Raw genomic sequence first — 47,471 nt, 5'->3', positions numbered from 1 at the left:
ACCTACCGACAGATCAACTGGCCCGGAACCCTCCCCACCGACACACCCCTCGTCGGCGACTGGACCGGAACCGGCCGCGCAACACCAGGACTCGCCCGATACGGCAGCGGCACCTGGACCTTCTACACCACAGACGTCGCCAACGGCACCGGCATCACCTACCGACAGATCAACTGGCCCGGAACGATGGCCTCAGACCGCCCGCTGGTCGGCGACTGGAAGTGACCGGAACGCCGTCGGCGGCGCAGCCCTACCCGCGGACAGTGGTCGGCCGATCCCGACGGCAGCGAGTCCCGTGTGCTGACGCCCCGGTGGCACGGTCGGGGTCCGGCAGGCGGTCGCCCCGCTCGGGGGACGCCGTCGAGGTCCGCTCGGCCTTTCGCCACGTCAGGTGGCGGTGGGCTGCGCCGACCACGGAGGCCAGGCAGATCGCGGCGGCTGTGCCGAGCGTCAGGCGTTCGCCGAGGTGGACGAAGGCGGAGCCGAGCGGGATCGCCAGCGCGACAGGGCCGAACATCGCGGTATTGGCGGTGCCGGACACCCGGCCGAGCATCGCTGGCGGCGTATGCGTCTGCACCGCGGTCACCGCGGCGACGAGGGCCCAGGGCAGGCCGATGCCGGCGACGACTGAGGCGGCGACCGTGCCGGGCCACCAGGGCAGGCAGCGCACCAGGCAACTCACGGCGAAGAGCGTCGTGCCGGCGACGCCCACGGTGACCGGGCTCCACCTCGCGATGAGCCGGCCGACGACGAGGCCGCCGACGACGGACCCGGCCCCCTGGGCGCTGAGCAGCACGCCGAGGAACGTCGTCGGTAGGCCCAACTCCGTGGTGACGATCGCGTAGTTGGCAGCGGTGGTGAAGCCGGACATGGCAATCGACACTGCGGCGAGCACGACGGTGACGCGCAGCGCCCTTTGTGCGAGCAGGACGGCGAGCCCCGCGCGCACGCCGCGAGGCCGATCGGCCGGCCGGACGGGTGGCATCCGCTTCAGTCGTACGGCCGCGTACAGGACGGTGACCAGGACCGGCATCGCCGCGCTGAGCAGGACGACAGCGTGGCCCCCGCGCCACGCGTAGAGGCCTGCGCCGACCAGGGGCGCCACGAGCTTCATGCCCTCCTGGGCGCTCGAACGCCAGCCGTTGACGTCGCCGAGTTCCGTGGGCGACAGCGCGGAGGGCAGCAGCGCCGTCTCGCCCGCGTCGATCAGCACATAGCTGAGGCCGTACGCGCAGGACACCAGGAAGATGAGCCACGTCTGGCCCGGTCCCCGCACCATGAGGAGACTGAGCAGAACGGTGGACAAGGCGAGGTTGACGGCCATGACCAGCGGTCGCCTCGGCGCCCGGTCGAGCAGGCCTCCCAGCCAGGGGCCGCCGAGAACCGGGGCGTACACGCAGAGCCCCGCGAGGGCCGCGAGGCTGGCGGAATCTGTGAGGTCCAGGATCCAGATCCCGGCGACCAGTGACATGGCGCTGCTGCCGAAGCCCGACAGCAGCGAGATCGCTATGAACAGCGCGGCGTTGCGGCGCACGGGGCCTCCAAGGTTGAGCCGTGGCGACTCAAATCCTCAACCTTGAGCGGAGCGCAGGCAATACTGCCGGGACTTGTCAATGGGTCGTTGACAGAAGGTCGTCCAAGCTCGTCGCGACAGCCCGGACCGGCGCCGGCAATCGTCCGCCTCCCGCTTCGGTCAGATCGACCGCGAGGAGCGAGGCCAGCGCGTACAGCGAGCCCGGATCGGCGTCGAGGGCCACCTCCGCGGTCTTCCTCATGAGAGCCGCCCGTCGGAACCGCGCGTCCCACCGTCGGTCCGCGTCAATCCACCGCTGAAGGGCGAAGACCGCACTGCGTATCGCCGCGATCCGGGTCGAGTACCCGAGATCCCGTTCCTGCCGCCGCGACCGCCGCGCGGTCGCCAGGCGCTGCCGGCGCTGCTCCGCGGCCTGCCGGCTGCCCAGGCCGAGCGCGGCGGCGATCTGAGCCCACGTCGCACCCTGGTGACGCGCGCGGTCGATCAGCTCCAGCTCCCGCTCGTCCAGTCGTGCGCGGTCGGCCGCGACAGTGGACAGCTGGCTCAGCTCGGGCGTCACGCGTCAACGCTACATTGACAAACGGACGGCGCGTCACGTGACAGCCGATCCGATCACCGGAATCCGACCGACCGCACCGTCCAACCGCTCCGGCAGGCCCTTCTCCGGTCCCCGGACGTCGGCTAGCGTGCCGGCATGCCATCGACGTTGAGCGAATCGACAGATCCGTGGTGCCTGCGCGACGGGGAGAGCGCGGCGCTGCTGCGCGACCACCCGTGGCGGCGCTTCGCGGTGCTGGGCGACAGCGTGGCCGAGGGGCTCTGCGAGGCCACCGACGGCTATCCCGACGTGCAGTGGGCCGACCGGATCGCCGCCGAGCTGCGGGCCGTCCGGCCGGAGCTGGCGTACCTCAATCTGGGCCTGCGAGGGCTGCGGGCGCACGAGGTGCGCGCCGCCCAGCTCGCCCCGGCGCTGGCGTTCCGCCCCGACCTGGCGCTGGTGGTCTGCGGCGGCAACGACGCCTTCGGGCGGGGGTACGACGCGGACGCCGTCGACGCGGAGCTGACCGCGATGATCGGGGCGCTCCAGGCCGCCCGGGCGGACGTGATCACCGTCGGCATGTTCGACGTCTCGCTCAGCCCGGCCGTGCCCGAGCGGCACCGGGCCGGCCTCGGCGAGCGGATGCGGCGGCTCTCGGCGCACACCGGGGCCCTCGCGGAGCGGCTCGGCACCCTGCACGTGCGGCTCACCGACCATCCGCTCGCCGCCGACGCGTCGATGTACAGCAGCGACGGCCGACACGGCAGCGCCCGCAGCGACGCCATCGCCGCCGCCGAGACAGTCCGCCGCCTCGGCGCCCACCTCGCGCCCTGACACCGCATCGACCAGCCGGTGACGCGGCTCAGCGGTGCTGGACCCACACGTTCGGTTCGGTGTAGGTGCCCCGGTCGAGATCGCGGTCGACGCGCAACAGGCTGAGGCCGTCGGGGATGACGTAGTCGCCGCTGTCGGGGAAGACCATGCCGGTCCACTGCTGCCACTCGGCGACGGTGCCGGTCATCGTCTGCGACCGGGGCGCCATGGCGATCAGCCGGGCTCCGAGCCGCCAGTGGGTGCGCAGCCAGGGATCGAGCGGGGAGCCGTCCTCCCGGGTCCAGGCGGCGAACCGTTCGATCGGGGTCAGCGGGTAGCTCGCCTTGAGCGTGGGCCGCACCGGGGCGATGACACGCGACCAGCCACGCTGTTCGGCCACCGACCGCAGCGCCGTGAGCAGGTCGCCGGCCAGGCCCTTGCCACGCAGGTCGGCGCGTACCTGGGCGGCCATCACCACGAGGGTGTCGGGGGTCTCGTCGCGGTCGTGGCCGACGACCGCGCGGCGCAGGGAATCGGTGTAGCCCTCGGGCAGGTGCGCCGGGTCGCCGTCCCAGCGGATCGGCACCGCCCAGCCCGCGGCGACGAGGTCGCCGTCGCCGTCGAGCAGCACGAGCTCCAGGTCGGCGAACACCTCCCGCACCCGGCCGATGTACCGGTCGACCTGCCGGTCGGCCGTGATGAACGCCGGCCAGCCACCGGCGAACAACCGGTCCATCTGGTCACCCGGCCGTGGCCGCGCCCGCAGCGGCTCCACGACGGTACGCACGGACGCCTTTCTACCAAGACAGTCGCCGGCCGCACCACGACAATAAGTCGGCGCGGCGACGGCATCGTCCTGGACGCGATGCGGGTCGGTGACCTGCCACGGGCGGGCCGCGCGCCGACCGGGACCGTCCGACGACGCCGTCCCCCGATGCGTCGGCGTCGTCGGTGGCCTTCCAGGCCCGTGCCGCTCCCGTCGCGGCACCCCCGGCGGCGGATCACTCCCAGCGGAAGTAGCGGGCCGCGATCCCGCCCAGCACCACGGTGAACGCCACCATCACGGCCAGGTGCAGCACCGTGGGCCACGAGCCCGCCCAGGCGTCCTGCACGGCCAGGGACGCGGCGCCCAGCGGGGTGAAGTCGGCGATCTTCCGCACCAGGTCGGGCATCTGCGGCCCCGGCGTCCACACCCCGGCGAAGAACATCATCGGGAAGTAGATCAGCTGACCGACCCCCGAAGAGGCCCGGGCGCTCGGCGTGACCGCCGCCACGAGCAGCGCGACGGCGCACATCGCGCTCGCCCCGAGCGTGAACGCCAGCACGAGGCCGACCGCGTTGCCGGGCGGCGGGACGTCGAAGACGGTCGCCGCCACCAGCCAGGCCAGGCCGCAGGCGAGCAGCAGTGCGCCGACGTTCACGGCCACCTGCGCGACGAGCAACGCCGTCGGCGAGACCGGGGTGGTCGCCAGCCGGCGCAGGACGCCCCGCTCGCGGTAGCTGGCCACCACGGCCACCAGCGTCACCATCGTCACCGTCGCGATGGCCAGCGTCATGGTGATGGGCAGGTAGACCTCCAGGGGAAGGCGGCCGTCCAGCTCGTCCGCCGGCTCCCGGATCCCCGGCATGGCCAGGCCGAGCACCAGGATCAGCAGGGCCGGGAACGCGATGGCGAAGAACGTGCCGACCGGATCCCGGAGAAACAGCTTCGCCTCGACGCGGATGATCTTGGGAAGGGCGGTCATCAGAGGCTCCCGGCAGAGGTGAGGGCGAGGATCGCGTCCTCGAGGGTGGGTCGTTCGACGCCGGGCACCTGGGCACCGGCGATCAGGTTGCGGGGCGTGTCGACGGCGACGACCCGGCCGGCCACGACGACCGCCAACCGGTCGCACAGCCGCTCCGCCTCGTCCATGAAGTGGGTCACCAGCACGACCGTGACGCCACGGTCCCGGACCTGCCGGACCAGCTCCCACGTGTCCCGCCGCGCCTGCGGGTCCAGCCCCGTGGTCAGCTCGTCCAGGATCGCCACCGACGGGTTGCCGACCAGCGCGAGTGCGATCGACAGCCGCTGCTTCTGACCGCCGGAGAGCTTCGCGAACACCGTGTTCCGTTTGGCGGCCAGGCCCAGCTCGTCCATCAGCGCCCGCCAGTCGGCCGGCTGCGGATAGAACGAGCTGTACAGTTCGAGCGCCTCCCACACCTTGATCCGATCCGGCAGTTGGCTCTCCTGGAGTTGGATGCCCAGCTTCCGACGCACCGCCGCGCGGTCCCGGCGCGGGTCCAGCCCCAGCACCCGTACCGATCCGGAGTCCGGGGCCCGGAGCCCCTCGATGCACTCCACGGTGGTGGTCTTGCCGGCGCCGTTCGGGCCGACGAGCCCGAAGATCTCGCCCTCGTCCACGCTCAACGACACGTCGGCGACGGCGATCTGGTCGCCGTACTGCTTGCGTAGGTTCGTCACCTCGATGACTGGCATGCCGACGACGCTAGAAACCCCGCAGGCCCGGGAGAATGGGCTCAACTGCCTGGTAGAGGTGTATCCAGCCCCACCCCCGGTCGGTACCCTTCCCCAGTGCGGCGGCGGTCGGTGCGACGAAGACTCGACCCATGACCCGCTTCGCGCTCGCCGTGCCACGCTGCGCCGCCCTGGCCGTGCTGGGCGTGGCCGGGTTCGCCTACGGACACCTCCTCGTGCTCGGCGCCATTCTGGTGGTCACCTACCCGCTCGCCATCTCCGGCCAGTTCCGGCTGACCGCGCTGGCGCGCCGGCTCGCCCGCGCCTGGGCCGGGGTCGACCTCCCCGACCCCGTCCGGTCGCCGCCACGCGCACCGCACCGGCGCGAGGACGGCTGGTACGCCCACGAGGGCACGTTGTTCAGGTCGCCACGGCTGCCGGCGTTCCTGCTCAAGCTGGACCAGCACGCGAAGGACCCGACGCTCAGCCGGGAATGGCTGTGGCTGATCCTCACCCCGGTCACCGGCGGGCTCCCGCTCCTGGTGCCGCCCGCGTTGATCGCGGCCGGCGTGTTCCTGCTCGCCTCTCCTCCCTGGGAACCCGCGTGGTCGGTGCCGGTGGCTGTCGGGGCCGGCGCGGCCGCGTTCCTGCTCGCGCCGGGTGCGCTGCGGGCGTACGGGCTGTGGGCCAGCCTGCTGCTGGGGCCTGGGGAGCCGCCGCGAACGGCGGTCGGCCGGTGGGTCACCCGGACGTCGGCCGCGACCTGGCGGGGGGCCGGCCTGGCCGGGCTGTCCCTCGCCGCGTTCGGCGGTCTGCTGCTCAACCTGCTCGCCGCAGCCGTGTCGTGGGGCGGGCTGCTGCCGTACACCCTGCCGGTCACGCGGTCACTGGTGCAGCTCTACCGGCGCCACGTCGGCCGGTGGACGGGCACCGACCTGCCCGCACCGTACCGGCCGTACCCGCCGTCGCCCAGCCCCGGCGAGGACGGCAACTACCGGGTCGGGCGGGTCCTGTACACCGACCTCCCGGCGGCCATCCAAGGTCAGCGGCCGGGGTGGTTGTTCGGCGACCCGGCCACCTGGCGGGACCAGCTGTGGTCACTGGGCTCGGTCGTCCTGGCCCCGCTCTCGTTCGTCCCGGCGGTCCTGGTCGCCGTCGGGTTCTACGGCCTGTTCGGTCAGCCCCTGACGTGGGTGGGCTGGGCGGTGCCGATCGGCCTGCTCACCGGCTACTGGGCCACCCCGTTCTACCTGTGGTTCGGCATCGAGCACGTCGGCCTCGTCGCGCCGTGGTTTCCGGACTGGGCGAGCATGCCCGGCGGGCTGGTCATGGCGCTGCTCGGGCTCGGTTTGGCCAGCCCACTGATGAGGCTGCGGCTGTCGTGGGACGGGCTCCTGCTCACCCCCACGGCGGCCACCGTGCTCGCCTCGCGGGTCGCACACCTCGCCACCACCCGGGCCGACGCCGTCGACGTGCAGGCGGCCGAACTGCGCCGCATCGAACGCGACCTGCACGACGGCGCCCAGGCCCGGCTCATCGCCGTCGGGCTCGGCCTGGCCGCCGTCGCACGGCTCATGGAGACCGACCCGGTGCGCGCGCGGCGGCAGCTGGAACAGGCGCAGGAGACGTCCGCCGCCGCGCTGGCCGAGCTGCGCGACCTGGTACGCGGCATCCACCCGCCGGTGCTCGCCGAACGCGGACTCGGCGACGCGATCCGGGCGATCGCGCTCGACACCCCGCTGCCGGTGGACGTGGACGTCGACCTGCCCGGCCGGTTCGACGCGCCGGTCGAGTCCGCCGCCTACTTCGTCACCTGCGAGGCTCTCACCAACGCGGCCCGCTGCGCGCCCCACATCTCGGTCTCGCTGTCCCACCGCGACGGGATGCTCCGGATGGTGGTGACCGACGATGGCCCCGGCGGGGCCGACCCGGCCAGGGGAACCGGACTGCGCGGCGTCCAACGGCGGCTCGCTACATTCGACGGGACCCTGACCCTGCACAGTCCGCCCGGCGGACCCACCGTCGTCACCATGGAGATCCCGTGCGCGTCGTCCTCGCCGAGGACCTCCACATCCTGAGGGATGGGCTGGTTCTGCTCCTCGAAAGCCACGGCTTCACCCTCGCCGCGGCCGTCGGCGACGGGCCGGCACTGCGCGCCGCCCTGGCCCGGCACCGACCCGACGTGGCCATCGTCGACGTACGGCTGCCGCCGACCTTCACCGACGAGGGCCTCCAGGCGGCACTGGCCGCCCGGCGTGACATCCCCGGCCTGCCGGTGCTGGTGCTGTCCCAGCACGTCGAGCAGCTCTACGCCCGGGAACTACTGGCCGACGGGGCCGGTGCCGTCGGCTACCTGCTCAAGGACCGGGTCCTGAACGCCGACCAGTTCATCGACGCCGTACGCCGGGTCGCGTCGGGCGGCACCGCGATGGATCCCGAGGTGATCGCCAAGCTGCTGACGGCAGGCGGCACGGCCTCGCCCCTGGCTCGCCTCACGCCGCGCGAACGCGACGTCCTCGAACTCATGGCCCAGGGGCGTTCCAACGCCGCCATCTCGCAGCGGCTGTTCCTCAGCGAGAGTGCCGTGGGCAAACACACCGCGAGCATCTTCGACAAGCTGCGTCTCCCCCCGTCCTCCGACGACAACCGCCGCGTCCTCGCCGTCCTCGCGTACCTCAACGAGACCTGACCGCCGCTCTCCCGGGCCGGAGACGGATGGCCCGGCATGAGAGGCGTCGATAGAGCGCGTTCCGTGACGACGCCGCTACCCCAACCCTCCTGCGTTGCCGAGGGGGAGAAGGCAGGTGCCGCGGCCTGACTGGGCGCGGCGACACCCGCGATCCCAAGCGTGGTACCCATACCCTCGCCCGTTCCGAACAGTTCCGAACGGCTGTAACAACCCGGGCTCGCATGGCACCCGGACGCCCGGCACATGCTCTGCCGCGCAGATCGCGGGCACGAAAGAATGGCATGTGGGGCGCGCATCGACCGTGGCCCGCGAACTCGTCTCGGCCATGCACGAACTCGACATCGGCGCGTGGCTCGAACAGGACGGCTCAGGTGAGCTGGTCCAGCGTCCGGGTGATGTTGTGCTCGACGATGCCGAGCATGCCGGCCCGGTCGGGGAAGTCGCCGTCGAGCAGGCGCAGCGGGCCCGCCACCAGCGACAGGTAGGTCGCGAGCCGGTAGAGGAGCAGCCGCTCCTCGTCGAGACCGGGCACGGCCAGCACCGGATAGTCGTCGCCGAAGCGCAGCTCGAGGAACGCGTGCTCCCACTCCACGTCGAGGAACATGGTGCCCTCGATGTCGACGAGCACCGGGTGGTCCCTGTCGTCGACGAGCACGTGGTCCGGCCCGAGTTCACCGTGGATCAGACCGTGGCGGGAGCGGGGCGCCACGGCGGCGTACCGCTCGGCCAAGGCGTCGGTGAGCCGGTCCCGCACGGCCGAGATCCGCTCGACCCGGGCGGCGGCCTCGGTCAGGTCGCGCAGCGCCCGGTCGAGGACGAGCCGCTGCACCGGCCGGCCCGCTGCCGGCCCGGCGGATCCCGGGCGGCCGTACCGGTCGCGATGCCGGGCGTGCATGCCCCGGACGGCGTCGCCGAGCCGGGCCAGCACCGTCCCGGCGCGGCGCGGGTCGCGCTGGCGCAGGTCCTGCAGGGTGCCGCCCCGGACGTCCTCCACCACGGCCACCTCGCCCGGCAGCAGGGTCGCGGTGGGGTGCAGCAGCAGCCGGGGCACCCGCACCCCGGCGGCGGTGAACTCCCGGTGCGCCGCGGCGAACAGGCCGGCCCCGGTGGCGTGCCCGAACGGGTCGTCGGGTGCCGGGGCCGCCGACGCCGGCCAGTAGTCCTCCCCCGGGTGCCACACGTAGGCGATGCCGGTGGACCCGTCGTCGAGGATCAGCCGGTAGACGCCCTTCTTCGTGCCGCCGGTCAGCCGGTGCACCGAGACCAGCGCCCGCCCCCGCCCGAACGCCGCCCGCGCCACGGGCCGCAACTCGTCGACCGTCGCCCTCACCCGCGCTGCATCCATCCGGCGATCCTGCCCCGGAGGATCAGGCGGCGGGCGTCCCACCCCCGCCGTGCACCGCGACCACGCGGCGGCGCCGGGCGAGGAGCAACACGATTCCGCCACCCGCCACCAGGGCGAGGCCGGTCCCCGCGATCAGCCCGGCCCGCGGCCCGGTGATCGGCAGGTCGCCACCGCCGCCGCCACCACCGTCGCCGTCGTCGTCGCCGGTACCGGCGCTCGCCGCGACCAGGACCGCGAACCCGTCCCGGTTGTCGCTGTCGTCCACCTCGGCCGCCGGCACGGCGACGGCGTTCGCCGGCAGTTCGGTGCGCGGCGGGCCCGAGCGGGCATCCGTCTGCGCCGCCAGGCCCTCGACCTGCACCGTCCCGCCGGCCAACGTGGCGGGCGCCTTGGTGGCGGCCGCCACCGTCACCAGATCGTGCAACTCGACGGCGGAGTGGCTGTCGTCGGTCGGGTCGGTGTCCTGGCTGGCCGGTACCAGCGTGAGCGTGTCGTAGGTGCAGACCGCCGACCGCCGGTCGTCGGCGACCGCGCACTCCTTCGGCGGTCGGGTGAACGTCACCGCCTCGGGCAGGCGCAGCGTGACCTTGATGCCACCGACCGCCTTCCGGCCCTGGTTGACGATCCGGTACCGCACCGCGCCCGTCTCACCCGGCTGCAACGTCCCGGTGGGTTCGGGCCTGCCGCCCGCACCGACCCGCACCGACTGCTTCACGTCCGGCGCCACCACCGACAGATCGGCCTCGGCGTCGTCGACCAGCCTGAGCGTGTACCACTCGCGGGCAGCGGTCTTCATCGCCTCGTCGCCCCAGGCCATGCCGGCCTCGACGGAGAACTTGCCTTCGTAGGGCTGGTTTCCCTGGACGTGGACGTCGATGGGAAGGTCCACCGTCTCGCCGGCTGCCGGCAGCAACTCCGGAAGCGCGCTCGACTCGATCCGGCAGTACCAACCCCAGGCGTCACCGTCGCACTCGCCGGAGCCACCGCCCTCCGGCCACATCAGGGAGATCGTGTCCGGCCAGTCCGGCTCGCCGGGCCGGACGTAGAAGATCACCTCTTCCGGCGTCCGGTCGGTCAGGTTGGTGAGCTTGAGGTGGATCCGCTTCTTCCGTACCCCCAGCGGAATCGTCGTGCCGGTCACGTCGAACGTGAACCTCGGTTCCGCACCCGCCGCCGGAGCGGGACCGGCGGGGACGGCCAGCCCGGCGAGGACGAGCAGGGCCAGCGCCCCCGTTCGCGACAGCCATCGAAGACCAAGTCCCATGGCGGGCTCCTTCAGCAGAGCGGCGATCGTCGTCGACGACCCCATCCAATCCGGTCACATCGACTCTTGCAAACGTCCTCGCGGTGGGTCGTGCGGAACTCCTCCACCTGATCACCGGCGGGGCGGCCCCGCGTGGCGTCAGTCGACCACCAGGAGGCCGGAGAGGAGGACGCCGCGGGCCAGGTTGAGCACGCCGTCGCAGCCCGGGAAGCCCGTACGGATGCAGGCGCCGGCGGGCCGGCGGCCGAACAGGTACGGGGCGATGCTGTACGGCACCTCGGCGGCGACCGTCTCGCCGGTCTCGATGTGCACGAAGTCCAGCGGCACGTCGTCGGCCTTCACGTACTCCTGGAGGATGAAGCCGCCCCGCCCGACGGCGCGGATCAGCCCGTCCCGCCACGCGTCGGCGTCGGTCTCCCGGCCGATCAGCACGTCCACCCCGGCGGAGCCGTCGGCCGGCTTCGCCACCAGGCCGGCCCGGTCGGCCACCGCCCGGTCGAGCAGTCGCGCCGTCAGCGACCAGGTACGCGGCACGTACCGGTGCACCAGGTCCCGGTCGGCGGCCGGCAGCGTGTCGGCGTCCTCCCACAGCCAGGCGAAGGCGCGCTTGTTGGCGACCAGCCACGCCGCCGCCGACACCCACATCGGCACCGTGCCCGCCGCCAGCGCCGTCTCCAGGGCGTCGACCCCGGCGCTCGGGGTGACCCGGTTGGGCACGAAGAGCCGGAACACCCCGTCGACCGGCGCCCCGCCGGCGACCAGCCGCTTCCGGTCGTCGAGCGTGACCTGGGAGACCGGCGCGATGACCAGGTCCATGCCGCACGCGGCGGCCCGCTCGACCACCGGCGACAGCAGCCGGATGAACCGCTGCGGGTCGTCGAGCCCGGGGTACTCGGCGTCGAAGTCGACAAGCATGGCGACGCGGGCACCTTCGGGCAGGCCGAGGCCGGCGCGGATCGCGGCGAAGCGCCGGTCCACCGCCGAGGGCGCCGCCGCCAGCCGGACCCGGTCGGTGAGGCCGGTCCGCCGGTAGACGTCGACGAAGCGGCGCACGGTGGTGTCGGCGTCGAACGCCCCGCCGAGGCTGCTGTCGATGTTGTACTCGACGAACCGGGGCACCCCGTCGCTGAGCAGCACGTCCGGGCGGAAGGCGTCCAGCAGCGCCCCGGTCAGCGGCTCGTCGTCGTCGAGCAGCCGGGTCTCGCCGTCGGCGACGTCCAGCAGCCGGCGCAGCTCGCCCGCCGTGCCGGCCCGCCGCCGGCAGGCCTCGAAGAGGAGCTGCGCGAGGCGGTCGGAGACGGCGTTGAGCACGCCGAGCGACGTCTCGTCCATCACCGGCGGCCGGGCCAGGCGCCACTGCTCGTTGTACGTGGCGCGGCCGTCGAAGACCTCGCGCCAGGACCCGGCCCCGGCGGCCACCATCTCGGCGCGCACCGGCGCGGGCAGGTCGAGCCACGCCCGCGCGGCGGGGGGCCAGCGGTAGTCGACGTCGTCCATTCATCCCTCCTTCATGACGTGTCCGATGGCGGCCCGCAGCTGCTCGCGGCTGGGCTGCACGGCCCGGTCCAGCGCCGGGGCGAACGGCAGCACCGCGCCGTCGGGGCGGGTGACCCGCCGTGGCGGCGCGACCAGCCGCACCCGCTCGACCACGGTCGCGATGATCTCCCCGGCGATGCCGCAGGAGCGGTTGGAGTCGTCCACCACCACCAGCCGCCCGGTGCGCCGCACCGACTCGGCGAGGCCGTCCCAGTCGAACGGGTGGAGCGTGCGCGGGTCGAACACCTCCACCGACACCTGGTCGGCCAGCTCGTCGGCGACGGCGAGGGCGTCGTGCACCAGGTGTCCCACCGCGACCACGGTCACGTCGTCGCCGAAGCGGTGCACCCGGCCCCGACCGAGCGGCACCGGGGCGAGCGCGGCGAGGTCGACGTCGGCGCGGACGTCCAGCGCCCCGGCCGGGGCGAAGAGCACCACCGGGTCGTCGCACCGCACCGCCGACACCAGCAGGCCGTACGCGTCGGCGGGGGTGGCCGGCACGACCGTGGTCACGCCGACGTGGGCGAAGAGGCCGTACGGGTGGTCGGAGTGCTGGCCCGCCCAGCCCGTCCGGGAGCCGGAGCCCGGCACCAGGTAGGTGACGGGCACCGCGCACTGCCCGCCGGTCATCAGCGGGAACTTGTGCGCGTGGTTGACGATCTGCTCGAAGACCAGGAACAGCAGCGACGGGATCTGGAACTCCACCACCGGCCGCATCCCGGCCAGGGCCGCCCCGGTGGCGAAGCTGGTGAACGCCTGCTCCGACAGCGGGGTGTCGCGCACCCGGTCGGGGCCGAACCGCTTGACCAGCCCGGCGGTGACGTTCGAGGCGGCCACCCGGATGTCCTCGCCGAGCAGGAACACCGACTCGTCGCGGGCCAACTCGTCGGCGAGCGCCCGGGTGAGCGCCTTGCGGTAGGACAGTCTGGGCATCTAGCCACCTCCGGTGCGGGCGGTCAGGCCGCTGGCGTACAGGTGCGCCAGGGCGTCGACCGGATCGGGCTCCGCGCTGGCGAGCGCGAACCGCACGGCCGCCGCCAGGGTCGCCTCCACCTCGGCGTCCACGTCGGCCCGTACGGCGGCGGGCAGCCGGGCGCCCTGGATGTCCACCGGGTCGCGGGAACGGCCCCGCGCCACCTCGTCGGGCGGGCGGTAGTCGAGGCGTACCGCGTGCTCGAAGGTGTGGTGGGCGTCGAACCGGTAGGTCAGCGCCTCGATCAGCTCGGGGCCGCCGCCGGCGCGCATCCGGTCGACGGCGGCGCTCGCGGCGTCGCGTACCGCCTCGGGGTCCTGGCCGTCCACGACGGCGGCCGGGATGCCGAAGGCGGCGGCCCGGCCGGGGATGCTGCCGGCGACCGCGCCCGCGACGGGCATGGTGGTGGCGTAGCCGTTGTTCTCGCAGACGAACAGCACCGGCACCCGCCACAGCGCGGCCAGGTTGAACGCCTCCAGCAGCATCCCCTCGTTGACGGCGCCGTCGCCGAAGAAGCTCACCCCGACGATGTCGTCGCCCCGGCGGCGGCGCGCCCAGACCGCGCCGGTGACGATCGCCCCGGACGCGCCGACGATGGCGTTGGCGCCGAGCACGCCGACGCCGAAGTCGGCGGCGTGCATCGAGCCGCCCCGGCCGGCGTTGAGGCCGGTGACCCGGCCGCACAGCTCGGCCATCATCCGGGCCGGGTCGGCGCCCTTGGCGAGCACGTGCCCGTGCCCCCGGTGGGTGCCGGCGAGCACGTCGGCGGCGCGCAGCGCGGCGCACACCCCGGCGGCGATCCCCTCCTGCCCGAGGTACGGGTGGATGCCGCCGACGACGTGCCCGGAGCGGACCAGCTCGATGGCCCGCTCCTCGAAGCGGCGGATCAGCCGGACCGTCCGGTAGAGCCGGACCGGGTCGGTGCCCGTCACCGCTCGCGCCCCTCCTCGACGGCGGCGAGGATGTCGTCCCAGAGCCGGGCGCGGGCGGCCAGCGCGGTGTTGACGGTGTCCGCGCACTCCTGCCACCTGGCGTCGTCGTCGCCGCACAGGTCGGCGAGCATCTGCATCGCCATCGGGGTGTGCTGCTCGCCGTCGACCTCGATGTGCCGTTCCAGGTAGTCGACGAACGTGTGCAGCCGCCGGCTGCGCTCGTTAACGGCCACGACCTGGGTGAACATGTCGGGGATCAGGTCCTCCCGGCCGAAGGCGAAGGCCGCCGCCTGGCAGTGCACCGGGGTGCTCTCGATGATCCGCCAGGTGGTGCCGGCGAACGCCGCCGACGGCGCGGGCACGCCCGCCGCCACCAGCGACTCGGCCACCGGCCGGCCCGCCCGCAGCAGCTCTATCAGCTTCTCCACGGCCGTGGTGTCGGCGCCGGCCTCGCCCATGCCCCGCACGTACAGCTCGAAGTGGCTGAGGTAGCCGTCGCCCAGCTCGTCGCTCTCCTCCACCATGACGATGTCGTTGATCAGCCGGCGGCTGCCCGTGGGCCCGGTCGGGATCCACGGCACGGTGACGCAGGTGAGCTGCCGCTGCAACGACGTCAGCAGGGACATGAAGTCCCAGACGGCGAAGACGTGGTGCTCCATGAAGGTGACCAGCGCCTCGTGGGTGTCGAGGGCGGCGTAGAGGGGGTGCCGCACGACCGCCTCGCGGCGCTCGCTCACCGCCTTCTCCAGCCGCTCGATCCCCGGGTGCGTCCTACCCCAGTCGTACCGTGACATGTCAGCCTCCCTGCGGGGCGCGGTGGCGCCAGATGACCGGGCAGTACTCGGGGTCCGCGTAGTCCGGCCGCCCGTCGTGGGTGCGGCGGACCAGCACGTCGTGGTTGTACGCGGCGAGGGTGCCGTCGGAGAGCGGATACGCCCGCCAGGCGTTGTCGCCGTCCTGCAGGTGCAGCGAGATCGCCCGGCGCGGGCGGCCGCTGACGTTGGCGCCGCTGCCGTGGTAGGTGCGGCAGTGGTGGAAGCTCATGTGTCCCTTGGGGATCACCATCGGCACCTTGCGGATCTGCGCGCCGTTGTGGGCCGCGTTCTCGGCGAGCATCTCCTCCAGCTGGTCGCGGTCGCGCTCGGCGAAGTGGCGCACCACCGTGTCGTCGGCCCCGGTCTCCGCCCAGCGGTGCGAGCCGTCGACCATCGTGATGGTGCCCATCTCCTCGCCGCAGTCGTGGAACGGGATGAACGCGGTGAGCATGTCCTCCGACGACGAGGACGCCCAGTAGTGCTTGTCGAAGTGCCAGGGCACGATGTTCGACGGCTCGCCCGAGACCGGCGGTTTGTGGATCAGCGTGGACTGGAAGACGCGGATCTCGGTGGCCCGGGCGAGGCGGGCGGCGACCGCGCCGATCAGCGGCTTGCGCAGGATCGCCCCGAGCACGTCGTGCTCGTGGTGGATGTAGTCGTTGTGCCGCTGCACCGGGCCCTTCGACGGCTCCCAGTAGGCGAGCCTCGGCGGGCGCACCGGCAGGCGGCGGTCCCGCTCGCCGGCGTAGTAGCGGTCGGCGGCCGCCGCGAGGGCGTCCACCTCGTCGTCGGTGAGCAGCTTCTTCGACAGGTACCAGCCGTGCGCGGCGTAGAACGCCACGTCCTCCTCGGAGGGCAGCAGCGCCTCCTCCTCGGCGGTCAGGGTCGGCTCGAACTCGGTCGCGGTCACGCCCGCACCTCCTGCGGTGTCGGGGCCGCGACGGTGGTTCCCGCCGCGGCCAGTTCCCGTTCCTTGGCCTCGTAGAGCGCCTTGATGTTGCCGCTGCCGAAGGTCCGCGCCCCGCGCCGCTCGATCAGCTCCAGGAAGAGCGTGCGGCGCACGTGCATGGACTCGGTGAAGATCTGCAGCAGCTGACCGCCGTGGTCGCGGTCGACGAGCACGCCGAGGTCGCGCAGCCGCTCCAGCGGCGCGTCCACCGGGCCGACGCGCGCCTCCAGGGCGTCGTAGTAGCTGGCCGGGGTGCCGGCGAAGCGCACGCCCCGCTCGGCGAGGGCGGCCACGGCGGTGACGATGTCGTCGGTGCGCAGCCCCAGGTGCTGCACCCCGGCGCCGACGTGCCGGTCCAGGAACGCGTCGAGCTGCCCGGGCCGGCGGGAGCGGTCCGGTTCCAGCAGCACCAGGGTCACCCGCCCCGAGCCGCTCTGCACCACCGTGGAGTTCATCGCCTGCCCGGCGACCTCCACGTGCTCGGTGAAGATCTCCGCGAACCCGAAGACGTCCCGGTAGTGCCGGGCGGTCTCGTCGAGCTGCCCGGGCGGCACGCAGACCGCCAGGTGGTCGATCTCGGCGAGCAGCTTGCCGCCGCCGTCGGAGGGGATCATCTCGATCGCCCCGGGCAGGAACTCGCCCCGGTCGCCGTGGCGGGACACGAGGCGGTGCCGCACGTCGCCGAAGCCGCCCACCTCGGCGGTCACCACCTCGGCGTCCGCGCCGGTGCGGGTGGTCGGCGGCGTCACCCCCGTCGCTCCCCGGCGCACCAGTTCGGCGTACGCGCCCGCGGCGTCGTCGACCTCCAGCGCGACCACGGCCACGCCGTCGCCGTGCCGCTGCACGTACCGCGACGCCGGGTGCCCGGCGGTGAGCCCGGTGGTGAGCACCATCCGGACGTCGCCCTGGCTCAGCAGCAGCGACCGCTGGTCGGCCAGCCCGGTCTCGGGGCCGCCCTGACCGCGCAGCTGGAAGCCGACCGCCCGGTCGAAGTAGAAGGCCGCCTGCCGGGCGTCGCCCACGAAGAGTTCGATGTGGTCTATCCCACGGATGTCCATGTCCTCAGCCCTTTCACGGTCCCCCGTGGTTGCCGTCCGGGCGCGGTCCGCCCGGGATGGTGCGTGGTCAGTCCCTCGGCCGGGCGGCCCGCGCAAGCAGCAGGCTCACGTTCTGGCCGCCGAAGCCGAAGGAGTTGGTCAGCGCGTATCCGGTGTCCGTCTTCCGCGGCTCGGCGCGGATGTGGTCCGCCGGGCAGGCCGGGTCCGGGTCGTCGAGGTTGTGCGTCGGCGGCAGCAGGCCCCGGCCGAGCGCCAGCGCGGTGGCCGCCGCCTCCAGCGCGCCGGAGGCGCCGAGGAGGTGGCCGGTGAGCGCCTTGGTGGAGCTGACCGGCACGCCGCCGGCGCCGAACACCTCGGCCAGCGCGGTCGTCTCGGCGATGTCGCCGAGCTTCGTGGCGGTGCCGTGCGCGTTGACGTAGCCGACCCGCGCGGCGGGCACGCCGCCGCTGACCAGCGCGCGCCGCATGCACTCCGCCGCGCCGGCGCCGTCGGGTCGCGGGGCGGTCGGGTGGTACGCGTCGGTCGTCGCCCCGTACCCGGCGACCTCGGCGTAGCCGGCGGCGCCCCGGGCGGCGGCGTGCTCGGCGCGTTCGAGCACGAGCAGGGCCGCGCCCTCGGCGAGGACGAACCCGTTGCGGCGGGCGTCGAACGGCCGGCTCGCCGCCGTCGGGTCGGCCCAGCCCCGGGCGAGCGCCCGGGCGTTGCCGAAGGTGTCGGAGAAGGTCGGGAACAGCGGCGCCTCGCTGGCCCCGCAGAGCACCACGTCGGCCTCACCGACGCGGATCAGCCGCACCGCGTCGGCGATCGACTGGGCGCCGGAGGCGCAGGCGGTGCCGACCGCCGAGGTGTAGCCGCGGATACCGTGGCGGATGGCGATCCGGGCCGACGGCATGTTCGGCAGGATGCCGGTGAGCAGGTACGGGCTGACCGCCGCCCGGCCGCGCTCGGCGCGGGCCAGCACCTGCGCCTCCAGGGTGGCCATCCCACCGACGCCGCCGATGATCACCCCGATCCGGCCCGGGTCCACGTCCCGGCCCACCTCGATCCCGGCGTCGGCGAGCGCGTCGGCGGCGGCGAGCAGGGCGAGCACCACGACCCGGTCCAGCACCCTGGTCTCCGGCCCGGTGGCGACCGTGCGGGGATCGACGTCGGGGAGGACGCCGGCCACCTCCAGCGACCCGGCCGCCGGGTGTCCGGCCGGCGGCCGGGTCAGCCCGGACCGGCCGGCGCAGAGCGCGTCGAAGGTGGCGTCGACGCCCCGCCCGACGGGGGTGAACAGCCCCATCCCGGTGATGACGGCGGTCATGACGGCGTCTCGGTGAGGTAGCGCTCCCGCAGGGCCACCTTGCGCACCTTGCCCGTCACGGTGACCGGGATGTCGGCGGAGCGGACCGGCACGACCCGGCGCAGGGTCGCGCCGACGTCCGGGCCGAGCGCGGCCCGGACCCGCCCGGTGCGGTCCTCGGCGGGGTCGACGCCGGCGGCGAGTTCCAGCAGCACGTCGGTGACCACCCCGCCGGCCCCCGAGGTGATCACGACCGTGCAGTCGGTGACGTCCGGGCAGGCGGCGAGGACGCGTTCCTCGGACAGCGCGGTGTAGAACCACCGCCCGTCCCCCGCGTCGACCGCGTCGACGGCCCGGTCCAGGTGGTGGTAGCGGCCCTCGTCGTCGGCGTACACCAGGTCGCCGGTCAGGTACCAGCCGCGTCGCCGGGACCGGTGGGTGGTGACGGAGTCGTTCCAGTAGCCGCGGAACAGCGACGGCGAGTCGACGCCGAGCCAGCCCACCTCGCCGGCCGGCACCGGATCGCCGTCGGCGTCGAGCACGGCGACGTTGGCGAACCGGTAGGGCCGGCCGACGCAGCGGCCGTACCGGTCGGTGTCGACGCGGTGGGTGATGTGGAACATCGAGTGCCCCATCTCGCTGGAACCGAGCCCGTCGATGAAGACCGAGCCGGGCACCCGGGTGACCCCCTCGCGGGTCACCACGTCGCGGGAGCCGACCGCCACCAGCCGGCGCACGTGCGGCTCGTGCGAGCAGTCGCCGGTGTTGAACCACAGCGACACCGAGTCCAGGTCGTACGCGGACAGGTCGAATCGGGCCAGCTCCGCCCACGTGACGGAGAACCCGAAGACCCCGTCGGGACGCCAGCGCTGGATCGCCTCCAGCACCCGCTCCCCACCCTGCTCGGAGAGCAGGAGCATCTCGGCGGAGTTGCCGAGGGCCTGGTTGACCATGAGCACGGTGGCGGTGTGCGGGGCGGGCAGGGCGTTGAGGATGCGGCGGGTGCCCTGCGCCTGCGGCATGGCGAGCAGGTGCCGGGTGGCGGCGAACAGGCTGGCGTGCGAGTGCAGCACCGCCTTGGGCACCCCCGTGGTGCCGGAGGTGTGGGTGATGACCACCGGGTCGTCGGCGTGGTGCCGGTAGTGCTCCGGCGCGGCGGCCGGGTCGCCGGTGCCGGCCTCGGCGGGCGTGCCGAGCACCGGCACGCCGAGGTCGTGGCCGGCCAGCAGGGCGCGGTGCGCGTCGTCGGCGAGCACGCCGACGCCGCGCAGCCGGCGGACGTACTCGGCGGCGATCTCGGGGCGCAGCCCGCCGTTCACCAGCGCCGGGATCGCGCCGAGCCGGGTCAGCGCGAGGAAGCTGAGCACCATGTCGGCGGCGGCGCTGGCCCACACGGCGACCGGGTCGCGGGGCTTGATCCCCCGCTCGTGCAGCCAGGCGGCGCGGGCGGCGACCCGCTCGTCGAGCCGGCCCAGCGTGAGCGCCCGCCCGGCCGGGTGGCCGTCCACGGCGGTGTCGAAGGTGAGGCCCGGCCCGTCCGGGTCGGCGCCGTGCGCCAGCACCCGGGCCAGCACGTTGCCCGCGCCGATCCGCTCGTCGGCGGCCAGCACCCCCCGCAGTCCCCTGTTCCTCATGGTGCGTCTCCTCCCCCCAGCAGCACCGCGACGGCGCCGCTCCCGGGTGCCCCGCCCGGGGGGCCGTCGTCGGGTGCCTGTTCGATCAGGACCAGCAACGCCCGGTCGGCGTCGCCGTCGTGCAGCAGCAGCTCGGCCTCGGCGGTGCCCTCGGCGCGCGGGTCGCCGGTCGGCGCGAGGCAGAGCACCGGCCCGCCGAGGCCCCAGCGGGCGGCCACGTGCCCGGCCACGCTGTTGGGCACCGACTGGAAGAAGAACAGCGGCCCGGGACGGCCGCCGCCGGCGACCGTGGCACGCACGTGCGCCGCGCTGGCCCGGTCCCCGGCCGCGCTGACCAGCACGACCGCGATCCGCTCACCGTCGGGGGCCGGCCGCCGGCCGTACGCCCGGGTCAGGCAGCGCTCGGCGACGGCCGCGACGAGGGGCGGGAAGCTGGAGTGCACGTACCCGGGCACCGGCGGCGGCGCCCCATCGCCCGGCTCGGGCCAGGCCGCCTCGGCCAGCACGGTGAGGCGGCCGGCGGGATACCCGGCGGTCGGGCTCATGCCGCACCGACCAGCAGCGCCGTGTTGGCGCCACCGAAGGCGGCGTTGAGGCTCAGCGCGTACCCGGTGGCGGCGGGCCGGGGCGCGTCGCGGACGACGTCCAGCGGGCAGGCCGGGTCGGGGCCGAGCCAGCCGGCGTTGACGGGCAGTTTCCCGTGCCGCAGGGCGAGCACGGTCACCACCAGTTCCAGCAGGCCGGAGGCCTCCAGGGCGTGCCCGTGCAGCGCCTTGGTGGAGCTGACCGGGACGCGTGCCGCCGCCGCGCCCAGCGCGGTGCGCAGCGCCGCCGCCTCGGCGGCGTCGCTGTGGCCGGTGCCGGTGGCGTTGGCGTTGACGTACCCGATCGCCTCCGCCGGCAGCCCGGCCCGGCGCAGCGCCGCGGTGACCGCCCGGGCCAGGCCCCGCCCGCCCGGCTCCGGCTGGCAGGGGTGGAACGCGTCCCCGGACCGGCCCCAGCCGAGCAGGTCGGCGACCGCGCCACGGGCGACGGCCCGCGACTCCAGCACCACCGCGGCGAAGCCGTCGCCGAGCAGCAGCCCGGTGCGGCCGGCGCTGAACGGACGCACCGCGCCGTCGGTGGCGAGGGCGCGACCGGCGTCGAAGAGCGCGTACTGGTCCGGCTCGACCAGGTAGCCGGCGGCCACCACCGCCCGGGCGACGTCGCCCCGGCGGATCAGGGCGGCGGCGTCGGCGACCGCGCTGCTGGCCGAGACGCAGGCGGTGGTGTACGCCCGGGCCGGGCCGGTGAGCCCGGTCCGGGCGGCCAGCCCGGTGGTGAGCGCCGGCACGTGCGCGCCGCCGTGCACCGCCAGCAGCAGGGCCGTGCCGGCCCGGCTGCCGGCGTCGAGCCCGGCGTCCCGGCAGGCCGCGTCGACCGCCTCGGCGAGTTCGTCGGTCAGGTCGCCGGCGTCGGACAGGATGGCGGCGGCGTCGACCCGGCGGGGCGTCGTGTCGAAGCGGTCCACCGGCCGGAACGCCGGGGCCCCGGCGAGCACGCCGGCGAGCAGCGCCTCGGTTCCTCTGCCGAACGCGCTGGTCGCGTGGACGCCGGTGAGCTGGACGGCGGCCCGCTCAGCCATCGGCGGCGGCGGTCAGGGTGGTCCGGAAGACCGCCAGGGCGTCGTCGACGGTCCGGATCCCGGCGAGCTGGTCGTCGGTGAGGTCGAGGCGCCGGTCGAGGCGCTGCTCGACGAGGTGCACCAGCCAGGCCAGCTCCATGGAGCCGATCCGGTCGCCGACCTCGGCGGCCGGTCTAGCGGCCAGTTCGGCGAGCATGGCCACCAGGTCGGCCCGTTCCAGCTCGGGCTGACCGGCCATCAGGCGTTGTCGCTCGTCGCCCCGGCGACCCGGTCGGCGACCATCGTGGTGAACTCGCCGACCGTCATCAGGGCCAGCTTCTCGGACTCGTCGTCGGCGAACTTCAGGCCGTAGCGGTCCTCCACGCGCACGGCGAGGTCGGCGAGGGCCAGCGACTCCAGGTCCACCCCGGACGGGCCGAGGGTCGTGTCGTCGTCGAGGCCCTCGACGTCGTAGTTCATGTCCTCGAGCTGCTCGACGACGAAGGCGCGGATCTCGGGTCGCATGGTTAACCTCTTTCCGTGAGCCAGTTACCGGTGCCCGGTCGGGACACCGTGTACGTGTGGATCGGTCGGGGCGTCGGCGGTCGGCCGCTCCCGGCCGGGCGGCTGCTGCGGCGGGCGGGTGCCACGCTGCTCGGCCGCGCGGAGGCGGAGATCGTGGTGGAGCACGGCCGCGACGGGCGTCCGCTGGTCGCGGTGTCCGGCGCGGGGGCCCGGGTGGAGCTGCCGGTCAGCGTCAGCCGGGCCGACGGCGTGGTCGCGGTCGCCGCCCGGGCAGCCGGCCCGGTGGGAGTCGACGTGGAGTGGTGCCGCCCGCTGCCCGCGCTGGCGCTGGCCGGGCGTTGGTTCGCGCCGGCCGAGGCGGCATGGCTGGCCGGGCGCGACGCCGACGGGCGGGCGCGGGACTTCCTGCGGCTGTGGACGGCGAAGGAGGCCGTGGGAAAGGCGCTCGGGAGAGGGCTGCGCGACGGCGGTCTGCGGCGGCTCATGCCGGTGCCCGAAGACCCCGACGGCGCGCTGCGCCCGCTGCCCGAGGCCGGCGACGGCGGGCTGCGGCAACCGTCCGGGGCCGGGCGGCTGCGCGTCGGGCATCCCCGGGTGGGCGGGGGCCTGGTCCTGGCGGTCGCGGTGACCGCCGGCGAGGCGGTGCCGGTCCACGTCGTGCCGATCGGGGCGGTGCCGGTCGGCTCGGACGGGGCGGACGGGACAGTCGGATCGGTCGGGGCGGCGCGGGGCGGCGCTCACGTGGCGGCCGCCCGCAGCGCGTCGGCCGCGCGGACCAGCTTGCCGGTGGTGGTACGGGGCAGCTGATCCACCAGGCGCAGGGCGCGGGGGCGCTTGTAGCCGGCCAACCGCTCGGCGATCAGCTTGTCGAGCACCTCCTCCGACAGCGGCCCGTCCGGCTGCACGTAGGCGGTGATCCCGCCGTCGAAGACGACCACGGCGGCGGCGACGCCGGGCAGCTCGGCGACGGTCGCCTCCACCTCGGTCAGGTCGACCTTCAGGCCGCCGACGGAGACCTGCGAGTCGAGCCGCCCGCGGACGGCGACCAGGCCGGTGTCCGGGTCGACCGCGCCGGCGTCGCGGGTGCGCAGCCAGCCGTCGGCCCAGCGGGTGGGGTCGCTCAGCCCGACGTACGGCGACGCGGGGCAGCTCACCCACAGCTCGCCGTCGACCTCGCGGACCTCGATGCCGGGCGCCGGGGCGATCGACGGGCGGTGCCGGCCGTACAGGTCGGTGCCGATGACGCCGACCTCGGTCATCCCGTACATGTTGCCCAGCGGTACGCCGTACCGGTCGGTGAAGGCACGGGCGACGGCGGACGGCACCAGCTCACCGCCGGTGGTCATCCGCCTGAACTGCGGCAGGGGGCCGGCGGGGCGGGTGGAGGCGAGCAGTCCGATGTGGAACGGGACGCCGAGCACGGTGGCCGGCGAGTCGGCGGCGGCGATCGCGGCCAGCACCGCGTCGCCGGCGAGCCGCTCCGGCGGCACCAGCTCGACGCCGGCGTGCAGGCCGTAGAGCAGGCCACCGACGAGGCCGAGCACGTGCACCATCGAGGGCAGCAGGATGATCCGCTCGCCGGGCAGCGCCACGCCGTCGACGCGGGTGTAGCGGCGCACCTCGGCGACCAGGTCTTCGGCGGTACGACCGATCACCTTGGACGGTCCGGTGGAGCCGGAGCTGAGCTGGATCACCGCGTGCCCGCTGACCGCCGGACGGTCGGCGTACGCGGTGACGCCCTCGGTGACGTCGACGAAGACCCGCAGCCCGCCGCCGCCGGTGCGGACCGGGGCCACGACCACCTGCGGGGTGAGCCGCGCGAGCGCCCGGTCGACCTCGTGGTCGGTGAGCCGGTGGTCGAGCAGGATCGCCTGGGCCCCGCTGCGCCAGGTGGCCAGCAGGTTCACCACGTACGCCAGCGAGGGCGGCATCCGCAGCGCGGCGGCGCCCCCGGGACGCAGTCCGGCGGCGCCGAGGCGGGCCTGCGCCTCGGTCACCAGCCGCCGCAGGGTGCCCCGGTCGACCGGTCCGGGCAGTCGGAAACAAATGTCGGTCGAACGGCCTTCGAGCAGAATTTCGTCAACCCAGATCGGGTCTGTCGCCGCAGGATTTCCGCTGGTCACTACCGTTCACCGCCCAGCCTCAATAAGGGCGGAATCGCCCATAAGGTGTGCCTGTCGGGGTGCTGCGGGGAACCTTACGACGCCGTCCGGACACATAGCTAGATGCGAATGGCTAGATCAGAAAGGGCGGCCGGCCGGATTGCCCACGACCGGTTCGGCGGGCAGGATCGGGCGTGTACGTCGACTGAGGGTATCCGCCGGATGACCCGTCGTGCGTACGGCGCGGCACGTCCACCGGACGGCCGATGGCGGTCTTCAGGCGCGCGCCGGTACGGCCACGCGGGCCGGAACGGGGCGGGGCGATACGGCCGGGACGGACCCACGCCAGGAACGACGTGTGCCGGGCGGCGCACCCGCCTGCCACCACACGGGTGGAACACCATGGGTGTCACCGCCCGTCGTTGACACCCATGGTGTTCCACCCGTGCCCCTGCGGCCGGCGGGCGAACAGCCCACGGCGTCACTGCCGCCTCACCGGCGACCGGGGGTAGCGGGACCACAGGGCAGGTCGGGTGGCGGGCCGGCCCCGGTCCTCACCGCCGCTCAATGATGAGCGTGAGGACGTCGGATGCACGTGGGGCGGTGGGGCGGCGGGCCGGCCGGGACAGCCGAAAGGCGGGACAGCCGCGAGGCGGTGCGGGCGGGGCTCAGGCCGGGGACGTGGCGGGGGTCTGGGCGTGGATGTGGAAGCGCAGCGACCGGGCGTCGGTGAAGCACTCCCGCATCGGTCGCACCAGGTCCCGGTGCTCCGGGCTGCGTTCCCACGCCTCGAAGTCGGCCAGGCTCGCCCACTCGCTGGTGATCAGCCACTGCTCCGGGTCGGTCGACGACCGGCAGACCTGGTCGACGAGGTGCCCCGCAACGCCCCCGGCCACCAGGTGCCGGACCGCCTCGTACGCGGCCAGGAACGCCTCCGTACGCTCGCGCGGCACCCGCACCAGGAACACCACCCGCGCCCGTTGCCCGCCCGCGTCGGCTCCCCGCTGCGCCCCGACCCGGGACCCGACGGGCGTCGTACCGGTGACCTGCTCGCTCACGGCGTCACTCTCCTCTGCGGCGCGGCCCCGCGCAGGACCAGCGCGCTGTTGAAACCGTCGAACCCGCGGGCACAGACCAGCGCCAGCCGGCTGCGCGGTCGCCGGTGCTCCCGCAGGAAGTCCAGCTCGCAGCCCTCGGCCACCTCGTCCGGCCCGGCGGAGGCCGGCAGCGTGTCGTGGCCGAACGCGAGCAGCGCGGTGGCCACGTCCAGCGCCGAGCCGCCCTGGTGTGCGCGGCCGGTCAGCGGCTTCTGGGTGCTCACCGGGGGCGGCCGGTCGCCGAAGACGGCGCGCAGCGCCGTGGCCTCGCTGCGGTCGTAGCGGGGCACGCCGAGCGCGTCGGGCAGCACCACGTCGACCGTCTCCGCTCCGACGCCGGCCCGGTCCAGGGCCAGCCGCATGGCGCGGGCGTACTGCCCGGGGTCGCCCGCGGTGTCCGGTCCGGTGTGGACGGCGTCGTGGGTGGCACCCCAACCGGTCACCTCGCCGTACACGCGGGCGCCCCGCGACAGCGCGTGGCCCAGCTCCTCCACCACGAACACCGCGCCGCCCTCGGCGGGCAGGTAGCCGCTGGCGGCGGCGTCGAACGGCCGGTAGGCCCGCTCCGGGTCGGCGGAGTCGCTGAGCATCCCGGAGCGCAGCTGGCAGGCCAGGGCGTACGGGCTCAGCGGGCACTCGGTCGCACCCGCGATCACCACCGGCGTGCCCCGGCGCACCGCCCGCGCGGCGTGCGCCAGGCTGTCCAGTCCGCCGGCGGCCTCGGCGACCAGCACCCCGCACGGGCCCTTGAACTGGTGGTGGATGGAGAGCTGGCCGACGCTGGCCGCGTAGAACCAGGCGATCGACTGGTACGCCCCGACGGTGCGCGACGGCCCGCCCCAGAGCCGTTGCAGCTCCCGCTGCCCGAACAGGTTCCCGCCGGAGGAACTGGCCAGCGCCACGGCGTAGCCGTACGGGTCGGGGGCCCGCTCGGGCAGGCCGGCGTCGGCCAGCGCCAGCCGGGTGGCGGCGAAGCCGAGGTGCGTCCACCGGTCGGTCTGCACCAGCCGGCGGTTGTCGGCGTACGCGCCGGCGTCGAAGTCGGGCACCTCCCCGCCGTGGCGGGTGGGGTAGCCGGCGGGGTCGAACAGGGTGATCGGTCCGGTGCGACGGGTGCCGGCGAGCACCGTACGCCAGTGCGCGTCCACGCCGATCCCGCTGGGCGCCACGACGCCGATGCCGGTCACCACGGCCCGCGCGGTCACGGCAGCACCCGCCCCGGCAGCCGGCGGAACACCATCGCCGACTGGAAACCGCCGAACCCGCTGCCCACCGAGAGCGCCACGTCGACCGGCAGCTCCCGCGCCTCGTTCGGGACGTAGTCCAGGTCGCACTCCGGGTCGCGGGTGCTCCAGTTGGCCGTCGGCGGCACCACGCCGAACTCCACGGCCAGCGCGCACGCGGCCATCTCGATCGAGCCGATCGCGCCGAGCGAGTGCCCGACCATCGACTTGATCGAGCTGATCGGCACCCGGTACGCGGCCTGACCCAGCGCCCGCTTGAACGCGGCGGTCTCGTGCCGGTCGTTCTGCCGGGTGCCCGAGCCGTGGGCGCTGATGTAGGAGACCTGCTCGGGGGCGATCCGGCCCTGCTTGAGCGCGGCCGTGATGGCCAGCCCCATCTCCAGCCCGTCGGGCCGCAGCCCGGTCATGTGGTAGCCGTTGCTGCGGCTGGCGTAGCCGGCCACCTCGCAGTAGACGTGCGCCCCGCGGCGCCGGGCGTGCCCGGCCTCCTCCAGCACCAGCACAGCCGCCCCCTCGGCGAGGACGAAGCCGTGCCGGTCGGCGTCGAACGGGCGGGAGGCGTGCGCCGCGTCGTCGTTGTCCGGGCTGGTCGCCTTGATCGCGTCGAAGGAGGCGACGGTGACCGGGGAGATCGGCGAGTCGGCGGCCCCGGCCAGCACGATGTCGGCCTCGCCGTCGGCGATGAGCTGGTGGGCGTACCCGATCGCGTCGATGCCGGAGGTGCAGCCGGTGGAGACAACCTGCGCGGGGCCGTGCAGCCCGTACCGGCACGCCACGTCGGCGGCGAGGCTGCTGGGCACGAGCGCCTGGTACAGGTACGGGCCCCCGCGCCCGGCGTCGACCAGCCACCGGCTGCCGGCGTCGCTGACCGTGACGTACTCCTGCTCCAGGGCCGTGGTGCCGCCGACGGCGGTGCCGAGCACCACGCCGGCGCGGTCCCGCTCGGCGTCGGTCAGCTCCAGGCCGGAGTCGGTGACGGCCTCGGCGGCGCAGGCGAGGGCGAACTGCACGTACCGGTCGGCGCGTCGCAGCTCGGCCGCGGTGAGGCCGGCGGCAACCGGGTCGAAGTCGCACTCGGCGGCGATCTGGGAGCGGAACGGCGACGGGTCGAATAAGGTGATCCGCCGGGTCGCCGTACGCCCCTCGGTGATGGTCTTCCAGAACCGGTCCCGGCTGGCGCCGCCGGGGGCGACCACCCCGACGCCGGTCACCACCGTGCGGCGCCCGCTCACGGCGACACCTCGGTTCGCGACTGCGGGGCTCGCAACCCCGACTCACTCCTCGCGCTCACGGCGACACCTCGGTTCGCGACCGCGGGGCTCGCAACCCCGACTCACTCCTCGCCCTCACGACCCGCCTCGCTGTTCGACCAGCTCGGTGTCGACGTGACCGAGTTCGGGCCGGGGCGCCAGCGGTCCGAGGTGGAAGACCACCTCGGCCGGCTCGTCCCCGGTGTTGCGCAGCCGGTGCCGGACGTTGCGCGGTACGAACAGCGCCTCTCCGGCGGCCAGCGGCACCGGCTCGTCGTCCAGGTCGACGGTGATCGCGCCCCGGGCCACGTAGAGGAACTCCTCGCTGTAGGGGTGGTAGTGCTCGGCGATCCGCTCCCCCGGGCGCAGCGCCGCCACCCCCATGAAACCCGAGGTGCTGCCGACGGTCTTCGGGCCGAGCAGCACCCGCAGCTCGCCGCCGCGGCGGCCGTCGGGCGCGACGTCGGCGGCGGCGACCAACCGCAGGGTCCGCTCACTCATCGCCGGCTCCCGTCGCCCGGTCCGCCCCGGCCAGCCGCTCGATCTTCTCCTTGATGACGGCGAGCTGCACCGCGCTGTTGGCGTTGATCCGGTCGGTCATGCCCGCGTCGTCCACCGGCGCGGTGGGCTTCATCGCGAAGTCCTGCACCCAGGTCATCCGGGTCCCGCCGGGCTCCTCGTCGTAGCGCCAGTGGATGCGCATGTACTCGAACGGCCCGGTCTCCACCCGCCGGGCGTCGACCTGCCGGGTGACCGGGTCGGCGGTGCGTTCGCTGACCCAGCTCCACACCGTGCCGTTCTCGTCGGGGTGCATGGTGAGCCGGAACCGCACCGTGTCGCCGTCGCGGTGCAGGATCTCCGCCCGGGCGTACTCGGTGAACAGCTGCGGCCAGTTGGCGACGTCGTTGGTGACGTCCCACACCAGCGGCAGCGGCGCGGCGATGAGGACGCTGTTCTCGGTGTGCCCGGGCGTACCGGCGCGGCGGCCGACCAGCTCGGCCACGCCCGCGATGCTGAGCTGCCCGGCCTGTTCGGGGATCTGCACCCGCCACCGGTCGGCGACCACGGCGGAGAGTTCGAGCAGCGCCAGCGAGTCCATGCCGAGTTCCTCCAGGGACGCGGCCGGGGCGCGGGCGGCGGCCTCGGCGTCCAGCCCGCAGTTGGCCACCAGGATGTCGGTGATCTCGGTGGTCAGCGGACGGCCATGGGTGACGGTCATCAGAGCCTCCTGTGGTGTGCGTCGGGCGGGCCGGCGAGCAACTGCTCGACCAGGCCGGTGGAGTAACGGCCCTTGCGGAACCCGGCGTCGTCGAGCACCCGCCGGACGAACGGGATGGTGGTGTGGACCCCGGGACCGGCGATGTCGAACTCGTCGAGGGCGCGTTCCAGCCGGTTGAGCGCGAGTTCCCGGTCCGGCGCCCAGACCGCCACCTTGGCCAGCAGGGAGTCGTAGTGCGGGCCGAACAGGTAGCCGGCGTAGCCGTGCGTGTCGACCCGGGTGAACGGGCCGCCGGGCGGCACGAAGCGCTCCAGCCGGCCGGGCGTCGGCGCGAAGCCGCGGTCCGGGTCCTCCACGTTGACCCGGCACTCGATGGCGACCCCGTGCGACCGGACGTCCTCCTGCCGCCAGCGCAGCGGCACACCCGCGGCGATGTGCAGCTGCTCGTGCACCAGGTCGATCCCGGTGATCATCTCGGTGACCGGATGCTCGACCTGGATCCGACAGTTGATCTCCAGGAAGTGGAACCGTTCGTCGGGGTCGACGAGGAACTCCACGGTGCCGGCGCCGGTGAAGCCGGCGTGCAGGGCGCCGCGCAGGGCGCACTCCGCGATGGCCTCCAGGGTGCCGGCCGACAGTGCCGGGGCCGGCGCCTCCTCCACCAGCTTCTGGTGCCGGCGCTGCACCGAACAGTCCCGGGTGCCCAGGTGCACGCCGTTGCCGTGGGAGTCGCACAGCAGTTGCACCTCGACGTGCCGGGCACCGGTCAGGTACCGCTCCACGTACACCCGGTCGTCGCCGAAGGCGGCCTGGGCGGCGGCCCGGGTCCGCGCGTACGCCCGGGGCAGCTCCGCCGGGGTGGCGACCACCGTCATGCCCCGGCCCCCGCCGCCGGCCGCCGCCTTGACGATCACCGGGTAGCCCACCTCGGCGGCCACCTCCGCCGCCGCGGCGGCGGTGGGCACCGGCGCGACGCTGCCCGGCGGCAGGGGCAGCCCGGCCCGGCGCATCAGCGCCCGCGCCGAGGACTTGTCGGCCAGCACGGACATCACCTCCGGCGGCGGGCCGATGAAGATCAGGCCGTTGTCGGCGCAGATCTCGGCGAAGTCGGCGTCCTCGGAGAGGAACCCGTAGCCGGGGTGCACCGCCTGCGCGCCCACCTGCCGGGCCGCCTCCACGATCGCCGCGGCGTTGAGGTAGCTGCGCCGGCTGGCCGGCGGCCCGATCCGCACGGCCTGGTCGGCCAGGCGCACGGCGGCGGAGTCGGCGTCCGCGGTGGAGTAGACCACCGCCGTACGCACCCCCAGCTCGCGGCAGGCACGCAGCACCCGCAGGGCGATCTCCCCCCGGTTGGCGATCAGCACCTTCTCGAACATCTCGGTCCGTCCCCTCAGACCGGATCCAGCGCGACCAGCGGCTGGTCGTACTCGACCGGGTGGCCGTCGGCGGTGAGGACCTCGACGACCCGGCCACCCCGGTCGGCGGTCACCTCGTTCATCAGCTTCATCGCCTCGACGATGCCGACGACCTGCCCAGCACGGACCAGGTCGCCGACGGCGACGAAGGGCGCGGCGCCCGGCTCCGGCGCGCGGTAGAACGTGCCGACGATGGGCGAGCGCACGACGTACCGGTCGGGCCGTGGCGCGACGGCCGGCGGGGGCGCCGGGGACACCGCGGCGGGCGCGGCGCCGGCGGGGGCGTCGTGCCACTCCACCTCCAGCACCGTGTCCCCGTTGCGCAGCCGCACCCGTCGCAGCGGGCCGGCCAGCTCGGCGACGAGGTGCCGGGCGTGCCGCCGCAGCCCGGCCAGCACGGCGTCCACCCCGTGCCCCGTTTCCGCCGCCACGCCGGAGGCCGCCGCGTCCCGCGTCGCATGTCCGGCGGGTGCGGGACGCGCGTCGGGTGCCGGGTGCGGGTCGGGGGCGGCCCGCGTCTCGGGCGTCGGCCGCGCGGCGGTCGTCGCCTCCGTGCCGGGCGCCGACGGCGGGGCGTCGACCGGGATGCCGCCGGCGCTCACCGGGCACCCGCCCGGGCGCCGAGGCTGGCGGCGCCGAAGCGCCGGAAGCGCTGCCGCCGGCGGCGGACCAGCGTGGCGGGCGGCACGTCGAGCAGCGGCAGCAGGTGCGCCAGCACCGCCTCGCGCAGCGCCCGGGCGGCCGCCTGCGGATCGTGGTGGGCGGCCGGGGCCGGCTCGGGAACGAGGTCGTCGACGATCCCGAGCCGGCACAGGTCGGGGGCGGTCAGCCGCAACGCGCGGGCCGCCTGCGGCGCGGCGCCCCGGTCCGGCCAGAGGATCGCCGCGCAGCCCTCCGGGCTGATCACCGAGTAGACGGCGTGCTGGAGCATGAGCACCCGGTCGGCCACCGCGAGAGCCAGCGCACCACCACTGCCGCCCTCACCGGTGATCACGGCGACGACGGGGGTGGGCAGCACGGTCAGGGCGAGGATGTTCTCCGCGATGGCCGCCGCCTGGCCCTGCTCCTCGGCCCGCACGCCGGGATCCGCCCCGGGGGTGTCGACGAGGGTGACCACCGGCAGGCCGAGGCGGGCGGCGAGACGCATCAGCCGCAGCGCCTTGCGGTGCCCCGCCGGGCTGGCCATGCCGAAGTTGCGCCCGACCAGCTCGGCGGTGGTGTGTCCCTTCTGGTGCCCGACGACCATGACCGGCCGCCCTTCGAGCCGGGCCAGCCCGCCCACCACGGCCGGGCAGTCCGCGCCGAGCCGGTCGCCGTGCAGCTCGACGAAGCCGTCGAACGCCGTCTCCAGGTAGTCCAGCGTGGTCGGCCGGCCCGGGTGCCGGGCCAGCCGTACCGTCTCCCAGGCGTCGCCGCCCGGGCCCGGCGCCGTCGTGGCGGCGGCCCCGCCGGCCGGCCGCGCCACCAGCGGCGACGGCTCCTGCCGGGGTACGCCGGGACGCGACGCCGGCCGCCGCCCGGCCCGCGCGGCGGCGAGCAGCGCCACCAGCCGGCCCCGCAGGGCGTGCCGGGGCACCACCATGTCGACCTGGCCGTGCCGGAGCAGGAAGTCGGCGGTCTGGAAGCCCTCCGGCAGGTCCCGGCCGGTGACCTGCCGGATCACCCGGGGGCCGGCGAAGCCCATCCGCGCCCCGCTCTCGGCGAGCACCACGTCGGTGTTGGTGGCGAACGAGGCGGCCACGCCCCCGTACGTCGGGTCGGTGAGCACGCTGACGGTGAGCAGGCCGGCCTCCCGCAGCGCGGCGATCGCCTGGCTGACCGTGGCCATCTGCATCAGCGACAGGGCGCCCTCCTGCATCCGCGCCCCACCGGAGGCGGTGACCAGGACCAGCGGGACCCCGTCGGCCAGGGCCCGCTCGGCCGCCAGGGTGATCAGCTCCCCCACGACACAGCCCAGGCTGCCGCCGAGGAACCGGAAGTCCATCACGGCGAGCACGCACGGATGCCGCCCGACGGCGGCGGTGCCGCAGACGACCGCCTCGGCCAGCCCCGTGCCGGCCCGCGCCGCGGTGAGCCGGTGCGGGTACGGCAGCAGGTCGACGAAGCCGATCGGGTCGACCTCGGCCGGCCGCTCCGGCAGGGCGGTGAACGACCCCGGGTCGACGAGTTGGCGCAGCCGCTCGGGCGCGTCGACCCGGGCGTGCGCGCCGCACTCCGGGCAGACGTCGAGGTTGCGCCGCAGCCGCTTGCGGTACAGCAGGGTGGCGCACCCGCCGCAGCGGGACCAGAGCTGGCCCTCGCGGGGCGCGGTGGCGGTCACGACGACCGCCCGACGGGCGCCGCGTCGAAGCGGTAGAAGCAGCGGGCCATCGCGTCGCGCGGCTCTCGCCACGTCGGCAGGTACGGCGACACGTACGGCCGCAGCCGCTCGCTCACCCGGACGAACTCCGGATGCCCCCGGGCCGCCTCGACCGCTCCCCCGCCCGGCGCCTCCGTCTCCAGCAGGTGCACGTACAGGTCACCCAGCCGGTAGAGCGACCGGTGCCGGACACCGACCAGGCGCGGCAGTTCGGTCGCGTCGGACTCGGCGAAGATCTCGGCGACGCGCGCCTCGGCGCTCGGCACCACCTTCGCGACGATCAGCGAACGGTCCATGGACGGGCCTCCCTCCACGGCATCCGGCGTCGGTGACGACGGCACCGGCCGAGCCGGACGACTGGCGACACGATCCGGCCCCGGGCGTCACGGCGGCGTCACCGGCGACCGCCGGGCGGCGACGCAGCTCCCGTGACGCTGCGTTGACGCCACCTGTGCATCCGCTGTGCACCACCCGATCATCCGACGTGGACTATCCGCAGTTAGGAAGGGTTCTCGTGGGGCGCCGACAGGCAAGCGCGATCCTGTACAGGATATTGACCGAGAGTGACCACAATTGATAATCTTCGTCACGGTCAGCCCGGCGGCCGCGGTGTGCGACGCCGTGCCGCGGCGGAGCGATCCGACAGTGGGGTCATGGGCAGCCGCGCCGGGGACAGCAGACGAGTCGGGACGTGCGTTCCGCAGGGGGTGCCGCCGTGGCCGCTGATCGATCGACGCCGACCACCGATTGTCGTGCCGACGCCGAGATCTCCCTGCACCTGCTCGGCGGGTTCCGGCTGCTGCACGGCGACGCGCCGGTCGTGGTGCCGCGCGGCCTGCAACGCGTCATCGCGCTGATCGGGCTGCGCCCCGGCGCCACCCGTAGCAACCTGGCCGGCCTGCTCTGGCCGGACGCGCCGGAGGACCGCGCGCTGTCGTCCCTGCGGACCGCGCTGTGGCGGCTGCGCCAGGATCCCTGCTGCCCGATCACCACCTCCGGCGACACGGTCTCCCTAGGCCCGGTCGTCCGGGTCGACGTCGACGCGCTCGTCGGCACGGCGGCGCGGGTACGCGAGGGCGACGACCCGTGCGCCGCCGCCGCGCTCGCCGCCGGCCGGCACGACCTGCTCCCCGGCTGGTACGACGACTGGGTGCTGGCCGACCGGGAGCGGCTGCGCCAGCTGCGCCTGCACATGCTGGAGGAACTGGCCGGCCAGCACCTGTCGGCGGGCCGCCACGGCGCGGCCCTGGAAGCCGCGTTGGAGGCGATGGCCGCCGAGCCCCTGCGCGAGACGCCGCACCGGCTGGTGGTCCGCATCCACCTCGCCGAGGGCAACGCCTTCGAGGCCGTGCACGCCTTCTACGTCTACCGTGACCTGCTGCTGCGGGAACTGCGGCTGGAGCCGTCGGCGGCGATGACGGCCCTGCTCGACGACACCCTCGCGCCGATCCGCGAGGCCACCCGCACCGCCCCGGCCGGGCCCCGCCGGGCGCCGTCCACCCGGATCGCGCCCCACGCGCGCTGAGGCGGCGTCACCGGCGCGGCGGGGCGAGTGACGGACAGGTGACAGTCGTCGGGGCACGGTGGGCCGCACAGCAGTCCGTGGTCTCCGACGTGCTCGCGGAGCGCCACCGACGAGAGGGGTCCCATGAGCCGTCTTCTGATCGTCAGCAGGATCATCCCGGGCGCGGAGGGACGGGTGGCGCAGATCTTCGCCGAGTCCGACGCGACCGAACTGCCCGCCCTGACCGGGGTCCGGCACCGGTCCCTGTACTGCCTGCACGACCTGTGCGTACACCTGATGGAGACCGCCGACGTGGCCCCGGACGCGTTGGCCGACGCCCGCAACCACCCGCTCTACCGCCAGGTCAACGAGCGGCTGTCCGCGCACACCACGCCGTACCTGCCGACCTGGCGCTCGCCGCGCGACGCGATCGCGGGCTGCTTCTACCGGTGGGACGCCGCCGACGCGGCGGCGTCGTCGCAGCCAGCCGGCTGAACGGGGCGGTCGCCATGTCCTCCAGACCACCCCACGTCCTGATCGTCGGGGCCGGCACGGGCGGGCTGTGCCTGGCGCACGGCCTGCGCCGGGCCGGGATCAGCGTCGCCGTCTACGAGCGGTACCGCACCCGCGGCGAAGGGCTGCTCGGCTACCGGGTCGGCATCGGACCGACCGGCAGCCGCGCGCTGCGCGAGTGCCTGCCGCCCGCCCTGTTCGACGTCTACCTCGCCACCTGCGCCCGATCCCCCCGCTACTTCAACGTCATCACCCAGGGCATGCGGCGCACGGCCTCGTTCACGCTCCGGCCGGACACCGACCCGGTGAACACCGAACGGTCCGTCGCCCGGATGACCCTGCGCCAGGTCCTACTCACGGGCATGGAGGACGTCGTCCACTTCGACAAGGCCTTCACCCGGTACGACCAACGCGACGACGGCACCGTGACCGCGCACTTCGCCGATGGCAGCACCGCCACCGGCGACCTGCTCGTCGCCGCGGACGGCACGCACTCGGCGGTACGCCGCCAGTACCTGCCGCACGCGGTCACCCGCGACGCCGGCACCATCAACATCGCCACCCGGATCCCGCTGACCCCGCACACCCGGGGGCTGCTGCCCGAGCGGATCGAACAGGGCATCTCGCTGATCTTCGGCACCGGCGGGATGATGGGCGTGCTGCACGTGATGGAGTTCAAGTGGGACCGCGACGGCGCGCTCAAACCCGGCGTCGATCCCGCCGACGCCGAGCTGCTGCGCGGCTGGCCGGGGCTGCGCCACGACAACACCCGTGACAACATCAACCTGGTCGTCTGGAGCACGGCCCGCCGGTTCCCGCCCGACGTCATGCAGCTGCGCGGCGAGGACCTGGTCCTGCTCGCCCTGCGGCTCACCCGCAACTGGCACCCCAACCTGCGCGAACTGCTCGCCCGCAGCGACCCGGGCAGCGCCCTGCCCATCAAGGTGGCCACCAGCGAGCCGGTGCCGCCCTGGAAGAGCAGCACCGTCACCCTGCTCGGCGACGCCATCCACACGATGACGCCGGGACGCGGGGTGGGCGCCAACACGGCCCTGCGCGACGCCGCCCTGCTCTGCCGCCAGCTGCGGCTGGCCGCCACCGGCGACAAGACGCTGCTCCAAGCGGTGGCCGACTACGAGGCCGCGATGGTGCCGTACGGGTTCGCCCGGGTCGCCGACTCGCTCAACCGCAGCGGCACCAGTGGCGACGACCGGATGTACAAGCCGGTCGTCGGCCGGCTCGCGCTGCTCGGCGCGCGGGGCTACTTCGGCGTCACCAGCCGGGTGCCCCGCCTGGCGCGCCGGTTCGTCGACGACTTCTACAGCTACCGGGGCGAGGAGGACTGACCGTCCGACCGGGACCCCGGCGCCGCCAGTGGGCGCCGGGGTTCCCGCGTACCCGCCTGACCGCGCGCGGACGTGGGGACGGCGACCCTCCGTCGCCCCGACGGACACCGCCCGTCGCGACCCGTTGCGCCGCCACGACCGGCACCCGGTCCAGCCTGTCGGCGTGATCGGGCGTGTGCGAAGCTGCGGCGAGTTTTTCTCGCGGGTTTCCGGACATGAACGATAGGGAGGTTTGCCGTGGCGTGGTCTTTCGGGCACTGGCTGATACTGATCGTGGCTCTGGTGGTGGGTCTGGCGGGCGGCTGGTTCTGGCGCGGCCGGCAGGACGCGGCAGCCGCCACCCACGGCTCCCCCATGGTGGACGGTGACCCGGTCGCCGGCATGACCGCCGTGGTGGTCGACCCGCCTCCCGTCGCCACCCTGGACGAAGCGCGCCCCGAGGTGACCGTGGACCCCGCGCCGGACGCGGTCGCCGACCGCGTCCCCGCCGCGCCCGGGGCCGACGCCCCGACCGACGCCGACCCGCGCAGCACCGACGCCCCGCCGGCCACGGTCGTCGCGGCCGACGCGTCCCGGGCCGACGACGTCGACCCGGCCGACATGGCGCTGACCGGCGACCCGGTGCCGGCGCCCGACACCGACCCCGTGCCGTCCGACACCGCCACCGACGCCCGACCGGAGCACGAGGTCGTGCTGCCGGTGGCCGCCGAGGTGACCGGCCCCGTCGACCGCCGACCGGCGCAGGAGCCCGTCCCGACCGCCGACGCGGAGCCCGTCCCGGCCGCCGCGACGGAGCCCGCGCTCTCCGCCGAGGCTGAGCCCGTTCCCTCCGCCGACGCGGAGCCCGTCCCGGCCGCCGTCGCCTCGGCGCCGACGGGCGCGATCCCGACCCCGGCCGAGCCGGAGACCGCAGCCGTCCCGACCGCCGCCGGCCCGACCGAGCCGGAGTCGACCACCGTCGCCCCGACCGAGTCCGACACCGCGCCCGCGTCCACCGCCGACGGCCCGACCGAGCCGAAGCTCGCGCCCGTTCCCGTGGCCGTCTCCCCCGTCGAGCCGGAGCCGGCCGCCGCGCCGGTCGAGCCGGCCACGGCCGCCGCCACCGCGGTCGAGCCGGCCACGGCCGCCGGCGCACCCGTCGGGCCCGGGTCGACGCCGGGCGACGCGCCGGTTGAGCCGGTGGTCGTTGCGGCCGAGCCGGTGGTCGTTCCGGCGCCGCGCGGCGAGGTGGACACGCCGGCCGCGACCGACTCCGACGCCGCCGACGACTTCCGCCGGATCCAGGGCGTGGGCCCGAAGATGGCCGCGGCGTTGCAGGCGGCCGGCATCCGGACGTACCGGCAGCTGGCGGAGCTGGACGAGGCCGCCCTGCGGGAGACGATCCGGGCGGCCGGGCTGCGGGCCGCGCCGAGCCTGGCGACCTGGCCGCAGCAGGCGAAGGTGCTCGCCGGCGCTCCGCAGGAGGCGGCCGCCGCCCTGCCGACCCCGGTGGGCGGCACGGACGCCTGACCGGCCACCCCGGCTGCCGTGCTTCCCGTCGGCGCCGGACGGCGGTACCCGGGTGGATCGGGTACCGCCGCACGACCGACCTGCCGTCGCCGACATCGCGGCGCCCCGTTCGCCGGGCGCCGCGATGTCGGCGTTCCGGGCCGGAACGCGAGCGGAAACCAGCGCACCGGCCCGCCGCCGGCGCCGGCAGGCTGCCGGTCCCACGCGCCGCCGCCCCAGCCCTCGCGCGCCGCCGCCCCGGCCCCGCCCGCCCACCGTCGGCCGTCCGCCGCGCCGGCGCCTCGGCGCCCGGCACCGTTAGCCGTTCATCGCGATTGGGTACAACGCCCATCACCTCGAACCACCACACCCTTGCGGAGGCAGCGATGCGCGGCACGTCGATATTCGGAGTCCTGGTCGTCATCTGGCTGATCATCGGCGCAGTCGCCGCCGGGCAGCGCGGCTACTACAGCGGCGACGACACGAACTGTGCCGAGGCCGGCACGATCCTGGTGACCATCGTCGCCGGGCCGCTCAACTACATCGGGGCCAACCCGAAGGTCGACTGCGAACTGCCCCAGCCGTCCAAGTAGGACGCACTCCTCCGGCCCGCGCCCACTCGGGGCGCGGGCCGAGTCGTATCCGGGGACCCCACGACGGCTCCCCGTCTCCGCCCTTCTCGCCGACGCCGGTCCGGCCGGCCGTGCCCCTCCCCCGCCGCCTGTGTCGCTCGTCGGGCCGGGTCCGCACGGTGCGTCACACCGCGTAGGGCGTCCTAGGAGGCTGGGTCATCGGTGCCGGCGTCGTCCCGGGTCCCGCCTCCACCGCCCGACGTTTGTCGGGTCTCGCCGCGGGAACCGGCGTTGCGCCACCAGCGCCGCACGGGACGGGAGCACCGGCATGAGGATCGGCTACAAGCTCGCCTCGGAGGGGTACGGACCACAGGAGATCATCCGCCAGGCGGTCCGGGCCGAGCAGGCCGGCTTCGACTTCGTCGAGATGAGCGACCACTTCCACCCGTGGCTCGACACGCAGGGGCACTCGTCGTACACCTGGAGCGTGCTCGGGGCGGTCGCGGCGAAGACCGAGCGGATCGGCCTGGCCACCGGGGTCACCTGCCCGACCGTCCGGTACCACCCGGCGATCATCGCGCAGGCCGCGGCGACCATGGCGCTGATCTCCGACGGCCGGTTCACCCTCGGCGTCGGGGCCGGGGAACGGCTCAACGAGCACGTGGTGGGTCAGGGCTTTCCCAGCGTACGGGGCCGACACGAGCGGCTCCGCGAGGCGTTGGAGATCATCCGGCTGCTCTGGCAGGGCGGCTACCGCTCGTACGAGGGCAAGCACCTGCACCTGGAGGACGCCCGGATCTTCGACCTCCCGGAGACCCCGCCGGTGATCGCGGTCGCCGCGAGCGGCCGGTCCTCGGCGACGATGGCGGCGGAACTCGGCGACGGCCTGTTCGTCACCGAGCCGAAGGCCTCGATCGTCGAGCACTACCGGCAGGCCGGGGGCGACGGTCCCCGCTACGCCGAGGTGCCGATGGCCTGGGCCACCGACGACCAGCAGGCCGTGCGGGCGGTGCTGGAGACCAGCCGGTGGATGGTGACCGGGTGGAAGGTGATGAGCGAGCTGCCGAACCCGGTCAACTTCGACGCCGCGAGCGCGTACGTCGAGGAGCACCACGTCCGGGAGCTGTTCTCCGTCGGGCCGGACCCGGAGGCGCACGTGGCGGCCGTCCGCCCCTACGTCGAGGCCGGCTACGACCACGTCGTGCTGCAGAACGCCGGCCCCGACCCGGACGGCTTCCTCGACTTCTTCGCCGGCGACCTCGCCGGCCGGCTGCGCGCCCTCGGCTGAGCCCTCCGACGCGCGGGGGCGCGTCCGGCACCGCCCGCCGCGATCGCGATGATCGCCGACGGGCCGCCCGACGCGCCCCCGGGTCGCGGCGGGTCGTCCCGGCCGGGACGACCCGCCGACCGGTCAGCGGAAGCAGTTCGCCACCGGCACCCTGCTGCCCTCGCAGTTGGTGGGCTCGTTGTCGATGATGTCGGTCTCGTCGTCGACCTTGACGCGGGCCTTGTCGACGAAGAGGCCGCCCGGCTTCACGATGGCGACGTTGCCGGTGATCCGGCTGGAGTAGAGGGAGACCTGGCCCAGCGACGCGAAGACGCCGCCGCCCGTCGACGCCGCGCCGACGGCGTGGTTGCGGTCGACCTCGCTGCGGCGCAGCAGGAGGTTCGACTTCTGGGCGTGGATCCCGCCGCCGGAGCCCCGCGCCGTGTTGCCCGACACGACGCTGTCGTCGAGCGGGACCAGGCCCTGGAAGGTGGAGATGCCGCCGCCGTTGCCCGTGGCGGTGTTGTCGCGCACCTCCAGGCCGCGCAGGAAGATCAGCGCGTCCGAGTTGGCGATGCCGCCGCCGGTCTGGGCGGTGTTGCCCAGCACCTTCGTGTCGGCGACCCGGGTACGGGCCGAGAAGCTGGCGACACCGCCGCCCTGCGCCGCGTTGTTGCCCGCGAAGGTGCTCGAGTGCACCTCGGCCGCGCCCCGGTAGTTGGCGAAGCCACCGCCGTACGCGACGGCGCTGTTGCCCCGGAACTGCGAGGTCTCCAGGCTCAGCACGCCACCGTTGAGCAGGCCCCCGCCCTTGCCCTTGGTGCCGGCGGCGTGGTTGTCGACGAACGTGCTCCCGGTGACCACCAGGTGCCCGTCGTTGAAGATCCCGCCACCGCCCCCCTCCGCCGAGAGGGAGGTGCTGTCGACGATCGTGGTGCGCTCGACCACGGCGGACGCGCCGTGCACGACGTGGATGCTGCCGCCCTCGGCGGCGGAGAGGCCGTTGCGGAGCACGACGTCGGACAGCGTCAGTTCCCCGCCGTCGCGGACGGTGAAGAACCGGAACGCCTCGGCGTGCACGCCCCGGACGATGGTGGCGCCCTCGCCCCGGATGGAGATCGGGTGGTAGATGACGGGCAGCCCGGCCCGGTCGTGCTGCGGGTTGCGCGGGGGCGCCTCGGCGTCGCCGGGGTTCTCGGCGCTGTCGGCGGCCTCCCGGGCGTCGCGGATCCCGCCGTCGTACTCGTCGGGCTGCTGGAAGGCGTGGGTCAGCTCGTACGTGCACTTCGACGCCAGCCGCAGGTGGGCGCCGCCCTCGGCGTTGGCCCGGACCAGGGCCGAGATCAGCTTCGCCGGGTCGCACGGCACCGCGACCTCCGCGTGGTGCCCCTGGCCCGGCCGCCCGGGGCGGCCGTCCGGCTTCCCGCCGCGCCGTTCCTCGCGGGCGTGGTCGCGGTCCTCGACGGCGTCGCCGCGGTCGCGCTCACCGGAGTCGTCGTCGGCCCACCGCGCCGGCGACGGCGACGGCGAGGCAGCGGGCAGGTCCCGGTCGGCGGCGACGGCGGCGACACCCGTGAACCCGGCCGAGGCCGCCACCAGGCTGCCCGCCACGAGGCCGCCGGCTAAGAACCACCGCGACCGCCGCCTGGGTGGTGCGGCCCGCCGGCCCCCTTGATACGTCGTCATCAGGCTTCCCTGCCTCTCGCGCATGCGTGACACGGCCGCGTCGAACGGGACGCGGGGCGGCTGACGTCGCGACAACCACCGAAGGTCACGATACGGAGGAGAAACGGGCAAGTCCGTCGAACGTGAATAAGCGTACTATTCACCTCGACGGGCACGAAGCGGCGCAGCCCCGGTCAGCCGCCGACGTGGATGCCGGGCCGGCGGGCGGGGTCGGGCTCGGACTTGCGGATGATCTCCCGTACGACGGGCGGGGTGTCGCCGCGGCCGAGGATGAGGTAGCGCAGCAGGTGCCCGAGCGGGTTCCCCTCCGACCACTCGAAGTGGGCGTGCGGGCGTACGCCGGTGGCGTCGCGCAGCGCCAGCAGGATCGCCGCGATGGCGTTGGGGACGGCCGGGCTCCCGGCCCGCAGCACCCGGAAACCACCCACCTGGACGCCGTGCACCCGCAGCACCTGGCTGAACTCCGACGGGTCGACCACCTCGATCTCCAGGAAGAGGATGTCGCCCTCGCCGGGCACGGGGTTCATCCCCCGCTGCGCCCGCTCCTTGACCGTGTACTCCTTGACCGCGCCGCCGGCCCGCTTGTGGGCGATCAAATGCAGCCGGCCGTCGTGCGCGAGTGACTCGGCGATGAACCGGCGGGCCGGCTCGTCGAACTCGATCCGTTCCGTGCGCAGCTCGGTGGTCCGGGTCACCCGGGAGACCAGCGAGACGACCACGATGCCGAAGACGAACAGCGCGGAGATGGCGATGCCGTCCGGCTTGGCGATGACGTTCTCGGCGAGCGCGTACAGCAGGACCAGGGTGAGCACGGCGAAGCCGCCGGCCGCGACGCGCTGCCGGCGGCGGGCCGCGGAGATCGTGACCGCCACGGCGGCGGAGACCATCATGGCGAGGATGCCGGTGGCGTACGCCCCGGCCTGGTCGTTGACGTCCGCCCGGAACACCAGGGTGATGGCGACGCTGATCATGGTGTAGACGATCACGACCGGCCGCACGGCCCGGGCCCACTCGGGCGCCATGCCGTAGGTGGGCAGGTAGCGGGGCACGATGTTGATCAGGCCGGCCATCGCGGAGGCGCCGGCGAACCAGAGGATCAGCACGCTGCTGAGGTCGTAGACGGTGCCGAACGCCTCCCCGAGGCGCTCGTGGGCGAGGTACGCCAGCGCCCGGCCGTCAGCGGCCCCGCCCGGCTCGAACTCCCGGGCGGGGATAAGCACGGTGGTCACGAGGGTGGTCGAGATCAGGTAGACCGACATGACCAGCGCGGCGGTGGTGAGCAGCCGGCGGGTGTTGCGGATCCGCGCCGCCAGCCGGGCCTCGCGGTCCGCGCCCCCGCCGGCCACCAGCGGCATCATGCTCACCCCCGTCTCGAAGCCGGAGAGCCCCAGCACCAGCAGCGGGAACGCCAGCACGGCGGTCACCGCCACCTCGCCGGGGCCACCACCGACGGTCAGCGCGGCGGTCCAGTCCGACAGCGCCCGCGGGTCCGTCGCGATCCCCACCAGCCCGTCGGCCACGATCAGCGCGTTCAGGACCAGGAAGACCGCGACCAGCGGGACGGCCACCGCGACCGCCTCCCGGAAGCCGAGCAGGAACACCCCGCCGAGGACGAGCAGCAGGACGACGGTGACGCCGACCGCGACGCCGGTGCCGCCGACGCCCTCGGGCATGTACGGGTTCTCCAGCAGGTGCACGGTCGCGTCGGCCGAGGAGAGGGTGATCGTGATGATCCAGGAGGTGGCCACGAACCCGAGCAGCACCAGCACGAAGATCTTGCCGCGCCAGAACGGCAGCAGCCGCTCCAGCATCGCCACCGAGCCCTGCCCGTTCGGGCTCTCCCGGGCCACCCTGCGGTACATGGGCAGCATGCCGAACAGCGTCAGCGCGACGATGAGCAGGGTGGCCAGCGGGGAGAGCGCCCCGGCGGCCACCGCCGCGATCCCGGGCAGGTACGACAGGGTGGAGAAGTAGTCGACCCCGGTCAGGCACATGACCTGCCACCAGGGGTGCGAACGGGTCTGCCCCTCCGCAGCCTCGGGGCCGACCGGCTGCACCCGGTGCGCGAACAGCCACCGGCGCAGCGGGCTCAGCGGCGCGGCGGGCCGGGTGGGACTGGCCTGCGCCTCCGGGACGGCGACCGGGCGACCGGCGCGGTCGCCGGGACGGGTCGGGTCCCGGGCGGCGCGCAGGTCCCGTGGCGGGCCGGCGGGCGGCGGCCGGCGACCACGCGTGCGCCGCGACCTCGGCCCGTGCTCGTCACGCATGTCCCGTCCCCACCCTCGGCGGTCCTGACCCGACCGTAGGCGGTCGCCGGCCGGCCGCCCGCCCGAACGGTGAAGCCGGGACGGCTCAGTCGCCGTCGCGGGCGGCCAGCACCCGGGCCAGGGCGTCGGGATCCGCCACGGTGACCGTCGCCCCGGGGTGTCGCAGCCACCCGCCGGGCAGCAGGGCGGGCACCGGCTCGGCGAATCGGAGGCAGAGCCCGGGGGCGGTGCTGCTGGCGAAGGTGACGCCGGCGTCGGCCAGCGAGAGGCGCACGCCGATCCCCCGCCACCAGCGGTACGGGCCGGTGGGCGCTGCGTCGACGACGTTGCGCCGGGCGGTGCGCAGTTGCCACGGGCCGAACCGGATCACCAGCTCGGCCCGGTCGACGCCGACCCAGGCGGTCGCCGACCGGACGCCCACCAGCGCGAGCGCCGGTCGGAAGACCGGGTCGAAACGGAACGCGAACCGGTGTGCCCCGCCGGTCATCGCGCGCCGCCCCGGCCGGTGGGGCGGGCGGCGCCCGGTCGGGCGGGACGGGGCGGGGCGACGGGCCGGGGACGGGGTCGGGCGGCGGGCCGCCGGGCCGGGTGACTCATGGCGCGGGCGTACCCCGTGCGGGCCGGCCGACACCCCCCGGGCCGGCCGACCCGCGAACCCCGCACCCCCGTTCCCCCGCCCCGGCGTGCCCCCGCCCGCACGGACCACCCCCGACCTCAGGCCCGACGCCCCCCGGCTGACGGGCCTGATCCGGCGGGGACGCGTCCCCGCGCTCCGCCGGGTGCCGGATGCGGAGCGCGGGGACCCCCCGTCACGGCTACTGCAGGAACGCCCCGAGGGGCGAGAGCAGCAACCGACCGAGCGCCGCGGCGGTGTCGTCCAGCCGCGCGCGCTCGCACTCGTGGGCGGCCGGGTCGTGCCGGCACCGCCAGATCTTCTGCGCGTTGCGCCAGGCGACGTCGCGGGTGTACTCGACCAGTTCCCCCTGGTACCAGTCGTCGATGTCGCCGTTGAGCATGTCGATGAGCAGCTGCCACCGCTCCAGGTAGCCGCGCCGCAGACCGGGGATCTTGTCCGCGAAGATGTCGTTGATCTCCAGGTAGTCGCGGTGCTGGTCGGTGCCGTCCACCGGCTCCGACTCCAGGCTGTCGAACGTGGTCACCAACGCGAACGGCAGGTCGAAGTTGATGTGCGCGTTCACCCCGGCGGCGGCCGACGGCAGCGGGCGGGCGTCCGGCCCGCGCATCCGCTGGAACAGGCAGGCCCACGCCTTCGGCGTGCCCGGGCTGGAGTCGGTCCACAGCCGCATCGCGTCGAAGTAGCGGGCGGCGAACTCCACGTCGAGCCGGGACAGGAACACCGGGTCGGCGAACCGGTCGTCGTAGAGGCCGTTCAGCACGCTCTCGGTGATCGTCAGGTACAGCCGGTTGAAGTCGGCCAGCGGGCAGCTCGCCTCCAACGGAGGCAGCCGGACCAGCAGGTCCTGGAGCTTGGTGAGGTGGTCCACCACCGCCGGCACGTCGGCGGGATGGTCGGCGAGCAGATCGACGATGTCCCGATGTACGGGCCCCCACACCGGTTCGGTCATCTCTCCTCCACAGTGGTTCCCGGCACCCCCCGTGCCGTCGGCGACGCAGCACAGACTGCCAGCCGGCGACGGCCGGCCGGATCAGTAGAACGACGTATCCCGCCGCGCGTCAGTCGCCCTTGTTGCGTAGGAAGATCGCGCTGGCCTGCACGCGGGTGCGGACCTGGAGCTTGTCGAAGATGTGCGAGACGTGCACGCCGATGGTGCGCTCGCTGATGAACAGCCGCTGGCCGATCTCCCGGTTGGTGAGCCCCTCGGCGACCGCGGCGAGCACCTCCCGCTCCCGGGCCGTCAACGACGCCAGCTCGTCGCCGTCCGCCCCGGCGGCCGGACCGCCCGTGGCCGGACGTTCCTCCAGCAACACCCGCGCCCGGCCGGCGAGGGTACGAATCTCCGAGGTCAACGGCACCGCGCCGAGCCCCTGTGCCACCTCGTACGCCTGCCGCAGCAGCTTGGCCGCCGTGGCGCTGCGGCTGCGCCGGGCCAGCAGCGCCTCGGCCTGTCGCAACCGCGAGTAGGCCGCCGGGTAGGGGTGGTGGCGGCGGTCCCACTGCGCCACGGAGCGGGCCCACAGCTCCGGGTCGCTGCCCTCCAGGCGGCTCACCTCGGCGGCGCACAGCGCCAGGAAGCCGTCCACCACGTCGCGCACCGGGCGGGCGGCGTGCTCGCTCTTGCGGGCGACCCGGTCGGCCACCTCCCGCAGCCGCCGCACCGCGGTCTCGTCCACGGCGATCGTGCGGCCGGCGTGCGCCTCGGCCTCGGCCCGCAGTCCGTGCCACACGAGCGCGGCGAGGATGCCCACGTCGTCGGAGCGGCTCTCGGTCAGGCCGCGCTGCACCGCCTGCCGGGCCAGGTCGTGCCGGCCCTGCCACATGGCCAGCCCCGCCCGCAGGGTGAGCAGCGGGATCACGTGCCGCGCCCCGCCGCCGGCGAGCACCGTGGCCACCGCGTCCAGGTCGCGGTCGGCGGCCTCGATGTCGCCGTAGCCCACCGACAGCCGGCAGCGCGCCAGCAGCAGCTCCACCGCGTCGGCGCCGGACGGGCGGTGCCGCAGCGCCGCCGCGACGACCTTCTCCGCCTCGGCCCACTGGCCGACCCGGAACAGCCCGTTGGTGGCGATGGCCAGCAGCCGGGTCTCGTACGTGCGGCCCAGGCCGAGATCGGCCACCCGCTCGGCGCCCCGGCGGGCCACCACGACGCCCTCCTCCAGGACGTTCAGCGGGCCGGTCAGCAGCTCCGCCAGGTGCAGGTACGCGCAGGCCACGTCCTCCGGGCGACCCGAGCGCTCGGCGGTCTCCAACGCGCGGCGCATCACCGCCAGCCCGGCGTCCGGGTCCTCCAGGTACGCCTCGGAGAAGCCGAGCGCGGCGCTGGCCAGCACCACCTCCGACGTGGAGCCCGGCACGTCGGCGGAGAGCTCAAGCGCCTCCCGGGCCCGCCGGCCGGCGTCGGCGTACCGGCCGAGGTGCAGCAGCAGCTCGGCCAGGTGCGCCGCGGCCGTGGCCCGCTCCCGGGGCGTGCAGTCGGCGGCCTCCAGGGCACGCTGGTACTCCGCCTCCGCCGGCGCCGACCGGCCGGCGGCGGCCAGGTAGCGGGCCCGGCGGATGTGCAGCGCGCAGGCCGACGGGTCGGTCTCGGCGGCGGCCAGCTCCTCCAGCAGCGCCAGCGCCCGGGCGTGCTCGCCGCAGTGGTGGGCGGCCTCGGCGGCGTGTCTGAGCAGCGTGACCCGGTCCACGTCCGGCGGCGCGACGCCCGGCGAGGCGGCCAGCTGCAACGCGACCGACCAGTGCCGGTGCGCCTCGGCCCAGCCGTGCAGCCGCTCGGCCTCCCGGGCCGCGGCCGTCGCCGCCGGCAACGCCCGCGCCGGCTCGCCGGCCCGCCGCCAGTGGTGCGCCAGGCGCGCCTGGTGCAGCTCCGCCGGGGCCGCGGTGAGCGCCTCGGCGTAGCGGCGGTGCAGCGCGGCCCGCTCGGCCGGCAGCAGCTCGTGCTCCAGCACCTCGGCGACCAGCCGGTGCCGCAGCCGGTAGCCGTCGTCCGCGCTCACCAGCAGCCGGTGGGCGACCGCCGCCCGGGCCGCCTCGATCAGCTCGTCCTCGGGCAGCCGCACCACCCGGGCCAGCAGCCAGTGCTCCACCGGCTCGACGCCGGCCGCCACCGCGTGCACCACGGTGTGCGCGTGCTGCGGCAGCGCGTCCACCCGGGCCAGGAAGATCTCGCGCAGCGTGTCGGAGAGACCGTCCCGGCCGTCGCGCAGGTCACGGGCCAGCTCCTCCACCACGAACGGGTTGCCGCCGCTGCGCTGCCACACCAGCTCCGCCGCCTCCGGGCTGAGCGGCTGACCGACCACGGCGGCGGCGAGCCGGTCGGTGCCGGCCCGGTCCAGCGGGGCCAGGTCGAGCACCCGCACCGTACGCAGCCGGCGCAGCTCGGTGAGCACCCGGCGCAGCGGGTGCGCGCCCTGCAACGACTCGGCCCGCACCGCCGCGAGCACGGACAGCTGGAGGTCGCCCAACCCGGCCAGCAGGTAGAGCAGCAGCTGGCGGGTGCTCCGGTCGACCCACTGGAGGTCGTCCAGGACGAGCACCAGCGGCCGCCCCTCGGCGATCAG

The 47,471-nt window shown here is 74.8% G+C and carries 44 protein-coding genes and 1 pseudogene (1 of these 45 running past the window's edge); 11 read left to right on the top strand and 34 right to left on the bottom strand.

Annotated features, from left to right (window positions below):
- Positions 1-225, top strand: a 225-nt coding sequence (locus ACLQ22_RS15875; RefSeq protein ID WP_425692946.1) for a hypothetical protein, incomplete at its 5' end; no start/stop codon positions are given.
- 25 nt (positions 226-250) lie between these two features.
- Here the strand turns inward: ACLQ22_RS15875 and ACLQ22_RS15870 are convergent.
- Together ACLQ22_RS15870 and ACLQ22_RS15865 are read right to left on the bottom strand one after the other, a co-directional pair.
- Positions 251-1,534 (bottom strand): MFS transporter, encoded by a 1,284-nt coding sequence (locus ACLQ22_RS15870; protein WP_425692945.1) that lies wholly within the window; start codon positions 1,532-1,534, stop codon positions 251-253.
- Positions 1,535-1,610: 76 nt separating this feature from the next.
- Entirely contained in the window at positions 1,611-2,093 is a 483-nt protein-coding gene (locus ACLQ22_RS15865) for a hypothetical protein (protein ID WP_425692944.1), read from the bottom strand.
- Positions 2,094-2,228: 135 nt separating this feature from the next.
- Here ACLQ22_RS15865 and ACLQ22_RS15860 point away from each other — a divergent pair, with 135 nt between their 5' ends.
- Positions 2,229-2,906, top strand: coding sequence for an SGNH/GDSL hydrolase family protein (locus ACLQ22_RS15860; RefSeq protein ID WP_425692943.1), 678 nt, complete (start codon positions 2,229-2,231; stop codon positions 2,904-2,906).
- Positions 2,907-2,934: 28 nt separating this feature from the next.
- Here ACLQ22_RS15860 and ACLQ22_RS15855 read toward each other — a convergent pair whose 3' ends face one another.
- The 3 genes and pseudogenes from ACLQ22_RS15855 to ACLQ22_RS15845 all read right to left on the bottom strand — a co-directional run.
- On the bottom strand, positions 2,935-3,672 hold the full coding sequence (locus ACLQ22_RS15855; protein ID WP_425692942.1) for a hypothetical protein: 738 nt from the start codon (positions 3,670-3,672) through the stop codon (positions 2,935-2,937).
- Positions 3,673-3,886: 214 nt separating this feature from the next.
- The gene (locus ACLQ22_RS15850) at positions 3,887-4,630 is read right to left on the bottom strand and encodes an ABC transporter permease (RefSeq protein ID WP_425692941.1); all 744 of its coding nucleotides are present in this window, start codon (positions 4,628-4,630) and stop codon (positions 3,887-3,889) included.
- 29 nt (positions 4,631-4,659) lie between these two features.
- Positions 4,660-5,361, bottom strand: a pseudogene (locus ACLQ22_RS15845) (ABC transporter ATP-binding protein); the annotation flags it as partial.
- Positions 5,362-5,492: 131 nt separating this feature from the next.
- Here ACLQ22_RS15845 and ACLQ22_RS15840 point away from each other — a divergent pair.
- Entirely contained in the window at positions 5,493-7,418 is a 1,926-nt protein-coding gene (locus ACLQ22_RS15840; RefSeq protein WP_425692940.1) for a sensor histidine kinase, read from the top strand.
- Positions 7,382-8,029, top strand: coding sequence for a LuxR C-terminal-related transcriptional regulator (locus ACLQ22_RS15835; protein WP_425692939.1), 648 nt, complete (start codon positions 7,382-7,384; stop codon positions 8,027-8,029). Before ACLQ22_RS15840 ends, ACLQ22_RS15835 begins: the two co-directional genes overlap by 37 nt.
- A 367-nt stretch (positions 8,030-8,396) precedes the next feature.
- Here the strand turns inward: ACLQ22_RS15835 and ACLQ22_RS15830 are convergent, their stop codons facing one another.
- From ACLQ22_RS15830 to ACLQ22_RS15765, 14 genes are all read right to left on the bottom strand, one after another.
- Positions 8,397-9,374, bottom strand: coding sequence for a phosphotransferase (locus ACLQ22_RS15830; protein WP_425692938.1), 978 nt, complete (start codon positions 9,372-9,374; stop codon positions 8,397-8,399).
- Positions 9,375-9,396: 22 nt separating this feature from the next.
- A complete protein-coding gene (locus tag ACLQ22_RS15825; protein ID WP_425692937.1) occupies positions 9,397-10,638 on the bottom strand; it encodes a hypothetical protein in 1,242 nt (413 codons plus the stop codon).
- 138 nt (positions 10,639-10,776) lie between these two features.
- Entirely contained in the window at positions 10,777-12,135 is a 1,359-nt protein-coding gene (locus tag ACLQ22_RS15820; RefSeq protein ID WP_425692936.1) for a hypothetical protein, read from the bottom strand.
- Positions 12,136-13,107: an alpha-ketoacid dehydrogenase subunit beta gene (locus ACLQ22_RS15815; RefSeq protein ID WP_425692935.1), complete on the bottom strand. Its 972-nt coding sequence runs from the start codon at positions 13,105-13,107 to the stop codon at positions 12,136-12,138.
- Positions 13,108-14,079: a thiamine pyrophosphate-dependent dehydrogenase E1 component subunit alpha gene (locus tag ACLQ22_RS15810; protein ID WP_425692934.1), complete on the bottom strand. Its 972-nt coding sequence runs from the start codon at positions 14,077-14,079 to the stop codon at positions 13,108-13,110.
- Entirely contained in the window at positions 14,076-14,873 is a 798-nt protein-coding gene (locus ACLQ22_RS15805; protein WP_425692933.1) for a DUF3050 domain-containing protein, read from the bottom strand. Before ACLQ22_RS15805 ends, ACLQ22_RS15810 begins: the two co-directional genes overlap by 4 nt.
- Position 14,874: 1 nt before the next feature.
- Positions 14,875-15,804: a phytanoyl-CoA dioxygenase family protein gene (locus ACLQ22_RS15800; RefSeq protein ID WP_425692932.1), complete on the bottom strand. Its 930-nt coding sequence runs from the start codon at positions 15,802-15,804 to the stop codon at positions 14,875-14,877.
- On the bottom strand, positions 15,801-16,901 hold the full coding sequence (gene hppD / locus ACLQ22_RS15795) for a 4-hydroxyphenylpyruvate dioxygenase (RefSeq protein ID WP_425692931.1): 1,101 nt from the start codon (positions 16,899-16,901) through the stop codon (positions 15,801-15,803). The genes ACLQ22_RS15800 and hppD overlap by 4 nt, the downstream gene beginning before the upstream one ends.
- Before the next feature lie 67 nt (positions 16,902-16,968).
- Complete coding sequence (locus ACLQ22_RS15790; protein ID WP_425692930.1) at positions 16,969-18,207, bottom strand: beta-ketoacyl-[acyl-carrier-protein] synthase family protein; 1,239 nt, start codon at positions 18,205-18,207, stop codon at positions 16,969-16,971.
- A complete protein-coding gene (locus ACLQ22_RS15785) occupies positions 18,204-19,820 on the bottom strand; it encodes a class I adenylate-forming enzyme family protein (protein WP_425692929.1) in 1,617 nt (538 codons plus the stop codon). The genes ACLQ22_RS15790 and ACLQ22_RS15785 overlap by 4 nt, the downstream gene beginning before the upstream one ends.
- Positions 19,817-20,365 (bottom strand): beta-ketoacyl synthase chain length factor, encoded by a 549-nt coding sequence (locus ACLQ22_RS15780; RefSeq protein ID WP_425692928.1) that lies wholly within the window; start codon positions 20,363-20,365, stop codon positions 19,817-19,819. The genes ACLQ22_RS15785 and ACLQ22_RS15780 overlap by 4 nt, the downstream gene beginning before the upstream one ends.
- Positions 20,362-21,444, bottom strand: coding sequence for a beta-ketoacyl-[acyl-carrier-protein] synthase family protein (locus ACLQ22_RS15775; RefSeq protein ID WP_425692927.1), 1,083 nt, complete (start codon positions 21,442-21,444; stop codon positions 20,362-20,364). The genes ACLQ22_RS15780 and ACLQ22_RS15775 overlap by 4 nt, the downstream gene beginning before the upstream one ends.
- Entirely contained in the window at positions 21,437-21,682 is a 246-nt protein-coding gene (locus ACLQ22_RS15770; protein ID WP_425692926.1) for an acyl carrier protein, read from the bottom strand. Before ACLQ22_RS15770 ends, ACLQ22_RS15775 begins: the two co-directional genes overlap by 8 nt.
- A complete protein-coding gene (locus ACLQ22_RS15765) occupies positions 21,682-21,948 on the bottom strand; it encodes an acyl carrier protein (protein ID WP_121398730.1) in 267 nt (88 codons plus the stop codon). The genes ACLQ22_RS15770 and ACLQ22_RS15765 overlap by 1 nt, the downstream gene beginning before the upstream one ends.
- Before the next feature lie 15 nt (positions 21,949-21,963).
- Between ACLQ22_RS15765 and ACLQ22_RS15760 the strand changes: the two genes are divergently transcribed.
- Positions 21,964-22,755 carry a 4'-phosphopantetheinyl transferase family protein gene (locus ACLQ22_RS15760; protein ID WP_425692925.1) on the top strand — a complete coding sequence of 264 codons (792 nt, stop codon included), beginning with the start codon at positions 21,964-21,966 and terminating at the stop codon, positions 22,753-22,755.
- On the opposite strand, the gene ACLQ22_RS15755 is transcribed toward ACLQ22_RS15760, so the two are convergent.
- The 10 genes from ACLQ22_RS15755 to ACLQ22_RS15710 form a co-directional block, all read right to left on the bottom strand.
- Positions 22,686-24,071, bottom strand: coding sequence for a class I adenylate-forming enzyme family protein (locus tag ACLQ22_RS15755; protein WP_425692924.1), 1,386 nt, complete (start codon positions 24,069-24,071; stop codon positions 22,686-22,688). The two genes, ACLQ22_RS15760 and ACLQ22_RS15755, sit on opposite strands and share 70 nt — an antisense overlap.
- A 647-nt stretch (positions 24,072-24,718) precedes the next feature.
- Positions 24,719-25,021, bottom strand: a complete 303-nt coding sequence (locus ACLQ22_RS15750; RefSeq protein ID WP_121399356.1) for an antibiotic biosynthesis monooxygenase family protein — start codon at positions 25,019-25,021, stop codon at positions 24,719-24,721.
- A gap of 83 nt (positions 25,022-25,104) precedes the next feature.
- Entirely contained in the window at positions 25,105-26,352 is a 1,248-nt protein-coding gene (locus ACLQ22_RS15745) for a beta-ketoacyl synthase N-terminal-like domain-containing protein (RefSeq protein ID WP_425692923.1), read from the bottom strand.
- Positions 26,349-27,623 carry a beta-ketoacyl-[acyl-carrier-protein] synthase family protein gene (locus tag ACLQ22_RS15740; protein WP_425692922.1) on the bottom strand — a complete coding sequence of 425 codons (1,275 nt, stop codon included), beginning with the start codon at positions 27,621-27,623 and terminating at the stop codon, positions 26,349-26,351. Before ACLQ22_RS15740 ends, ACLQ22_RS15745 begins: the two co-directional genes overlap by 4 nt.
- A gap of 114 nt (positions 27,624-27,737) precedes the next feature.
- Positions 27,738-28,142 carry a cupin domain-containing protein gene (locus tag ACLQ22_RS15735; RefSeq protein ID WP_425692921.1) on the bottom strand — a complete coding sequence of 135 codons (405 nt, stop codon included), beginning with the start codon at positions 28,140-28,142 and terminating at the stop codon, positions 27,738-27,740.
- Positions 28,135-28,860: an SRPBCC family protein gene (locus ACLQ22_RS15730; protein ID WP_425692920.1), complete on the bottom strand. Its 726-nt coding sequence runs from the start codon at positions 28,858-28,860 to the stop codon at positions 28,135-28,137. Before ACLQ22_RS15730 ends, ACLQ22_RS15735 begins: the two co-directional genes overlap by 8 nt.
- A complete protein-coding gene (locus ACLQ22_RS15725; RefSeq protein ID WP_425692919.1) occupies positions 28,860-30,236 on the bottom strand; it encodes an acetyl-CoA carboxylase biotin carboxylase subunit in 1,377 nt (458 codons plus the stop codon). The genes ACLQ22_RS15730 and ACLQ22_RS15725 overlap by 1 nt, the downstream gene beginning before the upstream one ends.
- 14 nt (positions 30,237-30,250) lie before the next feature.
- Positions 30,251-30,862: an acetyl-CoA carboxylase biotin carboxyl carrier protein gene (locus ACLQ22_RS15720; protein WP_425693054.1), complete on the bottom strand. Its 612-nt coding sequence runs from the start codon at positions 30,860-30,862 to the stop codon at positions 30,251-30,253.
- 11 nt (positions 30,863-30,873) lie between these two features.
- A complete protein-coding gene (locus tag ACLQ22_RS15715; protein ID WP_425692918.1) occupies positions 30,874-32,595 on the bottom strand; it encodes an acetyl-CoA carboxylase carboxyltransferase subunit alpha in 1,722 nt (573 codons plus the stop codon).
- Positions 32,592-32,930 carry a TcmI family type II polyketide cyclase gene (locus tag ACLQ22_RS15710; RefSeq protein WP_425692917.1) on the bottom strand — a complete coding sequence of 113 codons (339 nt, stop codon included), beginning with the start codon at positions 32,928-32,930 and terminating at the stop codon, positions 32,592-32,594. The genes ACLQ22_RS15715 and ACLQ22_RS15710 overlap by 4 nt, the downstream gene beginning before the upstream one ends.
- A 419-nt stretch (positions 32,931-33,349) precedes the next feature.
- On the opposite strand from ACLQ22_RS15710, the gene ACLQ22_RS15705 reads away from it, so the two are divergent.
- The 6 genes from ACLQ22_RS15705 (at position 33,350) to ACLQ22_RS15680 (ending at position 39,345) form a co-directional block, all read left to right on the top strand.
- Entirely contained in the window at positions 33,350-34,159 is an 810-nt protein-coding gene (locus tag ACLQ22_RS15705; RefSeq protein ID WP_425692916.1) for an AfsR/SARP family transcriptional regulator, read from the top strand.
- 123 nt (positions 34,160-34,282) lie between these two features.
- Positions 34,283-34,633: a TcmI family type II polyketide cyclase gene (locus tag ACLQ22_RS15700; RefSeq protein ID WP_121398742.1), complete on the top strand. Its 351-nt coding sequence runs from the start codon at positions 34,283-34,285 to the stop codon at positions 34,631-34,633.
- 14 nt (positions 34,634-34,647) lie between these two features.
- Entirely contained in the window at positions 34,648-35,997 is a 1,350-nt protein-coding gene (locus ACLQ22_RS15695) for an FAD-dependent oxidoreductase (RefSeq protein WP_425692915.1), read from the top strand.
- Positions 35,998-36,234: 237 nt separating this feature from the next.
- Entirely contained in the window at positions 36,235-37,506 is a 1,272-nt protein-coding gene (locus ACLQ22_RS15690) for a helix-hairpin-helix domain-containing protein (RefSeq protein ID WP_425692914.1), read from the top strand.
- 365 nt (positions 37,507-37,871) lie between these two features.
- On the top strand, positions 37,872-38,078 hold the full coding sequence (locus tag ACLQ22_RS15685) for a hypothetical protein (RefSeq protein ID WP_091630565.1): 207 nt from the start codon (positions 37,872-37,874) through the stop codon (positions 38,076-38,078).
- Between the two features lie 307 nt (positions 38,079-38,385).
- Positions 38,386-39,345, top strand: coding sequence for a TIGR03557 family F420-dependent LLM class oxidoreductase (locus ACLQ22_RS15680; protein WP_425692913.1), 960 nt, complete (start codon positions 38,386-38,388; stop codon positions 39,343-39,345).
- A 123-nt stretch (positions 39,346-39,468) separates the two neighbouring features.
- Here the strand turns inward: ACLQ22_RS15680 and ACLQ22_RS15675 are convergent, their stop codons facing one another.
- The 5 genes from ACLQ22_RS15675 to ACLQ22_RS15655 form a co-directional block, all read right to left on the bottom strand.
- On the bottom strand, positions 39,469-41,010 hold the full coding sequence (locus tag ACLQ22_RS15675) for a hypothetical protein (protein ID WP_425692912.1): 1,542 nt from the start codon (positions 41,008-41,010) through the stop codon (positions 39,469-39,471).
- A gap of 173 nt (positions 41,011-41,183) precedes the next feature.
- Positions 41,184-43,277 (bottom strand): amino acid transporter, encoded by a 2,094-nt coding sequence (locus ACLQ22_RS15670; protein ID WP_425692911.1) that lies wholly within the window; start codon positions 43,275-43,277, stop codon positions 41,184-41,186.
- An 85-nt stretch (positions 43,278-43,362) separates the two neighbouring features.
- The gene (locus ACLQ22_RS15665; protein ID WP_425692910.1) at positions 43,363-43,764 is read right to left on the bottom strand and encodes a hypothetical protein; all 402 of its coding nucleotides are present in this window, start codon (positions 43,762-43,764) and stop codon (positions 43,363-43,365) included.
- A 328-nt stretch (positions 43,765-44,092) separates the two neighbouring features.
- Positions 44,093-44,863 (bottom strand): DUF5995 family protein, encoded by a 771-nt coding sequence (locus ACLQ22_RS15660; protein WP_425692909.1) that lies wholly within the window; start codon positions 44,861-44,863, stop codon positions 44,093-44,095.
- A gap of 109 nt (positions 44,864-44,972) precedes the next feature.
- On the bottom strand, positions 44,973-47,471 hold the 3' portion of the coding sequence (locus ACLQ22_RS15655) for a helix-turn-helix transcriptional regulator (RefSeq protein ID WP_425692908.1). It continues 396 nt past the right edge of the window; only the last 2,499 of its 2,895 coding nucleotides appear in the window; its start codon lies beyond the right edge, outside the window — the gene reads right to left on this strand; its stop codon occupies positions 44,973-44,975.

This window comes from Micromonospora sp. DT178 (genome assembly GCF_049841695.1).
GTDB lineage: Bacteria > Actinomycetota > Actinomycetes > Mycobacteriales > Micromonosporaceae > Micromonospora.
This window is presented reverse-complemented; position numbering and strand designations above follow the sequence as displayed.

What these genes read in the sequence shown, in the direction of transcription:
- hppD (WP_425692931.1), bottom strand. Translation starts at nt 16,901, where the DNA reads ATGGACATCCGTGGGATAGACCACATCGAACTCTTCGTGGGCGACGCC.
- ACLQ22_RS15680 (WP_425692913.1), top strand. Translation starts at nt 38,386, where the DNA reads ATGAGGATCGGCTACAAGCTCGCCTCGGAGGGGTACGGACCACAGGAG.
- ACLQ22_RS15670 (WP_425692911.1), bottom strand. Translation starts at nt 43,277, where the DNA reads ATGCGTGACGAGCACGGGCCGAGGTCGCGGCGCACGCGTGGTCGCCGG.
- ACLQ22_RS15830 (WP_425692938.1), bottom strand. Translation starts at nt 9,374, where the DNA reads ATGGATGCAGCGCGGGTGAGGGCGACGGTCGACGAGTTGCGGCCCGTG.
- ACLQ22_RS15805 (WP_425692933.1), bottom strand. Translation starts at nt 14,873, where the DNA reads ATGTCACGGTACGACTGGGGTAGGACGCACCCGGGGATCGAGCGGCTG.
- ACLQ22_RS15665 (WP_425692910.1), bottom strand. Translation starts at nt 43,764, where the DNA reads ATGACCGGCGGGGCACACCGGTTCGCGTTCCGTTTCGACCCGGTCTTC.
- ACLQ22_RS15700 (WP_121398742.1), top strand. Translation starts at nt 34,283, where the DNA reads ATGAGCCGTCTTCTGATCGTCAGCAGGATCATCCCGGGCGCGGAGGGA.
- ACLQ22_RS15850 (WP_425692941.1), bottom strand. Translation starts at nt 4,630, where the DNA reads ATGACCGCCCTTCCCAAGATCATCCGCGTCGAGGCGAAGCTGTTTCTC.
- ACLQ22_RS15765 (WP_121398730.1), bottom strand. Translation starts at nt 21,948, where the DNA reads ATGCGACCCGAGATCCGCGCCTTCGTCGTCGAGCAGCTCGAGGACATG.
- ACLQ22_RS15815 (WP_425692935.1), bottom strand. Translation starts at nt 13,107, where the DNA reads ATGCCCAGACTGTCCTACCGCAAGGCGCTCACCCGGGCGCTCGCCGAC.
- ACLQ22_RS15780 (WP_425692928.1), bottom strand. Translation starts at nt 20,365, where the DNA reads ATGAGCCCGACCGCCGGGTATCCCGCCGGCCGCCTCACCGTGCTGGCC.
- ACLQ22_RS15675 (WP_425692912.1), bottom strand. Translation starts at nt 41,010, where the DNA reads ATGACGACGTATCAAGGGGGCCGGCGGGCCGCACCACCCAGGCGGCGG.
- ACLQ22_RS15695 (WP_425692915.1), top strand. Translation starts at nt 34,648, where the DNA reads ATGTCCTCCAGACCACCCCACGTCCTGATCGTCGGGGCCGGCACGGGC.
- ACLQ22_RS15725 (WP_425692919.1), bottom strand. Translation starts at nt 30,236, where the DNA reads ATGTTCGAGAAGGTGCTGATCGCCAACCGGGGGGAGATCGCCCTGCGG.
- ACLQ22_RS15710 (WP_425692917.1), bottom strand. Translation starts at nt 32,930, where the DNA reads ATGGACCGTTCGCTGATCGTCGCGAAGGTGGTGCCGAGCGCCGAGGCG.
- ACLQ22_RS15790 (WP_425692930.1), bottom strand. Translation starts at nt 18,207, where the DNA reads ATGACCGCCGTCATCACCGGGATGGGGCTGTTCACCCCCGTCGGGCGG.
- ACLQ22_RS15685 (WP_091630565.1), top strand. Translation starts at nt 37,872, where the DNA reads ATGCGCGGCACGTCGATATTCGGAGTCCTGGTCGTCATCTGGCTGATC.
- ACLQ22_RS15840 (WP_425692940.1), top strand. Translation starts at nt 5,493, where the DNA reads ATGACCCGCTTCGCGCTCGCCGTGCCACGCTGCGCCGCCCTGGCCGTG.
- ACLQ22_RS15825 (WP_425692937.1), bottom strand. Translation starts at nt 10,638, where the DNA reads ATGGGACTTGGTCTTCGATGGCTGTCGCGAACGGGGGCGCTGGCCCTG.
- ACLQ22_RS15660 (WP_425692909.1), bottom strand. Translation starts at nt 44,863, where the DNA reads ATGACCGAACCGGTGTGGGGGCCCGTACATCGGGACATCGTCGATCTG.
- ACLQ22_RS15735 (WP_425692921.1), bottom strand. Translation starts at nt 28,142, where the DNA reads ATGAGTGAGCGGACCCTGCGGTTGGTCGCCGCCGCCGACGTCGCGCCC.
- ACLQ22_RS15785 (WP_425692929.1), bottom strand. Translation starts at nt 19,820, where the DNA reads ATGAGGAACAGGGGACTGCGGGGGGTGCTGGCCGCCGACGAGCGGATC.
- ACLQ22_RS15775 (WP_425692927.1), bottom strand. Translation starts at nt 21,444, where the DNA reads ATGGCTGAGCGGGCCGCCGTCCAGCTCACCGGCGTCCACGCGACCAGC.
- ACLQ22_RS15820 (WP_425692936.1), bottom strand. Translation starts at nt 12,135, where the DNA reads ATGGACGACGTCGACTACCGCTGGCCCCCCGCCGCGCGGGCGTGGCTC.
- ACLQ22_RS15860 (WP_425692943.1), top strand. Translation starts at nt 2,229, where the DNA reads ATGCCATCGACGTTGAGCGAATCGACAGATCCGTGGTGCCTGCGCGAC.
- ACLQ22_RS15770 (WP_425692926.1), bottom strand. Translation starts at nt 21,682, where the DNA reads ATGGCCGGTCAGCCCGAGCTGGAACGGGCCGACCTGGTGGCCATGCTC.
- ACLQ22_RS15730 (WP_425692920.1), bottom strand. Translation starts at nt 28,860, where the DNA reads ATGACCGTCACCCATGGCCGTCCGCTGACCACCGAGATCACCGACATC.